Annotated in this window: 51 protein-coding genes (2 of these 51 only partly in view); 19 read left to right on the top strand and 32 right to left on the bottom strand. The window is 64.4% G+C overall.

All coding sequences use genetic code 11. The features are described 5' to 3' along the window. Positions 1–130, bottom strand: partial view of an AMIN-like domain-containing (lipo)protein gene (locus QQ658_RS01900; protein ID WP_286025998.1) — the beginning only. The gene continues 506 nt to the left of window position 1, outside the view; 130 of the gene's 636 nt are visible here — the first part of the coding sequence; its start codon is at positions 128–130; its stop codon lies beyond the left edge, outside the window. A gap of 257 nt (positions 131–387) precedes the next feature. Here QQ658_RS01900 and QQ658_RS01895 point away from each other — a divergent pair, with 257 nt between their 5' ends. The 4 genes from QQ658_RS01895 (at position 388) to QQ658_RS01880 (ending at position 3724) form a co-directional block, all read left to right on the top strand. Next, positions 388–777 carry a DUF805 domain-containing protein gene (locus tag QQ658_RS01895; RefSeq protein ID WP_286025997.1) on the top strand — a complete coding sequence of 130 codons (390 nt, stop codon included), beginning with the start codon at positions 388–390 and terminating at the stop codon, positions 775–777. Positions 778–938: 161 nt separating this feature from the next. After that, entirely contained in the window at positions 939–1958 is a 1020-nt protein-coding gene (locus QQ658_RS01890) for a FecCD family ABC transporter permease (RefSeq protein WP_286025996.1), read from the top strand. Further along, entirely contained in the window at positions 1955–2749 is a 795-nt protein-coding gene (locus tag QQ658_RS01885) for an ABC transporter ATP-binding protein (RefSeq protein WP_286025995.1), read from the top strand. The genes QQ658_RS01890 and QQ658_RS01885 overlap by 4 nt, the downstream gene beginning before the upstream one ends. Positions 2750–2920: 171 nt before the next feature. Then, a complete protein-coding gene (locus QQ658_RS01880) occupies positions 2921–3724 on the top strand; it encodes an ABC transporter substrate-binding protein (protein WP_286025994.1) in 804 nt (267 codons plus the stop codon). A gap of 21 nt (positions 3725–3745) precedes the next feature. Here the strand turns inward: QQ658_RS01880 and QQ658_RS01875 are convergent, their stop codons facing one another. From QQ658_RS01875 to QQ658_RS01800, 16 genes are all read right to left on the bottom strand, one after another. Further along, positions 3746–4711 (bottom strand): polyprenyl synthetase family protein, encoded by a 966-nt coding sequence (locus QQ658_RS01875; protein ID WP_286025993.1) that lies wholly within the window; start codon positions 4709–4711, stop codon positions 3746–3748. 2 nt (positions 4712–4713) lie between these two features. Continuing rightward, positions 4714–6264: an NADH-quinone oxidoreductase subunit NuoN gene (gene nuoN / locus QQ658_RS01870; RefSeq protein WP_286025992.1), complete on the bottom strand. Its 1551-nt coding sequence runs from the start codon at positions 6262–6264 to the stop codon at positions 4714–4716. Continuing rightward, positions 6264–7793 carry an NADH-quinone oxidoreductase subunit M gene (locus QQ658_RS01865; protein WP_286025991.1) on the bottom strand — a complete coding sequence of 510 codons (1530 nt, stop codon included), beginning with the start codon at positions 7791–7793 and terminating at the stop codon, positions 6264–6266. The genes nuoN and QQ658_RS01865 overlap by 1 nt, the downstream gene beginning before the upstream one ends. Before the next feature lie 14 nt (positions 7794–7807). Further along, positions 7808–9694, bottom strand: a complete 1887-nt coding sequence (nuoL, locus tag QQ658_RS01860; RefSeq protein WP_286027011.1) for an NADH-quinone oxidoreductase subunit L — start codon at positions 9692–9694, stop codon at positions 7808–7810. A 31-nt stretch (positions 9695–9725) separates the two neighbouring features. Further along, positions 9726–10025: an NADH-quinone oxidoreductase subunit NuoK gene (nuoK, locus tag QQ658_RS01855; RefSeq protein ID WP_286025990.1), complete on the bottom strand. Its 300-nt coding sequence runs from the start codon at positions 10023–10025 to the stop codon at positions 9726–9728. Next, the gene (locus QQ658_RS01850; RefSeq protein ID WP_286025989.1) at positions 10022–10939 is read right to left on the bottom strand and encodes an NADH-quinone oxidoreductase subunit J; all 918 of its coding nucleotides are present in this window, start codon (positions 10937–10939) and stop codon (positions 10022–10024) included. The genes nuoK and QQ658_RS01850 overlap by 4 nt, the downstream gene beginning before the upstream one ends. Beyond that, positions 10936–11487 carry an NADH-quinone oxidoreductase subunit NuoI gene (gene nuoI / locus QQ658_RS01845; protein ID WP_286025988.1) on the bottom strand — a complete coding sequence of 184 codons (552 nt, stop codon included), beginning with the start codon at positions 11485–11487 and terminating at the stop codon, positions 10936–10938. Before nuoI ends, QQ658_RS01850 begins: the two co-directional genes overlap by 4 nt. Continuing rightward, entirely contained in the window at positions 11487–12839 is a 1353-nt protein-coding gene (gene nuoH / locus QQ658_RS01840; RefSeq protein ID WP_286025987.1) for an NADH-quinone oxidoreductase subunit NuoH, read from the bottom strand. Before nuoH ends, nuoI begins: the two co-directional genes overlap by 1 nt. Then, positions 12836–15265, bottom strand: coding sequence for an NADH-quinone oxidoreductase subunit G (locus QQ658_RS01835; RefSeq protein WP_286025986.1), 2430 nt, complete (start codon positions 15263–15265; stop codon positions 12836–12838). Before QQ658_RS01835 ends, nuoH begins: the two co-directional genes overlap by 4 nt. Further along, a complete protein-coding gene (gene nuoF / locus QQ658_RS01830) occupies positions 15262–16602 on the bottom strand; it encodes an NADH-quinone oxidoreductase subunit NuoF (RefSeq protein ID WP_286025985.1) in 1341 nt (446 codons plus the stop codon). Before nuoF ends, QQ658_RS01835 begins: the two co-directional genes overlap by 4 nt. Then, positions 16599–17351 (bottom strand): NADH-quinone oxidoreductase subunit NuoE, encoded by a 753-nt coding sequence (gene nuoE, locus QQ658_RS01825; protein ID WP_286025984.1) that lies wholly within the window; start codon positions 17349–17351, stop codon positions 16599–16601. Before nuoE ends, nuoF begins: the two co-directional genes overlap by 4 nt. Positions 17352–17445: 94 nt before the next feature. Then, positions 17446–18816: an NADH-quinone oxidoreductase subunit D gene (locus tag QQ658_RS01820; RefSeq protein WP_286025983.1), complete on the bottom strand. Its 1371-nt coding sequence runs from the start codon at positions 18814–18816 to the stop codon at positions 17446–17448. Next, positions 18813–19643: an NADH-quinone oxidoreductase subunit C gene (locus QQ658_RS01815; protein WP_286025982.1), complete on the bottom strand. Its 831-nt coding sequence runs from the start codon at positions 19641–19643 to the stop codon at positions 18813–18815. The genes QQ658_RS01820 and QQ658_RS01815 overlap by 4 nt, the downstream gene beginning before the upstream one ends. After that, positions 19640–20197: a NuoB/complex I 20 kDa subunit family protein gene (locus QQ658_RS01810; RefSeq protein ID WP_286025981.1), complete on the bottom strand. Its 558-nt coding sequence runs from the start codon at positions 20195–20197 to the stop codon at positions 19640–19642. Before QQ658_RS01810 ends, QQ658_RS01815 begins: the two co-directional genes overlap by 4 nt. Before the next feature lie 20 nt (positions 20198–20217). Then, positions 20218–20577: an NADH-quinone oxidoreductase subunit A gene (locus QQ658_RS01805; protein WP_286025980.1), complete on the bottom strand. Its 360-nt coding sequence runs from the start codon at positions 20575–20577 to the stop codon at positions 20218–20220. An 84-nt stretch (positions 20578–20661) separates the two neighbouring features. Next, a complete protein-coding gene (locus QQ658_RS01800) occupies positions 20662–21942 on the bottom strand; it encodes a geranylgeranyl reductase family protein (protein ID WP_286027010.1) in 1281 nt (426 codons plus the stop codon). A gap of 125 nt (positions 21943–22067) precedes the next feature. On the opposite strand from QQ658_RS01800, the gene QQ658_RS01795 reads away from it, so the two are divergent. From QQ658_RS01795 to QQ658_RS01780, 4 genes are all read left to right on the top strand, one after another. Further along, a complete protein-coding gene (locus QQ658_RS01795; RefSeq protein WP_286025979.1) occupies positions 22068–23318 on the top strand; it encodes an isochorismate synthase in 1251 nt (416 codons plus the stop codon). A gap of 349 nt (positions 23319–23667) precedes the next feature. After that, positions 23668–24855, top strand: a complete 1188-nt coding sequence (locus QQ658_RS01790; RefSeq protein ID WP_286025978.1) for an LLM class flavin-dependent oxidoreductase — start codon at positions 23668–23670, stop codon at positions 24853–24855. 14 nt (positions 24856–24869) lie between these two features. Next, the gene (locus QQ658_RS01785) at positions 24870–25328 is read left to right on the top strand and encodes a MarR family winged helix-turn-helix transcriptional regulator (RefSeq protein WP_286025977.1); all 459 of its coding nucleotides are present in this window, start codon (positions 24870–24872) and stop codon (positions 25326–25328) included. Positions 25329–25416: 88 nt separating this feature from the next. Further along, positions 25417–26100: a CE1759 family FMN reductase gene (locus QQ658_RS01780; RefSeq protein ID WP_286025976.1), complete on the top strand. Its 684-nt coding sequence runs from the start codon at positions 25417–25419 to the stop codon at positions 26098–26100. A gap of 259 nt (positions 26101–26359) precedes the next feature. Here the strand turns inward: QQ658_RS01780 and QQ658_RS01775 are convergent, their stop codons facing one another. Both QQ658_RS01775 and QQ658_RS01770 read right to left on the bottom strand, forming a co-directional pair. Further along, entirely contained in the window at positions 26360–28114 is a 1755-nt protein-coding gene (locus QQ658_RS01775) for a DUF6297 family protein (protein WP_286025975.1), read from the bottom strand. Then, positions 28111–28800, bottom strand: coding sequence for an ABC transporter ATP-binding protein (locus QQ658_RS01770; RefSeq protein ID WP_286025974.1), 690 nt, complete (start codon positions 28798–28800; stop codon positions 28111–28113). Before QQ658_RS01770 ends, QQ658_RS01775 begins: the two co-directional genes overlap by 4 nt. 764 nt (positions 28801–29564) lie before the next feature. On the opposite strand from QQ658_RS01770, the gene QQ658_RS01765 reads away from it, so the two are divergent. Then, a complete protein-coding gene (locus QQ658_RS01765) occupies positions 29565–30251 on the top strand; it encodes a demethylmenaquinone methyltransferase (RefSeq protein ID WP_286027146.1) in 687 nt (228 codons plus the stop codon). Further along, on the top strand, positions 30248–32080 hold the full coding sequence (locus QQ658_RS01760) for a TM0106 family RecB-like putative nuclease (protein ID WP_286025973.1): 1833 nt from the start codon (positions 30248–30250) through the stop codon (positions 32078–32080). Before QQ658_RS01765 ends, QQ658_RS01760 begins: the two co-directional genes overlap by 4 nt. 108 nt (positions 32081–32188) lie before the next feature. Here the strand turns inward: QQ658_RS01760 and QQ658_RS01755 are convergent, their stop codons facing one another. The 4 genes from QQ658_RS01755 to QQ658_RS01740 all read right to left on the bottom strand — a co-directional run bounded on the left by QQ658_RS01755 (position 32189) and on the right by QQ658_RS01740 (position 37490). Next, on the bottom strand, positions 32189–34186 hold the full coding sequence (locus QQ658_RS01755) for a thiamine pyrophosphate-binding protein (protein ID WP_286025972.1): 1998 nt from the start codon (positions 34184–34186) through the stop codon (positions 32189–32191). Next, positions 34183–35205 (bottom strand): o-succinylbenzoate synthase, encoded by a 1023-nt coding sequence (locus tag QQ658_RS01750; protein ID WP_286025971.1) that lies wholly within the window; start codon positions 35203–35205, stop codon positions 34183–34185. Before QQ658_RS01750 ends, QQ658_RS01755 begins: the two co-directional genes overlap by 4 nt. Position 35206: 1 nt before the next feature. Continuing rightward, positions 35207–36085 carry a 1,4-dihydroxy-2-naphthoate polyprenyltransferase gene (locus tag QQ658_RS01745; RefSeq protein WP_286025970.1) on the bottom strand — a complete coding sequence of 293 codons (879 nt, stop codon included), beginning with the start codon at positions 36083–36085 and terminating at the stop codon, positions 35207–35209. Positions 36086–36425: 340 nt separating this feature from the next. Further along, positions 36426–37490 carry an AMP-binding enzyme gene (locus tag QQ658_RS01740; protein ID WP_286025969.1) on the bottom strand — a complete coding sequence of 355 codons (1065 nt, stop codon included), beginning with the start codon at positions 37488–37490 and terminating at the stop codon, positions 36426–36428. A 60-nt stretch (positions 37491–37550) separates the two neighbouring features. Here QQ658_RS01740 and QQ658_RS01735 point away from each other — a divergent pair, with 60 nt between their 5' ends. From QQ658_RS01735 to QQ658_RS15485, 3 genes are all read left to right on the top strand, one after another. Continuing rightward, positions 37551–37802, top strand: coding sequence for a PLD nuclease N-terminal domain-containing protein (locus tag QQ658_RS01735; RefSeq protein WP_286025968.1), 252 nt, complete (start codon positions 37551–37553; stop codon positions 37800–37802). Between the two features lie 56 nt (positions 37803–37858). Continuing rightward, entirely contained in the window at positions 37859–39148 is a 1290-nt protein-coding gene (locus QQ658_RS01730; RefSeq protein ID WP_286025967.1) for an MFS transporter, read from the top strand. A gap of 194 nt (positions 39149–39342) precedes the next feature. After that, positions 39343–39969 (top strand): PRC-barrel domain-containing protein, encoded by a 627-nt coding sequence (locus tag QQ658_RS15485; protein WP_502928926.1) that lies wholly within the window; start codon positions 39343–39345, stop codon positions 39967–39969. A 140-nt stretch (positions 39970–40109) separates the two neighbouring features. On the opposite strand, the gene QQ658_RS01720 is transcribed toward QQ658_RS15485, so the two are convergent. The 3 genes from QQ658_RS01720 to QQ658_RS01710 are packed head-to-tail and all read right to left on the bottom strand — an operon-like array spanning position 40110 to position 42937. After that, a complete protein-coding gene (locus QQ658_RS01720) occupies positions 40110–41060 on the bottom strand; it encodes a cation diffusion facilitator family transporter (RefSeq protein WP_286025966.1) in 951 nt (316 codons plus the stop codon). A gap of 7 nt (positions 41061–41067) precedes the next feature. Beyond that, the gene (locus QQ658_RS01715) at positions 41068–42279 is read right to left on the bottom strand and encodes a MerR family transcriptional regulator (protein ID WP_286025965.1); all 1212 of its coding nucleotides are present in this window, start codon (positions 42277–42279) and stop codon (positions 41068–41070) included. Position 42280: 1 nt separating this feature from the next. Continuing rightward, positions 42281–42937 (bottom strand): HEAT repeat domain-containing protein, encoded by a 657-nt coding sequence (locus tag QQ658_RS01710; RefSeq protein ID WP_286025964.1) that lies wholly within the window; start codon positions 42935–42937, stop codon positions 42281–42283. 282 nt (positions 42938–43219) lie between these two features. Here QQ658_RS01710 and QQ658_RS01705 point away from each other — a divergent pair, with 282 nt between their 5' ends. From QQ658_RS01705 to QQ658_RS01695, 3 genes are all read left to right on the top strand, one after another. Continuing rightward, positions 43220–44716, top strand: a complete 1497-nt coding sequence (locus QQ658_RS01705) for a threonine/serine exporter family protein (RefSeq protein ID WP_286025963.1) — start codon at positions 43220–43222, stop codon at positions 44714–44716. An 88-nt stretch (positions 44717–44804) separates the two neighbouring features. Next, positions 44805–45944, top strand: coding sequence for an alpha/beta hydrolase (locus QQ658_RS01700; RefSeq protein WP_286025962.1), 1140 nt, complete (start codon positions 44805–44807; stop codon positions 45942–45944). Between the two features lie 103 nt (positions 45945–46047). Then, positions 46048–47085: a LacI family DNA-binding transcriptional regulator gene (locus tag QQ658_RS01695; RefSeq protein WP_286025961.1), complete on the top strand. Its 1038-nt coding sequence runs from the start codon at positions 46048–46050 to the stop codon at positions 47083–47085. 6 nt (positions 47086–47091) lie between these two features. Here QQ658_RS01695 and QQ658_RS01690 read toward each other — a convergent pair whose 3' ends face one another. From QQ658_RS01690 to QQ658_RS01665, 6 genes are all read right to left on the bottom strand, one after another. After that, the gene (locus tag QQ658_RS01690) at positions 47092–47730 is read right to left on the bottom strand and encodes a class II aldolase/adducin family protein (protein ID WP_286025960.1); all 639 of its coding nucleotides are present in this window, start codon (positions 47728–47730) and stop codon (positions 47092–47094) included. A gap of 26 nt (positions 47731–47756) precedes the next feature. Beyond that, positions 47757–48734 carry an ABC transporter substrate-binding protein gene (locus tag QQ658_RS01685; RefSeq protein ID WP_286025959.1) on the bottom strand — a complete coding sequence of 326 codons (978 nt, stop codon included), beginning with the start codon at positions 48732–48734 and terminating at the stop codon, positions 47757–47759. 104 nt (positions 48735–48838) lie between these two features. Next, a complete protein-coding gene (locus QQ658_RS01680) occupies positions 48839–49834 on the bottom strand; it encodes an ABC transporter permease (RefSeq protein WP_286025958.1) in 996 nt (331 codons plus the stop codon). Beyond that, positions 49831–51402 (bottom strand): sugar ABC transporter ATP-binding protein, encoded by a 1572-nt coding sequence (locus QQ658_RS01675; RefSeq protein WP_286025957.1) that lies wholly within the window; start codon positions 51400–51402, stop codon positions 49831–49833. The genes QQ658_RS01680 and QQ658_RS01675 overlap by 4 nt, the downstream gene beginning before the upstream one ends. Next, entirely contained in the window at positions 51399–51839 is a 441-nt protein-coding gene (locus QQ658_RS01670) for an RbsD/FucU family protein (RefSeq protein WP_286025956.1), read from the bottom strand. The genes QQ658_RS01675 and QQ658_RS01670 overlap by 4 nt, the downstream gene beginning before the upstream one ends. Continuing rightward, on the bottom strand, positions 51820–53373 hold the full coding sequence (locus tag QQ658_RS01665) for a rhamnulokinase (RefSeq protein WP_286025955.1): 1554 nt from the start codon (positions 53371–53373) through the stop codon (positions 51820–51822). Before QQ658_RS01665 ends, QQ658_RS01670 begins: the two co-directional genes overlap by 20 nt. A gap of 449 nt (positions 53374–53822) precedes the next feature. Between QQ658_RS01665 and QQ658_RS01660 the strand changes: the two genes are divergently transcribed. The 3 genes from QQ658_RS01660 to QQ658_RS01650 form a co-directional block, all read left to right on the top strand. Continuing rightward, the gene (locus tag QQ658_RS01660; protein ID WP_286025954.1) at positions 53823–55592 is read left to right on the top strand and encodes an L-fucose isomerase; all 1770 of its coding nucleotides are present in this window, start codon (positions 53823–53825) and stop codon (positions 55590–55592) included. A 343-nt stretch (positions 55593–55935) separates the two neighbouring features. Further along, positions 55936–56736, top strand: a complete 801-nt coding sequence (locus tag QQ658_RS01655) for a MarR family winged helix-turn-helix transcriptional regulator (RefSeq protein WP_286025953.1) — start codon at positions 55936–55938, stop codon at positions 56734–56736. Between the two features lie 334 nt (positions 56737–57070). Continuing rightward, positions 57071–57671 carry the beginning of a GNAT family N-acetyltransferase gene (locus tag QQ658_RS01650; protein ID WP_286025952.1) on the top strand. 623 nt of this gene lie beyond the right edge of the window, so the window shows 601 of its 1224 coding nt (coding positions 1–601); its start codon is at positions 57071–57073; its stop codon lies off the right edge, out of view.

Here is a 57671-nt window from a genome sequence, read left to right as displayed (position 1 = left end):
ACGGAGTCTGTGGCGTCGATGACGCCGAGGTCTGATCGCTGGTAGCCGGGATGTCGTTGGGTTCGCCGGTGCAGGCGGCGAGTCCGACCAGGACTGCAATGGCGCTTGCGCACAGATAATGACCCTTCATGCGCCAAGCCTAGTGGCTCGGCGTCCGGCACCAGTGGTCCACATGCCGCAATGCCGCGAGCAAGTTGCAGGTCGGCAAGTCGACAAGCCCGAGATTCGACTACCGCCGGTGATCGCGACAAGCTGAATGGCTACCGGGATGTCTGGCCCGGCGTCCGGCTAGGCTCATTGATCAAGGCTCCGCTGTACATCGAGCCGCCCGCCCTGCGGGCGCTTAACTCAAGAAGAGAACCGTCGCCCTTCACCAAAGGAGAGCACATGAACAACATCATCGATTCTTTGAAATACACCCTGTCGAAGTACATCGTCTTCGACGGACGCGCCAGCCGGGCCGAATGGGGCACCTGGGTTCTGTCGTGCTTCGTCATCAACTTCGTGCTCGGCATCTTGGTGAATCTCACGATGAACGCGAACGGCAACTCACCCTTCACCATCGTGGTGAGCTTGTTCGGCCTCGCGATCCTGCTGCCGTCGATCACGGTGAGTGTCCGCAGATTGCACGACACCGGCAAGAGCGGGCTCCTGGTGCTGCTGAATCTCATTCCGTTCATCGGTCAGATCATCGTGCTGATCCTCTGCCTGATGGCGCCGACCCCCGGCCCGAACCAGTACGGCGCCCCGGTGACCAACGGAGCCTCCGCCTACTGACCCGAGCCCCCATCACGAAGGCCTGGTGTGCACGTCTGTTCCTGGATGTGCACACCGGGCTTTTGTTTGCCCCTGTCCGAAACCGCCGCGGTTTGATATTGAGAATCATTATCCTCTAGTCTGCTCGCCATGACATTCGCGTTGATTCTGATTGCCGCGTCATGACACTGACACGCACACAGATCCGTCTGCTGGTGGCACTTGCCGTGCTCGTCGCGGCCGCCGCCCTCGTGGGAGTATGCATCGGACCGGTCGGTGTCCCCATGACACAGGCCTTGCGGGCTCTTGGGCACCTGGCCACCACGAATATCGGAGCAGGCGCGCAGGACGCGCTCATCACCCAGATCCGGCTGCCCCGAATCCTCATCTCGATTCTGGTGGGCGGTGGTCTGTCCGTCGCAGGCGCCGCGATGCAAGCGGTGTTCGGCAATCCTCTCGCCGAGCCGGGCATCACCGGGGTGTCGGCCGGTGCTGCCGTGGTCGCGGCAGCATTGATCGTTACCGGCGCTGTGAGCGCCACGTCATGGGCACTTCCGGTCGGAGCCTTCGCCGGCGCCCTCGCGGCCAGCGCCATCGTCCAGATCATCGGGTTCGGACGGCGAGGCGCCTCGACAGCCTCACTTCTATTGGTCGGCATCGCCCTGAACTCGTTCCTGGGTGCGCTCACCGCCGCGCTGATAGCCAATGCCGTCAATTCGGAGGATGCCCGCTCGGCGATGTTCTGGCTCAATGGTGACCTCACCGGAGGCACCATGGCCGACGTCACCATGGTCGCCCCGCCGTTGATGGTCGGCGTAGCAGGGACGCTGTTCTTCGCCCGCGAACTGAACATGCTGGCACTGGGACCCACTACTGCGCAGTCGAGTGGGGTCCATGTCCGCCTGGTCTCGAACCTGGTCCTGGCGTTCGCCGCGCTGGCGACCGCGTCCGGGGTGGCCGCCACCGGCATCATCTCATTCGTCGGCCTTGTGGTGCCTCATCTGGTGCGCTTGCTATTCGGCTCCGATCACACCTTCCTGCTGCCTGCCTCATTCATGCTGGGAGCCATCTTTCTGACCGCGGCCGACACCGCGGCAAGGATGATCTTCACACCCGTGGTGCTCCAGACAGGCACCCTCACCGCCCTGATCGGTGCCCCCTTCCTGCTATTTCTCGTCCTGCGTAGGCAGGCAGCGCGATGACATCGGCAGGGTTGCGGGCCACGGGTCTCACGGTTCGCTATGGGGTGCGGACCATCGTCGACGACCTGACGCTCGATATTCGTCCCGGCCGGATTCACGGGCTGATCGGGCCAAACGGTACCGGGAAGTCGACTCTTGTCAAGGCTCTGCTGGGGCTGGTCGACTATCAGGGCACCGTGCGGGTGGGCGGGATTGACCTGCGCAGCATGAATCCACGCAGCCGTGCGCGCCATCTCGCCTACCTCGCACAGCACACGATTTCGGCTGCCGACTTCACCGGACGACAGCTGGTCGAGTTGGGACGCTACGCGAGAAGGTCCCGGTTCGCTGCGATCGATCCGGACGAGCGCCGCGCCGTCCAACAGGCTCTGCGGATGACCGGCGCCGACAAATGGGCCGAGCGTCCGGTAGCCGCGACCAGCGGCGGAGAACGCCAACTCACCGGCCTGGCTCGAGCCCTCGCCCAGGACGCTCCGGCGCTCATTCTCGACGAACCGGTGTCTGCCCTCGACATGACCCACCAAATGGCTGTGCTGTCGCTATTGCGGCCCTGGCTGGAGTCCGACCCCCACAGCCGACTGGTCCTGGTCGTACTGCACGACCTGTCGCTGGCGGCCCGCTTCTGCGACGACCTCGTGCTGCTGGCTCCCGGGCCAGCAGGTGCCACCTTGGCCGCCCAGGGCCGACCGGACGAGGTATTGACCCCGCGCTTGCTGCGCATGGCCTACGGCATCGACACCGATATTCGCATCTCACCGGTCACCGGTGCCCTCGACGTCACACCGTTGTGACACCCATCAGAAAGGAATCAGATGAAAGCATCTCTTCGCGCTCGGTTGCCGAGAGCAGGCTGGGCGCTGGCCCTCGGGACAGCCCTGCTCGCCGGGTGTTCCTCCGGCACCTCAGCCACGAATTCACCTTCACCACACGACACCTCGCCGACCGCAGCGTCCACTGTCGTCATGCCCCAGCGAATCATCGCGGTCACCAGCGAAACCGCCGACATGGCGCTGCTGTTGGCCGGACCGGATTCGATGGCCGGGATAGCCGCCGGCTCGCAATCCCCCGCAATGGGTATGGTTCCGCAGCTGGCCCAGCAGGTGGAGAACACCTTGCCTGCCGGGATCAATCCGGACGCCGAACAGATTCTCTCGTACCAACCCGATCTGGTGCTGACGACCTCGCGGCATGGCGGCGAGAAGAGTGCGGCCGAGCAGCTGGCGGCCGCCGGCGTGCCGATGATCGCGTTCGAATCGGCCGACTTCGGCACCCCGGAGGCCTACGCCGAGGCATTGCTCAAGGTCGGCGAAGCGGTTGGACAGCAGTCGGCGGCCGAGGACTATGCCGACCGGTTACGTGAATCGATCGCCGAGATCGACGCCCAAAAGTCCGATCAACAGCCAAGCGTGCTCGTCTTGATGGCGCGGGGCGGAAATGTGATGGCCATGGCGTCGGACAATATGCTGCCCGGCCTGGCCCTGCGTGCCGGTGCCACCGACGCGGCAGCCGCTGCGGGCATCACCAGCACCGGGGCCATCGACGCCGAAACACTTGTCAGAGCCGACCCCGACATCATTCTCCTGGAGAACTTCCAGGGAGCAGGCGAAGAACCTTTCGATGAGCTTCTTTCCGGCACCGCGGTGGCAGAAGTACCGGCGATCGCGACTCACGACGTGCATCTGATCGAGATGACCGAGGCATCCTCGGTGGCAGGGATCAATCTCCCGACCGGCTACCAGAAGATCATGGACATCATCTCGAAGTAGGCGATTACCCGCTTCGCTGGGCTAGGACGAGCGGGTGACGACCTCGTCGCACAGCCTGGCGAGCGCGTCCTTGGCGTCGCAATCGGGCAGCGGGGCCAGATAGCCGCGCGCGTTATCGGCTCGCCGGGTGATCTCGTCCCTGGTCCGGTCGATCACCGAGCTGGCCCGCAGCGCCGCCAGGGCTTTCGCGAGTTCGGCGTCGTCGTCCAGGCCGCCGGCGATGAAGCGGGCGAGCTGCCGATCTGCGGCGTCGTCGGAGGACGCCAGCAGCAGCGTCGGCAGTGTCGGCACGCCCTCCCGCAGATCGGTGCCGGGGGTCTTACCGGTCTTCTCCGAGACGATGTCGATCAGGTCGTCCGACAGCTGGAAGACCATGCCGATCTCGAAACCGAATCGGGCCAATGCCGCCAGGCTCTCGTCGGAAACCCCGCCGATCATGCCACCGAACACCGCCGAGGTACGGATCAACGAGGCGGTCTTGCCCGCGAGCACCTTGAAGTGGTGGTCAACGGGATCCTCACCGGGGCCGGGCCCCGCGGTTTCGGCCATCTGCCCTTCGACCAGCTCGGCGAAGGTGCGCGCCTGCAGATCGACGTAATCGACACCGAGGGTCGCGACCTGGCTCGATGCCTTCGCGAACAGGTAGTCCCCGACCAGGATGGCCGTCGAATTGCCGTAGCGCTGGTTGGCGCTCGTCACTCCGCGCCGGAGTTCGGCCTCGTCCATCACGTCATCGTGATACAGACTGGCGACGTGGGTGAGCTCCATCACCAGGGCTGCACTGACCAGCCGATCCACATCGAAGTGATCGCCGAGATGAGCGGCGGTCACCACCATCGCTGGGCGGAACCGCTTGCCTCCCGCCGAAATGACATGATCGGCGGCATTGGTTACGAACGAATATTGCGAAACCGTTGCCTCCAACAACTTGTCTTCGATGACGGCAAGCTGGGATGCAACGGTTTGCGCAAATTGTTCGTCAGCCATTATCAGCGTATGAATCCTGCCGAGTTGATCGCGATGTCCAACAGCGGGCCGGGTAGCACGCCAAGAAGTAGCGTACCGATAACGCCGATCCAAATCACCACCTGGGTCCCGATTCCCGGGCTGACCAGTGCGACCTCGGTGCTCGGCGCCTGGCCGAACATGATCCAGACGACCCGGAAGTAGAAGCCGGCGGTCACCAGGGACGCGATCACGGCGATCAGCACCAGCCAGGAGTAGCCGCCCGCCCAGGCCGCGGAGAACACGGTCAGCTTGCCGATGAACCCGCCGGTCAGCGGAATACCCGCCATGCTCAGCAGGAAGATCGTCATCAGCACGCCGAGCAGCGGATCTCTGCGTCCGAGCCCTGCCCATGCTTCGAAGCTGGTGGCCTCGGCACCCGAGCGGCGCACCAGGGTGACGATCGCGAAAGCACCCACCGTGGCCAGACCGTAGGCGGCCAGGTAGACGAAGATGGACGACACCGAGCCGCTCCAGCCCTCGGCCAATCCGTTGGCCGTGGTCACGGCGCCGATGACGCCGACCAGGATGAATCCGGCGTGCGCGATCGACGAGTAGGCCAACAGCCGCTTGGCGTCCGACTGCAGCAGGCCGGCGAACGAACCGACGACCATGGTCGCCACGGCGACCACCGCGAGAGCAGGCTGCCAATCCCAGCGCAGCGAGCCGAGCGCCACATAGAGCAGCCGTAGCAGACCCAAGGCAGCGGCCAGCTTCGTGCAGATGGCCATGAATGCGGTGACCGGGGTCGGAGCGCCCTGGTAGACATCGGGCACCCAGTTATGGAAGGGCACCGCACCCATCTTGAACAACACGCCGACCGTGACCAGGCCGAGTCCGGCGAGCAGCAACCACGGCGACTGGGCACCGGCCTGAATGGCGATGTCGATGTCGCGGAAGTGGAACGAGCCCGCGTATCCGAAGGTGAGCGCCACGCCGTACAGGAAGACTCCGGAACTCAAGGCGCCGAGCAGGAAGTATTTCAGCGATGCCTCCTGGCTCAGCAGCCGACGCCGACGCGCCATACCGCAGAGCACATACAGCGGGAACGACAAGACCTCAAGCGCGACGAACATCGTGAGCAGATCATTGGCGCAGACGAAGACCATCATGCCGCCGATCGAGAAGAGCAGCAGCGGGAAGACCTCGGTCTGCTCCTGGCGGGCGGCGATGGCTTCACGCTCGGCCTGCGAACTGGGCGCCGCCGAAGCGCTGGGTGCGAACGGCGATTCCCCGCCGCCGACCCGCCGGTCGGCGAAGAGCAGCACCGCAAGCGCACCGAAGAACAACAACAGCATCCAGGCGAGCTGTGCCGGACCATCCACGCTCAAGGCATTCATGGCGGTCAGCTGAGGGGCCGAGGCCAGCCAATCGACCAGCGTCCAACCGAAGGCCGCGACCAGCACCAGCAGAGTCCAGCAGGCCTGAACGGTCGGACGAACCAGCCGGGGAACCGCACCCTCCAGGACGATGGCGATCGTGCCGCCCACCAGCACCAACAAGATCGGTGCGGCAGGCAGAAACTCCTCGATCATCACTTTCCTCCCATCGACCCGGGCTGCGGATCGGTCATGCCAACGACATTCATGGTCGCCGTGGCCGTCTGTTCAACCACGTTGATCATCGGCTGCGGGTAGAACCCGAACAGCAACAGCAGCGCGATCAGCGGGGCGATCACGAGCCTCTCGCGAGCGTCCAAGTCACCGGTGACGGTCTTGGTCACCTCGGCGGTGGGCTTGCCGGTGAACACCCGCTGATAGGCCCACAGCATGTAGACCGCAGCGAGCACCGTACCGAGCACCGCGACGATCACGCCCACGAGCTGACGCGGATAGGCACCGGTCATGATCGAGAACTCACCGACGAAGTTCGCGGTACCGGGCAGCCCCAGCGTCGCAAGTCCGGAGAACAGGAAGACCCCGGCCAGCAGCGGGGCCAGCTGCCGCACACCGCCGAAGTCCGCGATCTCGACCGAGCCGCGCCGATTCAGCAGGAATCCGACCGCCACGAACAGTGCCGCGGAGCTGAATCCGTGAGCCAGCATGTAGAAGATCGATCCGCCCATCGACGTGGTGGTGAAGGCGAAGATGCCGAGCACCATGAAACCGAAGTGGCTGATCGAGGTGTAAGAGACCAGCCGCAGCAAATTCTTGCTGGTGATGGCCAACACGGCACCGTAGATGATCGAGATCACCGCGAGCGCCACGACCAGCGGGGTCGCCCACAAGGACGCGCCGGGCAGCATACCCAAACAGATCCGGATCATTCCGAAGGTGCCGATCTTGTCGAGGATGCCGACCAGCAGTGCGCTTGCCCCGGGCGCCGCCTGCTCGGCGGTGTCGGGCAGCCAGGTGTGCACCGGCACCATCGGGGCCTTGATCGCGAATGCGATGAAGAAACCGACGAACAGCGCTTTCTGGGTTGTCTCGTCCAACGGCAGGCCCGCGAAGTCGTCGATGAGGAAACTGGGCGCGCCGGCCGCCGAGGTGACACCGTAGACACCGATCACCGCGAACAGCATGATCAGGCCGCCGGCCAGCGAGTACAGCAGGAACTTCATCGCTGCCCTGCCCCGCTTGGCTCCGCCCCAGCCGGTGATCAGGAAGAACATCGGGATCAGCGTTGCCTCGAAGAAGATGTAGAACAGCAGCACATCGGCCGACATGAAGACGTACAGCGCGAAGCTTTCCACCAGCAGGGCGAGCGCGCCGAAGACGTTGCCGCCCCAGCGGGGTTCTTCGTGTCCGGTAACGGTCTTGGTGTCCAGCGTCCATTCGGCGCCCAACACGACCGGCACCAGGAGCACGGTCAGCAGCACCATCGCCCGGCCCATGCCGTCCAGCGACAGCGCATACCAGGCGCCGATCTGTGGGATCCAGGAGATCGTCTCCGACAGATCGGACGAGCCTGCGGCGAAGAACGCCCAGACACCGAGGGCCAAGGTGACCAGCGAGCCGACGAAGGCCAGCTGCTTGCCGGTCTTCGCTTTCGCCACGAATGCGATCAGCGCGAAGACCAACGGCACCAGGCCGAGGATCGTCAGCAAGGGGATCGAGTTATCCATCTGAGCTCCTCCCCTCAGGCCAGCCGGCCGAGGAACAAGACAGCGCCGACCACGATGACACCGATCACCATCGTCAGGCCGTAGTTTCGGGTGTATCCGCTTTGCAGCTTGGCGAGCACCCCACCGATACCGGTCGCGACGGTCGCGGCACTGCGCACTCCGCCGTCGATCAACACGTCGTCGACCAGCGCCACACCTTGGGCCGCCTTGCCGCCACCGCGCACGAACACCGCGTCGTTGAACTTGTCGGCGAGCAGATCGTTGCGTCCGATATAGACGATCGGGTTGAGGGTGCGGGGCTGCTCATAGCTGATCTGGCCGCGGTAGGCCAGGTAGCCGATGGCCACACCGAGCAGCACCACTGCCAAGGTGACCCAGCCCTGCCACGGGATGTCCCACAGCGTGGCGTCGTGGGGATGCCCACCGGTCGGCGGAGCCAGCCAGTGCTGGATCGCGGTGTTCAAGACCATGCCGAGCACGGCGGCTCCGATCGACAGCACCACCAGCGGGAACACCATCACCTTCGGCGATTCGTGCGGGTGGACGCCGTCGGCCCAGCGCTTGGTGCCGAAGAAGGTCATCATCATCAGGCGCGTCATGTAGAACGCGGTGATGCCTGCGCCGAGGATCGCCAGCGCGCCGAAGTACCAGCCACGATCCCAGGCGGCGACCACGATGTGGTCCTTGGAGTAGAAGCCGGCGAACGGCGGGATGCCGATGATCGCCAGGTAGCCGACCGCGAACGTCCAGAACGTCCAGGGCATCGCCTTGCGCAGCGCGCCGAAGTGCCGCATGTCGGTGTCGTCGTTCATGCCGTGCATGATCGAACCGGCACCCAAGAACATGTTCGCCTTGAAGAAGCCGTGGGTGAACAGGTGGAAGATCGCGAACGCGCCGCCGGCGGGCCCGATGCCCGCGGCCAGCATCATGTAGCCGATCTGGCTCATGGTCGAACCGGCCAGCACCTTCTTGATGTCGTCCTTGGTCGACCCGATCCAGGCACCTGCCAGCAGCGTGACCACGCCGACGATGCAGACCGCCAGCGAGGCGGCGGCCGTCAGTTCGTAGATCGCATGGCTGCGCACCACCAGGTAGACACCGGCGGTGACCATGGTCGCCGCGTGGATGAGCGCCGAAACCGGGGTGGGACCCTCCATGGCGTCCAACAGCCAGGCCTGCAACGGTACCTGAGCAGACTTGCCGCAGGCTGCCAGCAGCAGGAACAAGCCGATCGCGGTCAGCCAGCCAGGGTTTGACTCGCCGACCGATTGGTTGACCTCGGTGAAGTTCACCGAGCCGAACAGGCCGACCATGGTGAACAGTGCCATCAGCAGGCCGAGGTCGCCGACACGGTTCATCACGAAGGCCTTCTTGGCGGCCAGCGCTGCCGAGTGACGTTCCTGCCAGAACCCGATCAGCAGATAGGACGCCAGGCCCACACCTTCCCAACCGAGAAAGAGCAGCGCGTAGTTGTCGGCGAGCACCAACGTCAGCATGGCGGTGATGAACAGGTTCAGGAAGGCGAAGAACAGCCGCTTGTTCGGATCATGGGCCATGTAGCCGACCGAATAGATGAAGATCAGCGAGCCGACGCCGGTCACCAGCAGCGCGAAGAGGATCGACAGTTGGTCGACCAGCAGATCGGCGCTCACCTGGAGCGTGCCGATGTTGAACCAGTCGAAGACCGGAACCTCGACGGCGCGCTCACCGGCCGGTGAGCCCAGCATCTGAAGCCACAGCACGAAGGCGATGGCGAACGAGCCGAGCCCGCCCAGCACGCCGAGCCAATGCCCCCAGGCGTTCGTGGCTTTACCGCCCAGCAGCAGGATCGCGGACACCAGCGCCGGTATCGCAATCATCAGCCAGGCGTACGAGAACAACCCTGTAGCTTCCACAGGGATAACAATTTCCAACGGACTCACCACTGCCCCCTCAGTGCTTCAGCTGGTTCTGGTCGTCGACCGAGGCCGAGCGGCGGGTCTTGAAGATGATCATGATGATGGCCAATCCGATGACAACCTCGGCGGCGGCCACCACCATCACGAAGAATGCCCCGACCTGTCCCAGCAGGTTGCCGTTGGCATAGCTGAATGCGACCATCGCGAGGTTGGCGGAGTTCAGCATCAGCTCCACCGACATGAAGGCGATCAGTACATTGCGGCGGACCAGGAATCCCAGCACGCCGATCGAGAACAAGATCGCCGATAAGACGAGATAGGCGTTCGGACTCATCGCTTCTCCTCAGAGGTGTCGGAGTCATCGCCGGAATCGTGGCCGGCGTCCCCGAGCGCCGGACGCTCCGGCTGGCCGGGATCGGCGAGCTCGTCGGCGGTGATGTCGGCTTCGTCGGTGCCTTCGTTCTCGTCTTCCACTTCGATGAAGTTGGTGATGGCGGCACGGTGCGCAGCCCGCAACCCGTCGTTCTCGACGATCGCCACACCGCGAATCTTGAGTGTGGGCGACACGGACTTCTCGGCGATCCGGCCGTCGGGCAGCAGGGCCGGGTATTCGACCGAGTTGTTGCGGGCATAGACGCCGGGGCCGGGCAGCGGGCCCGGATCCTTGCCGGTGTCCCCGAACTCCCGGGTCCTGCGCCGGGCCTTGTCGGCCTGGCCTTCGGCCTTGGTGAGCTTCTCGCCGTGGGCGAGCACGATGGCCGCCAAGGTGGCGATCATCAGCAGTGCCGCGGTGACCATGAACGCGAAGACGTACGGGCCGAAGATGATCTGGGCGACGCCTTGCACGTTGCCCGCGGAGTTGGCCTCGTCCAGGCCGCCGTTGCCGGTGACGATGCCGTTGCCGACGGCCAGGATCAGCAGCGCGGCAAAGGCGAAGACGAAGATGCCCGCCGCGACCCGCTGACCTTTCAGCGTCTCGATCAGCGAGTCGGTGGTGTCGACGCCGACGATCATCATGGTGAACAAGAACAGCATCATGACTGCGCCGGTGTAGACGATGATCTGCGCGACGAACAAGAACGGCGCGTCCAACGAGGCGTACAGGCACGCCAGCGCCACCATCATGCCTGCCAGGCTGATCGCGGAATGCACGGGTTTGCGGGCCAGCACCATGCCCAGCGCCCCGGCAACGGCAAGCAGCGCGAAGATCCAGAACGCGACTGCTTGCCCGGTAATGAGCGGAATCACTTCTCAGCCTCCTTGGCTGCGGGGTTGCCGGTCCGGGTGTCGAGCTGGCCGGTGGGCGGGAGCCCCAGGAAGTAGTCCTTCTCGTCATCGCCGAGCCTGCGCGGATGCGGGGGCTGCTCCATGCCGGGAAGCAGCGGCGCCAGCAACTGATCCTTTTCATAGATCATCAGCTCGCGGGTCCGGTTCGAGAACTTGAAGTCGTTGGTCATGGTGAGGGCACGCGTCGGGCAGGCCTCGATGCAGTAGCCGCACAGGATGCAGCGCAGATAGTTGATCTGATACACCTTGCCGTAGCGCTCGCCCGGGGAGTAGCGCTCTTCTTCGGTGTTGTCGGCGCCTTCGACGTAGATCGCGTCGGCGGGGCATGCCCAGGCGCACAACTCGCAGCCCACGCATTTCTCCAGCCCGTCCGGCCAGCGGTTCAGCTGGTGACGGCCGTGGTAGCGCGGCGCGGTGACCTTCTCCTGGCCCTTTTGCGGATAACCCTGTGTGAAGGTCTTGCGGAACATCGTTCTGAAGGTGATGCCGAAACCTGACCAGGCTCCCATTACAGTTCAGCTCCATTCGAGGTGGACGAGCGCCGCGCCGATCCGGACGCTGCGCCGACCGGTTCTTCGGTGCCGGTCGAGGTCACCACCTTGTTGATCAGTTTCTGACCGGGCATCGGTGGTACCGGATAGCCTCCCGCGAACGCGTCGAACTCTGCGTCCTCATCGGCTATCTCCGGCTCGGGTTCGGGTTCGGGCCCGCTCATCCAGATGACCGCGACCACCGCCGCGATGAACACGATCAGCGTGCCGATGAAGATCGGGTTGGCCCACCAGCCGTGTACCGATGCGCCGCGCACCAGGGCCAGCAGCACGATCCAGGCCAGGTTGGCCGGGATCAGCACCTTCCAGCCGAGTTTCATCATCTGGTCGTAGCGCACGCGCGGCACCGCGGCCCGCACCCAGGAGACCGTGAAGAACATGATCTGCACCTTGAGCACGAACCAGAGCAGACCGAACCAGCCCTGATCGACGAATGTGCCGGCCAGCGGCCAGGGCGCGTGGTAGCCGCCGAGGAACAGCGTCACGCACACCGCAGACACGGTGGCGACGTTGATGTACTCGGCGAGGAAGAACAATGCGTACCGGAATCCGGAGAAGTCGGTGATGTGGCCCGACACCAGTTCGGACTCGCATTCGGGCATGTCGAAGGGCTGACGGTTGGTCTCGCCGAACATCGAGATGTAGTAGATGACGAAGCTGGGCAGCAGCAACAGGCCGTACCAGCTGGGCAGCGGAATGGTGAACCCGAACAGATTGATGGGCTCCTGCTGGGCGGCGACGATCTGCGAGGTCGACATCGTGCCGGCGTACATGAACACCGCCACCAGCGACAGGCCCATGGCGATCTCATAGCTGATCACCTGGGCGGTGGCGCGCATCGAGCCGAGCAGCGAGTAGGTGCCGTTGGACGACCAGCCGGCCAGCACGAATCCGTAGAAGCCGACGCCGGCGATCGCCATCACGACCAGTGCCGCGACCGGCAGGTCGGTGAGCTGGAGCCTGGTCTCGACGCCGAACATGCGCACCGGGCCACCCAGCGGAATGACGGCCCAGGAGGCGAACGCTGCGACGCCGGTCAGCATCGGGGCGAGGCTGAATACCACCGCGTCGGTACGGGCCGGACGGAAGTCCTCCTTGAGCAGCAGCTTCACGCCGTCGCCCAGGGCCTGTCCCAGGCCGAGCGGTCCGTTCATGATCGGGCCCTTGCGGTTCTGCATCTTGCCGAGCACTCGCCGCTCGAACCAGACGTTGAAGATCGTCCAGGTCAGCAGCAGCACGAAGATGCCGACCACCTTGATCAGGACGATCCACCAGGGGTCATCGAGGAAGACAGTTTCCATTCCGGTCATGCCGCACCTCCTGCGGTAGTGACAACCGACACCTGAACCCGTTCGCCGGGGCGAACGTGCAGTAAACGGAGCAACTCGGCGCCGGAGTTCGTCGGCGCCCAGACCACGTCATCGACCATGGACGCGGTGATCTCGGCGGGCAGCTCGACGCTTCCGGCCTGCGTGCTGATCGTCACCGTGGTGCCATCGGCCGCTCCCAATTGCTCGGCGGTGGCCTGCGAGATACGAACCCGCGCAGCCGGTGCGGCCATCTTGAGGGTTTCGGCACCGTCCAGGCAGCGGGAATCGTCCACGGCCTGATGCCAGGATGCGAGCTTGAGGCCGTGTTGGCTCTCGCCTGCCCTGAGTTCGGACGCGCGCGCCGGCTGCGAGACGAAGCCGGGCCTGGCGCCCTCCCAGTCGCTGATCTCGGCGAAGGCGGCCTGGGCCTGCGGCGGAGTACGCATGCCCAGATCGGAACCGAAGGCGTCGGCCAGCGCCGCCAGCACCCGGACGTCGGTCATCACCGAGGGGGCCTTGGCATTGATGATGTTCACCGGACGAACGCGATGTTCCCAGTTGATGAAGGTACCCAGCTGATCCTCGAGCAGCGCGACCGGGAAGACCACGTCGGCGACCTCGGTCACCGAGCTTCGCCGCTGTTCCAGGCTGACCACGAAGACGCCGTCACTTGCCAGGGCAGCCTGCGCGGCCTCCGGATCGTTCATATCGGCCAGATCGACGGCCGCGGTGACCAGTGCCTTCAGTTCGCCGGACCCGGCCGCGGCGAGCATGCCCTCGGCGTCCAGGCCTTCGTCCTCGGGAAGATGGTCGACACCCCAGGCAGCCTGCAGGTCAACGCGAGCCGAAGCGTCGGTTGCGGGCCTGCCGCCGGGCAATAGCCCGGGCAGGCAGCCGGCCTCGAGGGCCGCCAATTCGCCTGCGCGACGCGGAATCCATGCCCAGCGCACGCCCTTGGCGGAAAGTCCGCGGATCTTCGCCAGCAGCCCGGGGGTAAGCGATGCCCGCTCCCCCACCAGCACGATGGTTCCTTCGGTGAGCTCCCCGGCGATCGAATCGAGCGCCTTCAGTTCCTCACCGGGAGCGGCCGCGACAAGTGTGGCCCCCATCTTCTTCGAACCGTTGGTCAGGAATGGTGCAACAGCGAGAACCTTCGTCCTGTTCTTGCGGTAGCCCTTGCGCAACCGCAGGAAGACCGCGGACGACTCCTCTTCCGGCTCGAAGCCGACCAGCACCACAGTGCCGGTCTTCTCCAGGTCGGCGAAGGTGACGTCCATCGGTGCTCCGGCGACATCTGCGGCCAGGAATCCTGCCTCGTCGGCCCCGTAGGCGCGGGAGCGGAAGTCGATGGAGTTGGTGCCCAGCACGGTGCGCGCGAACTTGGAGTAGGCGAACGCGTTCTCCAAGGTGAGCCGGCCACCGGTGAGCACTCCGGCAGCGGCACCGGCGTCTTTGAGTCCGTTGACCGCTGCATCGATGGCCTCGGGCCAGCTGGCGGGCTCCAACTTTCCGTTGCGGCGCACCAGCGGGTTGGTCAACCGGTCTGCCTGGCGTCCGTAGTAGAAGCCGAAACGCCCCTTGTCGCAGTTCCACTGCTCGTTGACCTCGGGGTCGTTGCCGGCCAGCCTCCGCTTCACCTGGAAGTGCCGGTGGTCGGTGCGCAACTCGCAGCCGGACGCGCAATGCTCGCAGGTGGTCGTGGTGGAGACCAGGTCGAACGGGCGGGCCTGGAAGCGGTAGTCGGCGCTGGTCAGCGCCCCCACCGGGCAGATCTGCACGATGTTGCCCGAGAAGTAGCTCACGTAGGGCCGTGATGCGTAGATGTTGATCTGGCTCAGCCCGCCGCGCTCGGACAGCGAGATGAAATCGTCGCCCGAGATCTGCTCGCCGAACCTGGTGCAGCGTTGGCAGAGCACGCAGCGTTCCCGGTCGATCAGGATCTGCGGCGAGATGTTCACCGGCTTCGGATAGGTGCGCTTGAGGCCTTCGTACCGGGATTCGCCGGGGCCGTGGCTCATGGTCTGGTTCTGCAGCGGGCATTCGCCGCCCTTGTCGCAGATCGGGCAGTCCAGCGGGTGGTTGATCAGCAGGAACTCGAGCATGCCTTCTTGATGCTTGGCCACCTTCTCGTTGGTTGCCGCGGTCTCGACGACCATGTTCGGCATCACCGCGAGCGCACAGGCCGGCTGCGGCTTCATCGGACGCCCGTTGCCGCCGTCGGGCACCTCGACGATGCACTGCCGGCAGGCCGCGACCGGGTCGAGCAACTCGTGGTCGCAGAACCGGGGAATCTCGATGCCCATCCGCTCCGCGGCCCGGATGACCAGCGTGCCCTTCGGCACGCTCACCTGAATACCATCGATGGTGGCGGTCACCAGATCCGGCTTGGCAACCTCAGCATCCGGCTTCTTGACGTCGGTGCTCACTCGCCTGCCCCCTGTCTCACAGCGATCTTCTCGCGTTCATACGGGAAGTAGACGCTCTTCTCGTAGGGGAACAGTTCCCACGCCGGGGTGTGATATCCGGCCTCGAACTCTTCCCGGAAATACTTGATCGAGCTGGTGATGTTGGCCACGAAGCCGTCGGCCAACGTGCAGAAGCTCTTCATCGTGACGTTGTCGCACAGGTCGAGCATCTTCTCGATGTCGCCCTCGCGTCCCTTGCCTTGCTCGAGGTTGTGCAGGGTCTGCACCAGCCACCAGCTGCCTTCTCGGCAGGGCGTGCATTTGCCGCAGGATTCGTGCTTGTAGAACTCGGTCCAGCGCAATGTGGTGCGCACCACCGAGACCGTCTCGTCGAAGGTCTGCAGGGCCTTGGTGCCCAGAATCGATCCGGCCGCCGAGACGCCCTCATAGTCGAGGTTCACGTCGAGTTGTTCGGGCGTGAAGATCGGCGTGGACGATCCGCCGGGCGTGAAGAACTTCAGCTGGTGACCGTCGCGGATTCCGCCGGCCAGGTCCAGCAGGGTGCGGTAGGTGGTGCCCAGCGGCGCCTCGTATTGACCCGGACGCTTCACATGGCCCGACACCGAGTAGATCGTCGATCCGGACGACTTCTCGGTGCCCATCGACTTGTACCACTCGGCCCCGCGATCGACGATCGCCGGAACCGAGGCGATCGACTCCGCGTTGTTCACCACGGTCGGCGAGGCATACAGGCCCGCGACCGCCGGGAAGGGCGGACGAAGCCTGGGCTGACCGCGGCGTCCCTCGAGGGAGTCGAGCAGCGCGGTCTCCTCGCCGCAGATGTAGGCGCCCGCGCCGGCGTGCACCACGATGTCGAGGTCGTAGCCGGTGCCGAAGATGTTCTTGCCGAGGTAGCCCGCGGCGTAGGCATCCTCGACGGCCTTGCGCAGCCTGCGGATCACGTGCAGCACTTCGCCGCGCACATACATGAAGGCGTGGTGGGCGCGCACCGCATAGCAGCTGATGATGGCGCCCTCCACCAGGGTGTGCGGGGTGGCCATCAGCATCGGCATGTCTTTGCAGGTGCCCGGCTCCGACTCGTCGCAGTTGATGACCAGATACTTGGGGTTCGGGTTGTCCTGCGGAATGAAGCTCCACTTGACGCCGGTCGGGAAGCCTGCGCCGCCGCGGCCGCACAATCCGGAATCCTTGACCAGGTTGATCAGGTCGTCCGGATTCATCGCGAGTGCCTTGCGAGCCGCCCGGTAGCCGCCCTGGTCCTCATAGTTGGCGATCTTCCAGGCCTCGGGCTGATCCCAGTTGTCGGTCAGCGTCGGGGTGAGGACGTCAACGCTCACTTGGACTCACCTCCATCGTCGGCTGCCGGTTCGGCAGGTGCAGGCGGAGTGGGCGATTTCCAGCCCTTCTCGCGAGCGATCTTGAGCCCGGCCAGCGAGGCGCCGGCTGCGGTCGGTCCTTCGTCGGCCAGCCCATCAGAGAAGCCGGCCAGCACCCGCTCGGCCTCCGCCCAGCTGGTGATGTGCGCGCCACGCGTGGAGTGCACCTCTTTGCCTGCCTGCAGGTTGTCGATCAGCTCATTGGCCTTCTCGGGGGTCATCTGATCCATGAATTCCCAGTTGACCATCATCACCGGAGCGAAGTCGCAGGCCGCGTTGCACTCCAGGCGCTCCAGGCTGAACATGCCGTCGGGAGTGGTCTCGCCCTCGTCGATGCCCAGCTTGTCCTTCATCTGATCCAGCAGGACGTCGCCACCCATCACCGCGCACACCGTGGTGGTGCAAACCCCGATGTGGTGGTGTCCGGCCGGACGCCGCTTGTACATCGTGTAGAAGGTCGCGACCCCGTTCACCTGGGCGGTGGAGATGCCCAGCAGGTCGGCGCAGATCTTCACGCCGGCATCGCTGATGCGTCCATCGACCGATTGCACCAGGTGCAGCATCGGCAGCAGCGCCGAGCGCTGATCGGGATAGCGGGCCATGATCTCGCGCATCTCCGCGATCGTGGTCTCACCGATACTGGTCTGTTCGTCGTGCGTGTCGATACCCGAGGCATCATCGAATGCCGCGATGAACTCATGCCCGCTCATCGAGCTTCACCCCTTAGAGATTGCGCCACTGTGTTCGGCCCTTCGGTAGCCGACCGCGCGCGGCCCCGGGGGCCCTGGGTCAGCAAGGTGTCGGTCATCGGTCAACGCCCCCCATGACGGGGTCGATGCTGGCCAGCGCCATCAGCAGGTCTGACAGCATGCCGCCCTCGGTCATGATCGGCAGGGCTTGAATGTGGTGGAAGCCTGGGTCGCGCATATGCGCGCGGTAAGGCCGGGTGCCACCGTCCGAAACGAGGTGGACGCCGAGTTCGCCCGCCGGGCCCTCGATCGGCACGTACACCTGGCCGGCCGGCACCTTGAATCCCTCGGTCACCTTCTTGAAGTGGTGGATGAGGGCTTCCATCGACTCGCCCATGATGTGCTTGATGTGCTCGTTCGAGTTGCCCTGGCCGTCGGCTCCCACGGTCAGGTCGCTCGGCCATTCCAGGTCGGGATCCTGCACCCGGTAGGGCTCGCCCTCGCTCTCGGCGAGCTCGTCGCGGACCTGCTCCAGGATGCGCAGCGATTGCATCATCTCGTCGCAGCGGATCTTAAAACGCCCGTAGGCATCGCAACTGGTCTCGGTGCAGACGTCGAAGTCGTAGTGCTCGTAGCCGAGATAGGGCTGGGTCTTGCGCAGATCCCAGGGGTAACCGGTCGAACGCAGCACCGGGCCGGTCATGCCGAGCATCATGCAGGTCGAGAGATCGAGCACGCCGACATGCTGGGTACGCGCCTTGAAGATCGGATTGTCGAGCATGAACGCCGCGATCTCCGGGATGTTCTTCTTCAGCTGCTTGATCAGCTCGTCCAGCAGGTCGATGCCGTCGCCAGGCATGTCGTTCTGCACGCCACCGGGACGAATGTAGGCGTTGTTCATCCGCAGACCGGTCAGCGCCTCGGTGAATTCCAGCGTGCGTTCCCGCTCGCGCAGCCCGACCTCCTGGGGAGAGGTCGCGCCCAGCTCCAAACAGTTCGCGCCGACCGCGGTCAGATGAGAGGCGATCCGGTTGGTCTCCAGCGCCAGGATGCGCAGCTGGGTGCCACGCCTGGGAATGTCGTCGGTGATGTCCAGCAGTTTGTCGACGGCCATCGAGAAGGCTGCCTCGTTGTGGATGCCGGCCACATAGTTCATTCGGGTGAAGAAGGTGGGGCCTTGCGTCCAGGTGCGGTATTCGGAGTTCTTCTCGATGCCGGTGTGCAAGAACCCGATGCCCGGACGACAGCTCATCACGTTCTCGCCGTCCATCTCCAGCACCAGACGCATCACGCCGTGGGTGGAGGGGTGCTGCGGCCCGAGGTTGACGACGATGATCTCGTCGGCGCGCTCGCGCTGGGAGTCGATGACCTGATCCCAGTCGGCACCCGACGACAGGTAGGCCTGGTCGACGATCGGCTCGCCGGGAACGGCAAAGACATCCTCGTCGCCCGGCACACCCGCGCTATGTGTGGTCTGCTCGCTCATGCCTGATAGCTCCTGCGCTCATCGGGAGGCGGAACGACTGCTCCCTTGTACTCGACCGGAATACCGCCCAAGGGGTAGTCCTTACGTTGTGGAAAGCCGGCCCAATCGTCCGGCATCAGGATGCGGGTCAACGACGGGTGATCATCGAAGATGATGCCGAACATGTCCCAGGTCTCGCGCTCGTGGTAGTTCACCATCGGATATACCGAGCAGATGCTGGGGATGTGCGGATCGTCGTCGGGGCAGGTCACCTCGAGGTTGATCCGGCGGTTGTGGGTGTAGCTGAGCAGGTGGTAGTAGGCGTGCAGCTCTTGGCCCGCCATTTCCGGATAGTGCACTCCGGACACTCCCATGCAGACCTCGAAACGCAGCGCCGGGTCATCGCGCAACACCGTGACCACTTCGAGCAGCTTTTCGCGTGGCACGAAGAAGGTGATGTCGCCGCGCCACACCATCACGCGGGACGCAAAATGCGGCACCAATTCGGCGAGCCGGTCGGCGACGTCATCGAACCAGCCACCGAAAGGCGGGGTGGCGTTGCCGCCGAGCTCGATGGTGCGGGTCATCCCCGAGAAGCCGGAGGTGTCGCCCGAATCGGATCCCGATCCCCACATGCCCTTGCGGACGGTGACGACCGGGCCTTCGGTGGGCTCCTGGTCGATCAGTACCTGGTCGAGATGCGAGTGCGGGCTACCCGCGAGTTCGTCGTTGGCCTCGCTGCCCTCCGCAACAAGCTCACCCTTGGTGACCTCCTCGGGGCCGGCCACCGGATTGTCCGCGGTGCCAACTACCTTCGGATCTCTGGGTTCCGAGCTTTTCTCGCTCATCGCATGAGCCCCTTCTGCTCCACCAGCGCAGGCCTGGCGAGCGCCTCGGCTTCCTTCTCGGCGACCTGATCGTCGCGGTCGCGACCGATCGGGTCCCACTGGACTTCCTTTTCACGAAGCTTGAAGACCGCGTCGATCAGCATGTCAGGACGCGGCGGGCAGCCGGGAACATACATGTCGACGGGAACGATGTGGTCGACGCCCTGAATGATCGCGTAGTTGTTGAACATGCCGCCGGTCGAGGCGCACACGCCCATCGAGATACACCATTTCGGATTCGGCATCTGGTCCCACAGCTGACGCACGACCGGGGCCATCTTCTGGCTGACCCGGCCGGAGACGATCATCAGGTCGGCTTGACGCGGTGACGCACGGAAAACCTCCTGGCCCCACCGGCCGGAGTCGTGCCGCGGACCGCCGAACTGCATCATCTCGATGGCGCAGCAGGCCAGGCCCATCGTCAGTGGCCAGAAGGAAGCCTTACGCGTCCACCCGGCGATTGCCTCGACGGTGGTCAGCAAGACGCCCTGAGGTACATGATCTTCGATACCCATGGAGGGTTTTCCCTTCCGACTCAGTCCCAGTCCAGGCCACCACGACGCAGGTCGTAGTAGTAGGCGACGAAGACGGTGACAATGAACAAAATCATGGCGACAACGGCGAGGGTGTCCAACGAACCGAAAGCCACGGCCCACGGATAAAGAAATACGATCTCAATGTCGAACATAATAAACAACATTGCTGTTACGTAATACTTCACCGAGAAACGTCCGCCATTGGCCGGCTGGGGTGTCGCTTGAAGTCCGCACTCGAAGGAATCGTACTTGGTGCGGTTGTATCGCGCGGGCCCGATCACCACACTCAAAGGGATAGCCACAAGCACAAACACCGTGGCAAGAGCCACCAACCCGGCCAGCGGAATATAGGGGTTCATGTCAGCCCGCCCTTCTCCTGGTTTTCTCCGCGATCAACCCCTGAAGGCGATCAAGATCCATTCTGTACTATCACGACAGAATCGTCATGTCGAAAACGCGACCCTGGACAATAAGTTGATTAGATGATCATTTAAATCGGTGCCCGGCTCATCTGTCAGATGTGCCAATAGCTTGTGCACCAAACGCATCAATGGTTTGACGGGCAGACCGTAGGTCACGCACAGATGCATGATCTGCGGGTTGCCGATCAACTTCACGAAAACGGTGCCCAGCCGGTAGTAGCCACCCCAGGCCTGCTTCACCTGCCCGATGTAGGACGCGAAGGCCAGTTCTGCGCCGGGAGTTCCGAAGCCGCGGGCATGCGCGTCCACGATGGCGCGGGCCGCCATCTCGGCAGATTCCATCGCATAGGAGATGCCCTCACCATTGAACGGGTTCACCATGCCCGCCGAATCGCCGACCAGCATCAGGCCGTCCTTATAGAGCGGAGCCCGGTTGATCGCCATCGGCAGTGCCGCGCCGCGAATGGGCTCGGTACGGGTCTGTTCTTGGAAGCCCCACTCTTCGGGGGTGTTGTCGAGCCAGCTGCGCATCAGTTGCCGGTAGTCGGTCTTACCGAAGGCCTTGGAGGAATCGAGCATGCCCAGCCCGACATTGGCGGTGCCGTCACCCAGCCCGAAGACCCAGCCGTAGCCGGGCAGCAGATTCGATTCGCCGGGCTTGCCGTCCCACAGTTCGAGGTAGCTTTCCATCCATTCGAGGTCCGATTTCGGGCTGGTGTAGTAGCTGCGCACCGCCACGCCCATCGGACGCGAGGCCAGGCGCGAGCGTCCGGTTGCCTCCGCGAGCCTGGACGAGACGCCATCGCAGGCGATCACGATCGGCGCCCGGTACTCGCGACCTTTGACGTCGGTCACGCCCAGCACCCGCTTCGTCCGGTCGTCGACGATGGGTGCGCTGACCCGCACGCCGGTGTGCAACCGGGCGCCGGCCTCGGCGGCCATCCCGGCGAGCAGATCGTCGAAGACCGAGCGCGGGCAGACCAAGCCGAAGTCGGGGAAGGAATTGAGCTCGGGCCACGGCATGTCGAAGGGCTCGACGCGTCCGCCATAGATGCGCAGGCCCTTGTTGCGGATCCAGCCCGAATCCGGGCCGATGTCGATGCCGAGCCGGCCGAGCATGCGCACGGCCCGTGGGGTCAGGCCGTCGCCGCACACCTTCTCGCGCGGGAATTCGGATTTCTCCAGCAGCAGAACGTCGAGCCCGGCGCGCGCCAGCAGGATCGCGGCCGTCGATCCGCCTGGGCCCGCACCGACGATCACCACGTCGGCCTGCTGGGTCTGTTCGGGTTCAGCAATCGTCATCGCGGACGCCCGGGGCCCCCCGATGGTCGACGATGGTCCTTGCGGCATGGCATCCTCCTCGGGCTGTTCCTGCTCGGGCAGTCTAGCCTCGCAATCGCCGTCGCCGGATCGGGTAATCTCGTGGGGTGATCGTTAACCCAGGGTCATCTCGTTTACATGCGTCAACTATCTGGATCGACGACCCCGGCCCGCTGGTTGATTTCATGTGCGTCGAGGACGCCTGTTTCCTTCGCGGCAACGAAGGGTTCGTCGCCTTGGGTGAGGTTGCCCGCTGGGAAGGGTCCTCGATGACCGAGGCCGACCAATGGTGGCAGGCCACCGTCGCCGCGATCGAGAACGAGACGGAGATGCCCGGCAGCTTCGGCACCGGGCCGCTGGCCTACGGCACCTTCTGCTTTGACCCGGACCACACCGACTATTCGTCCGTGCTGATCGTGCCGGAGGTCATCGTCGGACGCCATCAGGGCCAGTGCTGGCTCACCAGGCTCGGTTATGACCGGGTGAGCCCCGAGCTGCCGCCCCGAGTTGCCGAGCGACCGTGCGCGCCCGACAACTTGCAGTTCGTCCCAGGCAGCGTCAGCGAGACCGACTGGATGCAGATCGTCGCGTCCACCACCGGGCGGATCCGGGCCGGTGAAGCCCGCAAGGTCGTCCTGGCCCGCGATATCGAGGCACGCAGCGATGAGCAGATCGACCCGCGGTGGCTGCTCCGCCAGCTGCTGTCCAGCTACGGATCGTGCTGGAACTATCTGATCGACGGCCTGGTCGGATCGACTCCCGAGATGCTGGTACGCCGTGAGCGCGGCCTGATCACCTCGCGGGTGCTGGCCGGTACCGTGCCGCATTTCGACGGCGTGGACGACACCCAGCAGGCGGCCCGGCTGATCTCGTCCGTGAAGGATCTGGAGGAGCATCAACTCGCCGTCAACTCCGTGGTGGAGGCGCTCGGCAGCCGATTGCTCAGCATGCACGTGCCGGAAGCGCCCTATGTATTGTCGCTGCCCAATGTGATGCACCTGGCCACCGACATCTGCGGGGTGTCGGACGCCGAGGTGAGCACTCTCGCGCTGGCTGCAGCCGCTCATCCATCCGCCGCCGTATGCGGGGTGCCGACCGACGTGGCGCGGCGAGTCATCGCCGACAACGAAAAGCTCGATCGCGGACGCTATGCAGGGCCCGTCGGCTGGGTCGACGCTCAGGGCGACGGCGAATGGGCGATCGCGCTGCGCTGCGGCCAACTGGACGGCACCGATCCGCGCAGGATGCGACTCTACGCCGGTGGCGGCATTGTGGCCGCCTCCGAACCCCATGCCGAGTTGACCGAGACCGACGCGAAGTTCGCGCCGATGAAAGCGGCCCTGCGCGGGACGCTGTAAGAGGGTATCGCCCGCCCCGGCATCACCATCTGCATATCTTGCTCAGCTGTCCCCGTTGTGGGTGCTCTTACTCGTCAGGAGGAAAAACCACTCACGATATCTTGTTGTGCGCACCAACATGATTGGCCCATTCCACTTCATCCGACCCGGGCCTCGAACCGGACCGGCAACCGTCCTGCTGGTGTCCTCTATCAGCAGCCAGCTCGACCACGGAGCACCAGAACGCGCATCGCTACCCCGCAGATTTCGCACTCCCCGCATTGTGTCGCATCGGGAATAACAGGGCACCCGGATTGTTGAGATGCATGCAAACGCATTTAGTTTCGTGAAGGGAACACGGGGAACGATCATGCAGTTCGGGATCATGTCGGTCAGCGACATCACGCGCGATCCGGTGTCGGGATACACGCCCAGCGAGGCGGAGCGTATCAAGGGCATCGTCCAGATCGCTCAGAAGACCGAGGAGGTCGGCATGGACGTCTTCGCGATCGGGGAGCACCACAACCCGCCGTTCTTCTCCTCATCGCCGACCACCCTGCTGGCGGCCATCGCCGCAATCACCAAGAAGCTGATCGTGAGCACCTCGACCACCCTGATCACCACGAATGATCCGGTGCGCATCGCCGAGGAGTACGCGATGCTGCAGCATATCTCGGGCGGCCGGATGGATCTGATGCTCGGACGCGGCAACACCGCTCCGGTCTACCCATGGTTCGGCGCCGACATCCGCCAGGGCCTGCCGCTGGCGCTGGAGAACTACAACCTGCTGCACCGGCTATGGTGCGAGGATGTCGTCGATTGGGAGGGCGAGTTCCGCACGCCGCTGCAGGGTTTCACCTCGACCCCGCGGCCCCTGGACGATGTGCCGCCCTTCGTCTGGCACGGCTCGATCCGCACGCCGGAAATCGCCGAACAGGCCGCCTACTACGGCAACGGGTTCTTCGCCAACCACATCTTCTGGCCCACCGAACACTCCAAGCGGCTGATCGACTTCTACCGCAAGCGTTTCGAGCACTACGGCCATGGCAACCAAAAGCAGGCGATCGTCGGGCTCGGTGGTCAGGCCTATCTCGCCAAGAAGTCGCAGGACGCGGTCAAGGAGTTCCGCCCGTACTTCGATGAGGCCCCGGTCTACGGGCATGGCCCATCGCTGGAGGACTTCACGCAGATGACGCCGCTGACCGTCGGCAGCCCGCAGGAAATGATCGAGAAGACGCTCACCTTCCACGACTCGTTCGGTGACTACCAGCGCCAGCTGTTCCTGATGGATCATGCCGGTCTGCCGCTGACCACGGTGCTCAACCAGCTCGATCTGCTCGGCGAAGAGGTCATCCCGGTGCTCCGGAAAGAACTGGAGTCCCGCAGGGATCCGGAATCGGCCGAGGCCCCGACCCACGAGTCGCAGGTGTTGGCGAAGTACGGCGACCAGCCCGCCCGGCAGCCGCGTCCGAACGCCAATCGCGGCGACAATGTGACCGGTGGCTCGCCCTATCAGGACAGCGAATCGGGCCAGGTCTCCTACCCGAGCCTGATCTGAGGGAGTGGGCAGCAATGACCCGGTCCGCCGAACATCTCGCCAACGACGCGTGGGAGTCGCTGCTCACCGCCCACTCGGTGGTGATGCGCGAACTCATCGCCGACGACATCTGGGACGAGCTGACGATACGCGAGTACGACGTGCTCTACACGCTGTCGAAGTGCGATCATCCACAGCGGCTCAGCGACCTGAACCGGCATGTGCTGCTCAGCCAACCGGCGCTGTCCCGGCTGGTCGAGCGGCTGATCGCCCGCGGCCTGATCGATCGCAGGCGCGACCCGGATGACGGACGCTCGGTGCTGCTCACGCTCACCGAAGCCGGACGCGCGGCTCAGCGCCGCACCGGCAGACGGCACGCGTCCACCGTCGCCCGGTTGGTCAAAACCCGGCTGAACCCGGACGAGCAATCCGACCTGGAACGCCTGTGCACGTCCCTCGCCACGGCACCGACGCAGCGGTCAGAATCCACCTGACCCTGGATGATCCAAGACCCAATGGTCCCGATGCATCTACCGTCTTCGCTGCCGCGACGCATTTGCAGAAGAAAGAAGTGTCATCGACATGACTGAACCAACAACCTACCGGCTTGCCGTGATCAGCGGCGGCACCAGCGACCCGTCGTCCACCAGGATGTTGGCCGACCGGATCTCCGGCCGTGTCGCAGAACAGGCCGAGCAACATGGCGGCAAGCTGCAAATCGACGTCATCGATCTGCGCTCGCTCGCCGCTGAGATCACCACCGCTATGATGTCGACCCTGCTCGGGTCGGGCCTCACCCACGCCGTGGAAGTGCTGGGCGCCGCCGATGGAATCGTGGCGAGTTCCCCGGTTTACAAGGCCGGGCCGAGCGGGTTGTTCAGCTCGTTCTTCCAGGTGCTCGACAACGACCTGCTGATCGGCAAACCTGTCGTGTTGGCCGCGACCGCCGGCAGCGCACGCCACGCCCTGGTGATCGACGACCAGATGCGGGCACTGTTCGCGTATCTGCGCACTCTGCCGGTGCCGACCTCGGTCTTCGCCGCAAGCGAGGACTGGAACTCCACCGAGCTGGGCACGCGCATCGATCGCGCCGCGTTCGAGCTCTGGCTGCTGATGCAAAGCGGATTCTCCCGTGCGATCAAGGACGAGTCGTGGCAGAGCTATCAGCACAGCTTCGGCTCGGCCGGTGGCACCGAACTCGACATCGATCTCGACACCGACCTGATGCGGCTCGCGACCGGAGGATCCGTTCGTCACCCGAGTTGAGCCTGATTCCGTCGATGGCCGCCATCGCGCAGCAGCGGTAAATCGGCGGATTCAGGTTTAGCCCTGGTTTAGTCCGCATCGACGATTTGTGCGCCCGTAATGCAATGGTGCGCCAGGTATATCGGGCGCGGCTTCAAATATCTGGCGCAGCATATCGGTGGTGGTCGTGGCAGCGCCCGACCGCCGGTCCGACGATCAAACCAAACCCTGAGTGCCCCGATTGTTTGCGCGCACGACCCGCCTACGTCCGGCGCTGCGGCTAGCGGCGCGGCGTGCGGGTGTAGCTGATCTTCTCCTTCGAACCGGACGCTCCGCCCTTGGCCGCAGCAAGTTCGCGCTGAGCCTCCGCGTTCTGCTCCATCAGGTCTTGAGTATTGATGCCGCCCGAGCGCAGCACCTGGTAGCAGATGACGGCGATGATCACCGAGATCCACGGGCTCCAGTTGAACAGCAACGGCAGCGTGATCAACGCGATTACGTCGAATCCGCGCAGCAGGTTGAACATCAGGCCCGGAGGCAAGGCGCCGAAGCCGGTGGCGACCATCGGCGAGGAGTAGTCGGCCGACTTCGCGCTCACCCAGCGGATCGCGGCGATATACCCGGCGGCCGCGGTGATCAGGCCCTTCATCAAACCGGTGCCCAGACCAGCCAACGTCGCGTCCTGGTCACCGATCAGCACGAAGGCCGGACCGGCCGCGAGCCCCCAGATCAGCGCCAAGACAGCGGGAACCGTCGTCAACGCACCGTTCAGCTGCGAGGTCGACATCGGGAAACAGCGGGCCAGACCCTTCGTCCGGCTGAGCACCCGAAGCGAATCGAAGAAGGGCACCATGACGAACAGCAGAACCACGGCGGTGATGACCGGGGTGAGGTTGCCCAGGCCCATCGACAGCAGCGCGTAGGGCACCACGGCGCTCACCAGCAGCACCAGCACGGCACGCGGATTGTGCAGCACCCGATCGACTTCCCGCCAGACCAGGGTCGCGCGTCCCGAAGCCCGGCCCTTCGACGGCTGCACATGGCCCTTGGTCAGCCAGCGGCGGTTGACCACGATGTCTCGCATCAATCCGAAGTCCAAAGCGAACATCGCGCCCTGCATGCCCGACAGCAGATCGCCTCCCGACACCAGCCGGGTGCGCCGTACGTTGTGCAGCTTGCGGCGGGCGACGACCGAAAAGACCACCACGCAGACCGCGGCGGCGGCAAGCACCACGATGCCGAACTCCTCGGTGTGCCGCGGATCGATCGGCAGAACCAGCAGCTCGGAGGCCACCGAGATCATCGCCACCAGCACGACGGTCGCCACCAACCCGACCACGGTCTGGACGATGGCCAGCACCGTGGTGCGTTCGGCTGCCTGCTCAATGGCCGCCAACGCCACCACCGCGGCGGTGGCGCATCCGATGGCGGCAGCCCAGGTGGCGATCGATGCCCAGCTGAGGCCGGTGACCATCGTGATCGCGCCACCAAGGATCGCGCCGATCACTCCGGCACCGATGACGACTCCCCACAGCCGCCGGTTCAGCAGCCGACTGCGGCGCACCGGGGCGTCCAGCAGCCAGAAACCTTCGGCGGCCGAGGCGATCACCGGGCCGAAGATCCGGGACACGCTCACCCCGACGACGATCAACAGGGCCAGCACCAGCCAGGGCAGCAGTCCGCGCGAGGTCAGACAGCCCGAGGTGGAGCATCCGGCGGCCGACTGCTGAATCGACATGATGCCGCTGATGATCATTGCGAGAATGATGACCAGCGAGAAGATCATCACATAGCCGTCGGTGATCATGTCCCAGATCGTGCGGGTGGCGCGTCCCTTGCGCCAGTCCTTCATCAGCAGCCGAAGTTGGCGTTCGTCGGCCAACCCGGACTCATAATCCTCGACGTCGGCGAACGGCTCGGTGCGCTCATAGGTCACCGGCTCTTCCACCACGAGTTCGGTGGCGGGCGCGGTTTGCTGCGGCTGCTGAGCCTTGGGCTTCGACTGACGGCGATTGCGTTTGCTGTTACGGCTCACAACTCATACTCCGGCTCAGCCTGCGACTCGCTCATCTCGGACGCCTCGCCGAGCCGCACGATTCTGGCTCCCAGCGCGTTCACCAGGGACGGCTCGTGGCTGGCCATCACGATCGCCAACCCTTTGCTCATTTCATGTTTCAGTCGGGCTCCCAGCCAGGCCACACCCTCGACGTCGAGGCGCTGCTCGGGCTCGTCCATCACCAGGAGTTTGCGCGGACGCACCAGCGCGGTCGCCAGGGCCAGCCGGCGGCGCTGGCCGCTGGACAGCGTGCCGGGCAACTGGGAGGACTGCGGCACCAGCTGCACCTCGTCCAAGACCTCGTCGACCAGTGTGTCGGGGTCCGCCAGGCCGTGAGCGCGGGCCAACAGGTCGAGATGTTCGACAACCGACAGGTCGGGGAAGAAGTCCAGGTCGTCCACCACGGTGGCCACGTCGCGGCGGAACTGGGGGTCGGTTTCGCTGACCTTGCGTCCGAACGCCTCGACGCGTCCGTCGCTGGGCCGGTCGGCCCCGATGATGCAGCGCAAGACGGTCGACTTGCCCGAGCCGTTGCGTCCGGTCAGTGCGACGGCCTCACCCGAGCTCACGGACAGATTGAATCGGTCGACGATGATGTGATCGCCATATTTCTTTGTCAGGTCGGTCACTTTCAGGACCGTCTCGCGCTTGGCCATGACCTCCATTGTGGACCGTGCTTCCAACCTGGGATCCCGCAGGTCCGGCATGGATGCAATCGGCGTTCTGAGTTTTCTCAGGTGCCCGGCACGCTCGCCGTAGTTTCCGGACGCAACAGAACCCGGCACCTGCGGGCGTGGTGATGATGGATTGTATTTGGGAGGGAAATCCATCCTGGTGAGGTGCCGGGTCCTGTTAGTTCGCCTCCTCTAGCGCGACCGTGGATTCGCGCCGGAGTCCAGTTCCAGCGGTGAGCGCCGTGGACGCATCCCGATGGACCTGACAGATGCCGCGAGCAACGAGGGGTGCGCAGATGGCGTGCTAGCACGGAGGAAGCTAGTGGGACTACGCATCTGAATGCCTCTCGGTTCCCGAGCCCTGTGCGACGTTGCGACTGTGGGGAGCCCGAGGGCTGACCCAGTCTCGCATTACCGCGACGAGACGGTTCTTTCATTGACCTCCATGCATCGGTCCGGCTTCTGGTTTTCAGGCCAGTCACGGTTGCGGGTCAGCCCGGGATTTGCGCCCGGTTCTCCGCATGGATTGCCATCACCATAGCACCGCTGCCGCGGGACACGCCCGGCATGGACGTTTGACCGTGCGTCACCGAGCCCAACGCGCTTGTGTGTGCGCCAGATGACAAACTCGTCGGCCTGCCCGGGCATCTTGAGACATCTGGCGAGCACTAGAACGTGTTCCGCGTCCGGCATCCCGATGAACAGCAACGCGCTCGATGGTTCCGGCGGACATGTGGCAAGGTAGGGGGGTGCCAATGCGAGCAGATCTCGATAAAGAACCCGGCGACGTGGCCGTTATGTTCGATGACGTCGCACGCCGCTATGACCTGATGAACGATCTCATGACGTTCGGCCAGGTCAGGGCCTGGCGCAAGGCGGTGATCGCGGCGATCGATCCGCAACCCGGCGAGCGCATCCTCGATCTGGCGGCCGGCACCGGCACGTCGTCGGAGCCGCTCGCCCAGGCGGGCGCGATCGCATTCCCCACCGATCTGTCGCTCGGCATGCTCAGCGAGGGCCGCCGGCGTTACCCCGATCTGCGATTCGTCGCGGGCGACGCCTTGGCGCTGCCCTTCGCCGATGACAGCTTCGATGCCGTGACGATCAGCTACGGGCTGCGCAATGTGCAGGACACCTGCGCCGGGCTGGCCGAACTGCTGCGCGTCACCAAGCCCGGCGGACGCCTCGTGGTCTGCGAGTTCAGTACGCCGACCTGGATGCCGTTCCGCACGCTCTACCGCTGGTACATGAATCATGTGATGCCCAGGTTCAGAGCCGTGTCGTCGAACGCACCGGCCTATGACTACCTGGTGGAGTCGATCTTGGCCTGGCCCGATCAGCACACGCTCGCCGACATGATGAACGACGTGGGCTGGCAGCGCGTCCAGTGGAAGAACCTGACGGGGGGCATCGTCGCCATGCACCGCGGCTGGGCGGAATGAGTCTGCCGCCGCACCCGGTGCTGCTCGACTCCTATGCGGCGATCCGCTGCCCGGTCAAGGTGCAGAACCACTTCGATACCTCCCTTTCGTTGCCCGGCGATACCGCAATGGCCGGGGTCAGGATCAGCAGCGAGCTGCAGGCGGATCGATTCAGCCACCGCGAGCAGATCGACCGGGTCTTGGCCAGGCTGGCCACGGTGCCCAGCGCGCTCGATCTGCGCTTGCTGGACGGCGAGGACCTGATGGTGATCCAGGAGGCCACCCGTGATGCGGTGACCGGCGGAGTGCCGCTGATCATCGCCCCGAGACTCCCGATCGACTACGAGGGGCACCGCTGGGGCAGTCCAACCGTTCTTATTCGCGGGGCCGATGGCGCCGGTGGCCATCCCGGGTACCTGCCGCTTCAGGTCAAGGCGAAACGGATGCTGGAACGTCATTCGCGTCCGCATCAACTGGCCGCCAGCCCACTGGGCACCCCTTTCCCCCGAGACGCCCTCGACCTGGCGGACGCCCAACTGCGCACCGGACGCGAGAACGATCAGTTGCAGCTCGCCCATTTCTGGCGGCTTCTGGAGGCCGCCGGTTGGCAGTCGGCCGGCGATCCGCTCGCCGGGATCATCGGCAGCGATATCGTGCGCCGGACCTTCTTCACCGAGGGCAGCCAGGCCGGGGTTCCCGCGCTCGGCCTGGTCACCAATACCGGTTCAGCAGGCACCCTGGCCATTTCCTGGGTGCAATTGACTCGCAAACAGATTCGCACCTTCTCGCGTACGGCTGCGTCCGGATGGAAGTTGCGTTCGCCGATCGAACGCTACGACCACGAGCACGGCTTCAGGGTGAGCGTGGCCAAGGCCGCCCGCCTGCGCTCGCAAGGCGAATCGGACGCTGGCCCGGTGGTGCGTCCGATCTACGTGCGGGAATGCAACTCCTGCCAATGGTGGGCCCGCTGCGCACCGATCATGGGAACCGACGATTTGTCGGTGCGGATCGACAAATCCCCACTGGATGTGCGCGAGATCAGTGTGCTGCGCAGCATGGGTATTCAAAGCATCCACGATCTGGCGACCGCCGATCTGGAGGTTCTGCTGCCCCGCTATCTGCCGGAGGTCCGGCACCGCGATCACGCCAGGGAGAGGCTGCTTCTCGCCGCGCGGCGGGCCGGCATGATCAGCCGTGGGGTTGAGCTCGAGCGCACCACCACCGGCGCGATCCGGCTGCCCGGGGCCGGCATCGAGATCGATTGGGATATCGAGACCTCGGCCGATGACCGGATCTATTTGTGGGGCTTTTGGGTATCCGGGCTCGACGGCTGGCAGCAGGGGCACTATCGGTGGTTCGGCGAATTCAACGATTTGGACGATCAAGACGAGACGCGGATCGCGGTCCGGGCCATGAGCTGGCTGACCGAGGTGTTGCATGAGAACCCGGACGCAAAGGTCTATCACTACTCCGACTACGAGATGGTGCACCTGAACAAGCTGGCCAAACGCTCAGGCGACACCGTTCTCGCCGAGGCTCTGCGGCTGCTCAAGTCGGCTCACGTCGACCTGTTCACCGCGGTCAAGAAGAATTTCGTCGGGGTGCACGGGCTCGGCCTGAAAAAGGTTGCTCATTCGGGGGCCGGGTTCAGCTGGCGCGACGACTCCCCCGGTGGCCTCAACTCGCAATCCTGGTTCGCCGAGGCCGCGCATGCCGCCGACGCACAGATCCGGGCGCACGCGCAGCAGCGCGTCCTGGATTACAACGAGGACGACGTCCGGGCGACCGCCGCCTTGCGATCCTGGCTCCGGTCTGAACACGGCTCTGTCGAGCTGACGGCCGAGCACTGATCTCCGCCCCGGGCGACTGTGTGGGTTGCCGCCGCTCGACGAAAAGGAACAGATAGGCTCGCTTTCCGGCAACCCACACCACTCCCAGACCTCGACCTGCCCGCGAGTTCAGGACCGATCTGTGATCGCTGCCACCACGATCTCGATGCCGTGCGGCGGCGCGCTCAGCTGCACCGTCAACTCGTCGATGCTGTCGATACGGGTGGTCGGCCAGCCGTATCCTGCGGCGACCTTGGCGAGGTCGCGCCCGTGGGGCATCGCGAAGAGCTCGTCGTAATAGGGCGAGTCGGCGACTTCGAGGGTGGAGAAGATGCTGCCGCCGTTGTCGTCGGCGACCACGACGCGCAGGTCGGGCACCGGCTGCCCGGCCGGGATGTGTAGTGATCCCGCGTCGTGCAGGAATCCGAGATCGCCGAGCAGCACCGTGGCAGGTTGTGCGGTAGCGAGCGCGATCCCGGTGGCGGTGGCAATCACGCCGTCGATTCCGGCAAGCCCGCGATTGGCCCAGCAGGCCGTCTCGGTGCTGTCCGTCGTGGCGGCGGGAATCGGAGCGAGGTCGGCGTTCCTGATCAGGTTCGAGGCTCCGAAGACCAGGTTCTCCGGCGTGGACGCCACCACCGCGTTCGCAACCTGCTGCCCGGTGACCGGACGTTCACTTACCGGTACCGTCGGTTTCGAGCAGGACTCTGACCAGCCCCGACTTGGCTGTGCCGTATGTGGGTGTGCCGGCCGACTCTCGGGATCGGCGCGGTGCTCATCCGCCGTAGCGGCAACGGGCGCTCCAGCCTCACCCAGCTGGCCGGAGCCCGTTCGTTCACCGGCAGGCGATGTACCGGTCAGCAGGTTTTTCTGCACCTGCCGATCGGCGGTCTTCCACTCGTCCAGCCACTCGCCGTTGTCGGCCGGTTCGAGTTCCACATCGTCGACCACCTGGTTGGCCGACCAGCCCGGATCGGGCCAATTCGCCCGGTCGCTGACTATCACCAGTTCGACATCGTCTCGGGAGATCAGCCTCGATACCGGACGCGACAGGGTCGGATGTCCGAAAACCAGGACCCTTTCGATCCGCTTTCCCACCTCGCCATCGAGCAACAAGCGGTAACGGGCGATGGCGCAACCGCCCGACCGCGCGTTGCTGGAGGGCTCGGCCAGTAACGGCACGCGAGCGTGCTCGGCCAGCTCCCGGGCCCGGCGTCCAACAGCCAAGGGGGCGTCGCCCGCGAGCACCACGGTTCGCGGCCCTGCCTCAAGCCTCGTCGGGAGAGCGGGACGAGAAGCCGACACCGAGAATGCCGAGCCCGCGAAGAACTCTGTTCCGCCGCCAACCGCGCATTGAGAAGGCACGACGTCACCCGTCGCGGCAGTTCCCGGCCCCACTGCCATCCCCGGCACATCGTCCTCAAGCACGACCGAGCTGCCCGACGCAACCTGGCCTGATCTCTCGCCTGTTCCCGCTGGATCATCGCCAACCAAAGCAGGACGATCATCAGATCTGCTTCGGTTCACCGACGGAGATCGAGCGCTCGTCGGGTCGATGTCGCCAACCGGATCACTTTCATCTAATGATTCAGCATCGAGGAAGGGCTCGGTGAAGGCGGCGTTGATGTGCACCGGGCCGGGCTCGCGGGTACGGACGCCGAGACAGCAGGCCAGCACCCGCGTCAGCTGCGATGCCCAGGCCTTGGGCGCGTCGTCGCTGCTCGCCAGGTTGAGGCCGGCGACCACCTGGCGTCCGAAGATTCCCAGCTGATCGGTGGTCTGGTTCGCACCGGTACCGATCAGGGTGGCTGGCCGGTCCGCGGTGATCACCGCCAGCGATACTCCGGCCGCCCGGGCTTCCATCACCGCCGGCATCAGGTTGCCGACGGCGGTGCCCGAGGTCACCACGATCGCGGCGGCACCGCCGGCCTTGGCGAGCCCGAGCGCCAAGAATCCGGCGCCTCGTTCGTCCGTTCGGGTGTGCAGCCTTAGTTCGCCTCGCGCGGCCAGCTGGGCGAAAGCGACCGCCGCCGCGGTGCTGCGGGATCCGGGGCACACGACCACGTTCCGGATACCCGCGGACGCCAGGCCGCCAGCGATCGCCAGTCCCAGCCGGGCAGAACTCATCGCTGCTCGGCCATCACGAGTTCCAGGCAGCGATCGAGCCTGTCGTGCCACCAGGTTTGCCGGTGGGCGTCCGCCTTCACCTTTTTCAATGCCTTCGCAGACGGCTGTGGCCGTTCTCCGAGGTCGAGGTAGCCGTCGGTGGCGATCAGCGGCTGTTCGACGACGTCGTCCGCCAGCAACTTCACGGTGTTCAGCCCGCACGCCAGATCGAGCGAAGGCAAGGCCGCCGCGGCACGAAGCCCCGCCCAGATGCCGATGCTGGTCTCCAGCGCCGAGCTGATCACTGCCGACATTCCGAGTCGCTCGGCGATTTCCACACAGCGCCGCCGGCCGCCGAGCGGCTGATTCTTCAGCACGATCACGTCGGCTGCCCCCAGTTCCGCCACCCGGTCGGGATCATCGGCCAGGCGAATGGATTCATCGGCCGCGATGGCCACCGGAGTGTCGGCATTGCTCAGCCGCTCGCGCAGTTCGGCGAGTTCTTCGACGCTCGCGCACGGCTGCTCGACGTATTGCAGATCGAAACCGGCCATCGCCTCGAGCACATGTTCGGCGTGATCGACCGTCCAGGCGCCGTTGGCGTCCACCCGGAGGTTGCCTTCCGGGCCGAGAGCGCCGCGCACCGAGGCCAGCCTGGCCAGATCATCGGACAGACAAGAGTTCGGGTCGGCCACCTTCACCTTCGCGGTGCGGCATCCGGACGCCCGGACCAAATCGGCCGCGCGCCTGGGCGACACCACCGGAACCGTCACATTGACCGGCATCCGGTTGCGATGCACCGGTACGTCGTCCACCAGGTCATCGGCTGGTGCGGATGGCGCCTGACCCGCCGCGCAGTCTTCGAGCGCCGCCCGCAACCAGGTCGCGGCCTCTTCGTCCGGGTATTCGAGAAAGGGACTCCACTCGCTCCACAGATCACCGCGACGCACCAGCATCCCCTCGCGATGCTCGATATTGCGGAACCGCGCCCGCATATCGATGCTAAAGACGAATGTCTCGTCGAAGACATCGGCGAACATGTCACACTCCGATCAGCATTCCGAGAAATAGCCCCGTGCCACCGGCCAGTTCGGCGAAGCCGGTGAACTTCAATGTGCGAACCAGCGCCATGCCCCGGCCACCGTTCACGATCTGCCGGGACGCAGGCACCAAGAAAACGACCATAGCCAATCCGGCAAGCGCCCACCAGGTGGTGCCTGCCGCGGTGACCACGACCATCGCGATCGCGACCACACCGAGCAGAACATAAAAGACTCGGCTGCCTCGATCGCCCAGCCGGGTCTCCAGCGTCCGTTTGCCGCTGACCAGGTCGTTCTCCAGGTCGCGGAGGTTGTTGCAGACCAGCACCGCGCAGGCCAGCGCCCCCATGGCGACCGCCGCCGTCCAAGCCGTCCAGGGCGCGCGGCCGATCTGCACATAGGCGGTGCCGGCGGTGGCGACCAGGCCGAAGAAGACGAAGACGAAGACCTCGCCGAGCCCCAGGTAGCCGTATGGGTGTTTACCCCCGGTGTAATACCAGGCGGCCAGCACACAGGCCACGCCCACCGCGAGCAACCACCACTGGCCGCACAAAACGATCAGGATCAGGCCGAAGATCCCGGCCAAACCGAAACAGCCGAAGGCCGCATATTTGACCTGCCCCGGACGCGCCGCGCCCGAACCGACCAGCCGTTGCGGTCCGACTCTGGCGGCATCGGTGCCGCGCACGCCGTCCGAATAGTCGTTGGCGTAATTGACCCCGACCTGCAAGGCGAGCGCCACCAGCAACGCCAACAGGGTACGGACGACGCTGAATCCGGATTCGGCCACGGCGATGGCGGCGCCTGCCAGCACCGGCGAGATCGCTGCGGGCAAGGTACGCAGCCGCGCCCCCTCGATCCACTCGGCGGCACTCGCCACGGTTCCTTCCTCCCATATCTCGCCTGGGCCCACATCCATCGGACGATTGCGCCCGCTTGTGACCCCGATAGCCCCGCCCGAACGTCATCCGGCCCCGGCACCAGGAATCATCCTGCCACGAATGCGCCTGTTACTGCGTGCGAAACCGTCCCCGATCGACGCCCCGCCTCAGCAACTCTCCTAGTGAATCACCGAATGAGGGCTACCACAGCCCGATCGCGGAAGGTTCTGCACGGCCTGAGGCCGAACGACACGACTCTCGGGCGAGATGCGCGCTGAACCTGGATCCGCCGACCCGGCCTCGAACGCCACAACCCTCGTACGAACGCCGGCCGAGTGGTCAGCCCGCGGCTTGATCGTCGGCCCAGTTGACGAGCCGTTGCCTGTCCAGCTTGCCGGAAGCGGTGTAAGGGAACGCGTCCACCACAAGAAGCTGGCGCGGGAGCGCGGCCGACTCCAGATGCTCTCGGAGTTCATCGCGCCAGCCGGCAAGATCACGATCATCGCTGGTAGTCACCAGTACAATTCGGGAGCCCCACTCGGCGTCCGGCACCGCGACCACCTTTGCCGGTCGGTCACTGTGGGCGTCGAGAAGCCGCTGCAACTCGGCCAGGTCGACGTTGACTCCACCCGAGATCACCACATCGTCGACGCGTCCGAGCAGCCTAAGCCGCGGCTCGCCGGCTTCGTCCCGCGTCCACTCGCCACGGTCGTGGGTCACCAGCCTGCCGTTGACGAGGCTCGCCCGGGTGGCGCGCGGGTCCATCCGGTAGCCGGAAAACAGCATCGGTCCGCCGATGCTGATCCGGCCGTCTTCGGCTATGCCGATGTCGGCGCCCGGAAGCGGCACGCCGTCGAACGCGACTCCCCCGCAGGTCTCGCTCATGCCGTAGCTGGTCAGCACCGGTATTCCGGCACGGCGTGCCTGCTCGAGCAGCGCCGGGTCCGCGGCCGCCCCGCCGACCAGCACGGCGTCATAACCGGCAAGTTCGGCGGTGTCCGCCCGGGTGCGCAGCGCCCGCACCAGCTGGGTGGGCACAATCGAGATCGCCCGGCGTCCTGCGACGAACGGACGATCCAGTAGGCCACGAGCAACCACCATCAGCCCCGCGACGTGTGTGGGCGACAACTCGCTCGTCCATTCGAAGGCGCCGAAGCGTTGCCGAAACGCCGCCGCGGACGCCCGGATCGCACCCGACGACAAGACCACCTGCTTGGGACTCCCGGTGGATCCGGAAGTGGTCACGATGACTGCCGCCTCCGGTTCACTCACCGGAACCGACGGATCGATCAGTTCGGCGGTACGCCGGTCGGCCACCGGAGCGAGCACGAACTCACCGTCCAGAGCGGCGGGCAACAGCCGAGCCACTTCGTCCGGATCACACAGGCGTACGCGAGAAGCCACGCCGCCATGCTACGAGCCCGCCAGGATCACCGGTTGAAGACCCCTAGGTAGACTGGAGCCATGGCCCGCATAGTACCGATCATCGTGCTTATCGCTTTGACGATTTACTGCACGATCGAGGTTGCCCAAGCGCGTGCTTGGGAGGTACGGCGTGCGCCGAAATGGTTGTGGGCGGTCGTAGTGATCTGCCTTCCTGGTGTTGGCCCGTTGGCCTGGCTGTTTTTCGGACGCCCGCTTCCTCCCGGACGGCGCCCACCACCCGGCGAGATGCGTCCACCGGACGAGGACGAAGATTTTTTGCGCGGACTGTAAAATTTTCCGGGCCCGGTGGGTGAACGGAGCGCATCTGGCGTAGCCTTACGCCTGACATGATCGCGACCTTCAGCTCCCTTTCCGTACCGAACTACCGCCGCTACTTCACAGGTGCCCTGACCAGCAACATCGGTTCATGGGTCGGACGAACCGCCATCTCGTGGTTGGTGCTCGTCGAATTGACCGATGGCAGCGCATCGGCGCTGGGTCTGGTCACCGCGATCATGTTCACCCCACAATTGCTGCTCACGGCTTGGGCGGGTTCGATTGCGGACCGTTTTCCGAAGCGGCGCATCCTCTTGATCACCCAGTCGGTCCTGGCAATGGATTCGATCATCCTCGCCACCCTGGTTCTGACCGGGCACGCGCAGCTGTGGATGGTTTATCTGCTGGCGGCCAACGACGGTCTGTCAAATGCCTTCGACAATCCCGCGCGCCAGTCATTCGTCAGCGAGGTCGTGCCACAGAAGAACCTGCCGAACGCGATCGGATTGAACTCCGCCAGCTTCAACGCGGCCAGGCTGTTCGGCCCCGGCATCGCCGGCCTGCTCATCGAATTGCTCGGCACCGGCTACGCGCTGGCCGTCGACTCACTCAGTTACGTCGTCATGATCACCTGTCTGATGCTGCTCCGGGAGAAGGAACTGCATCCTGCCCCGGTGGTCAAGGGCCGCGGCGGTACCCGTGAGGGCCTGCGTTATGCCTGGCATCGACCCGACATCATGATCCTGCTCGCCTGTGGGCTCATCGTCGGTGGCCTCGGTTTCAATTACCAGATCTCGAACGCGGTCATGTCCACCGAATACTTCGGACGAGGTGCCGGCCAGTACGGCATCGTCGGTTCGATGATGGGTGCCGGCGCGCTGGCTGCGGCGCTGTGGTCGGCCGGGCGTGCGCGTCCACGCCTGCGTTACGTATTGGGCGGCATGTTCGGATATGTCGCCTTCAACCTGCTCGCCATGTTCGCGCCCGGCTTCGGATGGTTCGTCGCCTGGCAGATACCCGCCGGGTTCGCCACCATTACCGTGATGGTGACGGCAAACACCATGGTTCAGTCGGCAACCTCGGCCCAGATGCGTGGACGCGTGATGGCGCTGTGGGGGCTGGTCGTGATGGGCGTCACCCCGCTTGTCTCGCCGATCGTCGGCTGGTTGGGCGACAATATCGGTCCGCAGGCGACCATCGGATTCGGCGTCGTCATCGTCGCGATCGGGCTGATCATCGTCACCTGGACGATCATGCACCATGATCAGCTGCGGTTCAGCTTCGATCCGCACCGGCGTGGCTGGCTCCGGCTGGAGCGGGGCACGATCAGCGAAGACATCGATCCCGGCACGACACGCTGAGAACGCCGGGCGCGGAAGACTATCTGGCGTCTCGCGGCTCGAACGGCCCAGACGCCTGTGCAACGCGACAAGAGTGGAAGATCCCGGGGCCCCACCGACCGAAGAGGCAGAGATTCTGCGGCATTACGGTCTGCCGTTCGCGCCGTCCGGGCGCAGGGGGCTCTAGGCTAGGACGAGACGAAAGGATTGCCGCTATGGCCGATAACGCTTACGAAGAGCTTTTCAATTGCGACGTCGTCGACGTGAACGGCGACAAGGTCGGCAGTGTCGGCCAGGTTTACCTGGACGACCAGACCGGTCAGCCCAGTTGGGTGACCGTCAAGACCGGACTGTTCGGGTTGAAGGAGACCTTCGTACCGTTGGAACAGGCTGTCGTCGCCGACGGCAAGATCACCACCCCGTATGCAGCCGACAAGGTCAAGGAAGCCCCCCGGGTCGACCCTGACAAGCATCTTGACGCGGACGAAGAAGCCGAGCTCTATGGCTACTACGGCATCGCCACCGTCGTCGCGGTCGAGCCGGAGGCTGTTGCCCAAACAGAGGACGAGGCAGCCGAACCGGCCGTCGACGAAGCCGTTACTTCGGATGTCACCGTCGTCGAGGACGAGGGAGCGGCTGAGCCTCTCGTTTCGTCGGCTTCGGCAGCTGCCGTTGAGGAGGACGCGCCGGTCGAGGAGGCCGCGGACGAGCCTGTGGACCCGGAAACGGCCGAGGCCGCCGATGACGTTGTCGCCGACGCGACCGAGATGGCCGATGCCCTCGACGATGCTGCGGCTGAGGTTGAAGGCGAACCCGACGAGGTCGAGCGCAAAAGCGAATGATGCGATAAAAGGGGAGACGAGCACTCTGGTGCTCGCCTCCTCGCGCCGCTGATCACAAGTGCCCGTTTGCGAGCCGTACTTGGTTTCGCCGGGTGCTGCACAGCTGACATTGCGCAGACGAGGACGATTGCTGAGCCGTCTCAGTAGTCGTCCTCATCTGCATAGGAGCGAGGATCCTCGATCGGCTCGAGATGGGCCGAGACGCGAATATCCGGCACCACTTCGACGATCGCGTCGATCAGGTCCTCGGTAAAGTCGTGGCCCCGGTAGACACTCCAGGTGCCGGGCACCAACACATGCACGTCCATGAATTGACGGTTGCCCGCCCGCCGGGTGCGAAATGCATGGAATTCGATCGCCCCGGGTCTGCGGAATCTGTCGAGCACCGCTTCGAGTTTCTCGTTGGTTTCGTCGGGAAGCGTGATGTCCATCAAGCCGTTGACCGAGTCACGGATCAGCCCGATGCCCGTCCACAAGATGTTGACGCCGGCGAGCAGTGCGACGATCGGGTCCAGCCGTGGCTGATGGGTGAGCGCCACGAGCCCGACGCCGATCAGCACCGCGGCCGAGGTCACGACATCGGTCAGCAGATGTTTGCCATCGGCAACCAGGGTGGCTGAGCCGCTGCCGCGTCCCTTGCGTAGCAGGAGTAGCCCGACGGCGCCGTTGACGACGGCCGCCAGCACCGAGATCGCCAGGCCCAACCCGAGTTGTTCCAGTTCCCGCGGATTGATGAACCGCTCCACCGCACTGACGATGATGAACGCCGCGGCGACGAAGATCATCGTCCCTTCGACCACCGCACTGAAGTATTCGGCCTTGCTGTGGCCATAGGGGTGATTATCGTCCGCAGGTTTGATGCTCACCTTCAAGGCGATGAAGGCGACGACGGCCGCGACCAGATTGACCAGCGACTCCGCCGCGTCCGAAAGCAGGCCGACCGATCCGGTGAGCCAAGCGGCCCCGCTTTTCAGCACGATTGTGACGAGGGCCGCGGCGATCGACACGATCGCGAATTTGCTGAGGTCGACCGGTGGCGCGTATCTGGGCGAATTGTCAGGTTCGGGTTCGGTCGGCCGTCTGGGAGTCACTGACCAATTATGGGCATGTGCCCGTCGTCGAGCCAAGGCCGGTCCGATTCAGCAGATAGCGGGCAGTCATGGCGACCGCGGGGTCATCGTCGCCGGTCAAAGTCTGCAGCAACTCGACCGTCTGCTGCCCAGGTAGTTCGCCGAGGGCCTGAACCAGGCGTCCACGAGCTTGCGGATCGGTCGGAGCTGCGCGCTGAAGCTCGCCGATCCGCTCCTGCAAAACATCGACGATCTGCGTCGCCGCCGCTGCCGAGCGGGCGGCCAGCCTTCCCAATACCTCGGACGCCGCGACATCGTCGATGCCGTCGACGATCATCTGCACCAGCCGGTCTCGAAGATCGGACGAATCGATGCCGCTTCCCATACGGCCGCCGACAGCTGTCGGCACCACTCGATCACGATCGGCGGTGTCGCCTTGCCCGTCTTGCGCGTGCGCCGCGTTTCGTTCTTCATCCTCCGCCCGCAGGATCTGGCCGGCTACCGATGCCTCAGCGGGTTGCGGCGCCGTGAGCTCGAGCTCGGTCGACGCGATCGCCAGCACCGCGCGTGCCGCGGTGCGCGGGTCCGGATCATCGACAAAGGGCCCGAGCGCCGACGCAGCCGCCACGCCGCCGAGCTTGGACAAGGCCGACACAGCGCGGCTGCGAGTCGCCTGATCCGGGTCGGCTGCATGGGCCGCGAGCAGCGGAATCGCGTCCCCCGGCGCTTGAGCGATCGCCCAGCGCAGCGCACCGGACGCGTGAGCTTCGTCCTCGGCCAGATAGGCGTCCACCAATTGCGGCAGCAGGGACGCGGGCTCTCGTCCGGCACGAAGCGCCGACTCCTGGCGTTCACTCGCGCTGGCCGACCGCAATCCGGTGAGCAGGGAGACGACGTCGAGCACATCGCCCCAGTCCTGCGGCGCCGTGGAGTCGATCTCGAGGAGCCGCCCCAGCAATTGCTGCTCGGCAGCGATCTGATCCCGGGTGCGGTCGACGAGCTGCGCCAGCGTCTGATGGACAGCGAAATCCGGGGCATCGAGGGCCTCGGCCACCTGCGCCAGCGTCAGGCCGAGGGTTCGCAACGCCTCGGCCTGAAACAGCCGCCGCAGGTCTTCCGAGGAATATTCACGGTAGCCGGACGCAGTTCGCTCACTCGGACGCACCAGGTTGATCCGGTCGTAGTGCCGCAGCATCCGCACACTCACGCCGGATCGTCTGGATACCTCACCGATCTGCATGCTACGAACCTACGGCAAGGTACCTCTTGGCCTCGGCGACCGCGGCGTCGAAGCCAGAATCCGGGTCCTGGACGAGCCGCTGGGTGGCGAGCGCGTGCAGCCGTACTGCCTCGCGCTTGTCGTCGGTAGCCTGCGCCAGGGCCTGATCGGCGGCCGATCCGAGTTCGACGAACGCTCTGCTCAGCGAGAGTTGCATGGCGCGGTCTCCCCTGCCGAGCTGACCTGCCAGCCGCTGCGCGAGGCTTTCCCGCTGGTCGTCGGGCACCACAACCACGGCGGCCCGCCAGGCAGCGCGAGCGACCTCGTCGTCCGCATCGGCCAGCAGGTCATCGGTGACAGCCGGCCAGGCCCGGGCGTCCCCGATCTTCGAGAGGGTATGCAGCGCCTGCGCGCGACCGTGCAAAAGAAGGTCGCCCGGTACCTGCGGCATGCGGAGCTCGTCCAGCAGCCTCGGCACCGTGGCGTCGGCAGGATGCTGGGTCAGCGCCCAGGTGAGCATGTCGCGGACGTAGAAGTCCGGCTCAACGCGGCAACGCTCCACGAGCACCGGAATGTCGGCCGTCGCGGGGTCGGTGCCCGCGGCAAGTGCGGCCTGCAACCGCGCCGACGACTCGGGCACTTCAAGCAGCCGCCTCAGTTTGGTGGTGCGCTCATCCATAGTTACACCCAACAACCTGACACGGTGTCAGGGTCAAGGCATCACGGGGTTTTTCGGCAACGGCGTCCGAATTCGGCTTTTCCCGCAGAGCAACGGCCTCCTAGTCGCGGCCGCCCAGTCGGATCCCTGACGCGGTCTTCGGACGACGTAGCAGCCCTCTCACCGGGGGCCTTCGGCAGCTCACTCCCCCGAATTTCGTCTTCTGAGCGGTAGCTAGACTGTGAGCCGTCCTCGCCGATTCTTCGGGGACCACCAGCCATCATCGCCGCCAGGGAGGCAGGAGTGCGTACGCGCCAGAACTCGGAGTTGACCAGCGGAATCACCGCGGCCACCACGCATGCCCCTAGCGGCATGGACGAGTCGACGACGCTGTTGCCGTCGGTCACCAAGACCTCCCTGCCTGCTTTTCAGCCGACGGAGAACCTGCGCACTCCCCCGACGCCGAAGCGATCCGGAAAGCGCGTCATAAGAACTCGGCCAAACACCGACCATCTCGTGATGCGACGGTTGCTTCGGATTGCCCGCACCTGGGGCAAGCACGAGGCGCCCACAGCACCCGCGCATGTCGGCATGTCCATCCCCGAGCTGATCGGCAGGCTGGGGCTGGCGATGCTCGCCTCGCAACTGCCGACCAGCGAGATCGAACGCCAGTTGAGCGAGATAGCCCGCGTCTATGAACGCCCCGATCTACGCATGGTGGTGCTGCCGACGTCCATCTTGGTGGACGATCCGCTCAAGGAGCACACCAGTGCGTTCCCGTTTGCTTCGGGTAGCTACCGCCTCGACCAGGCAGGCGCAACCGAGCAGCTCGTGACGCGGGTGGTTCGCGATCATCCCGAGCCCGAGCAGGCCATCCGAGAGCTATCTCGCATTGAGCAACAACCTCCGCGATTCAGCCGCCGCGTCATGGTGCTGGGACACGCGATTCTCACGCTGGGCTTCGGTATGGTCATCAATCCGACGGCCACCGCCTTGCCGGGCTACCTCATCATGGGGGCATTGGTCGGGCTCGCCGTGACCTTCACCAGAGGACGCGCATCGGTTCAGGTGATGCTCCCGGTGCTCACGTCATTCCTGCTGACCTTGCTCACTCTGCTCACGTTCGCCCGCCTGGTTCCGGACGATCCGCTGCGCCTGGTGGCACCGGCGCTATTGGCCTTCCTGCCCGGCCATATGCTCACGGTTGCCGCGGTGGAGTTGGCCAGCAGCCAAGTCGTAGCGGGAGCCAGCCGGTTGGTTTACGGATTCGCCCAACTCGGGCTGCTCGCGTTCGGGGTTTACGCGGCCTGGCAGCTGGTCGACATGCCGGCCACTCCCGGTGCGCCGGCCATGCTCGGGTTGTGGGCGCCCTGGGTCGGTGTGGCGTTGACCAGTATCGGATTCACCTTGTACATGGTCGCGCCCAAGGGAGCGCTGCGCTGGATTCTGTTCGTGCTGCTGGTTGTTTATGCCGCACAGTTCGCCGGATCGTTCATCGTCGGGCCGGCGCTGTCGGGTTTCGCCGGGTCGTTGGTCTTGGAGCCGCTGGGACGCGCGGTGCAGCGTTTCCGTGGAGCCCCCGCAACCGTCGTGTTGCGTACGGCGGGGTACTTTCTGCTGGTTCCCGGAGCGCTCGGTTTCATCGGGATGAGCGGATTCGCCGCCGAGACCGGCTCACTCGCACTACTGGTGCAGGTCTTCGTCTCGCTGCTCGCGATCGGGCTTGGCACTCTCGTCGGAGCCAGCCTGAACCACGACGTGCATGCCGCCGTGCGCACCTGGAACTCGCCCCCGAGCTGACGCTGACCAAACTGGTACTCGCGGCCTCAACCGCGGCGGGGCTACGGTGGAAGGACACCGAAAAGCGATTCCGGAAGGAGATCCGGAGATGCCCTATGGACTGTACTTTTCGATCATCGCACTGGGATTGTTCGCCATGGCCGCTTGGTGGCAGCCGCAGCGTCCCAGGGGGCTCGCCAGCATCACCTACTTCATGGGTATGGCGGTGAACGAGGTTCCGCACTACGCCGCCCTGCTATTGCCGATTTGGCTAGGGATCTCGATCGTCAGCGGAGACTTTCACACGCCGGAAGCTGTCGTCATCGCCGCCGTACTGACGCTGATCGTCGGCGGGATCTTGTTCGCCATCGGATGGCGTGCCCGAGGCTCCCGGACGATCGTCGCTGGGGCCCTTCGTGCCGGCGGCATCAGCCCGGTGAAATCGGCTCCCGGACGCGGCACCCGGCCGGGGTGGCTGATTGCGCTGTGGCCGTTCCCCGTGCGTCCGCGTTCGGTGGTGCGTCATCGCAATCTGGCCTACGGCGATCACCGACTGCAGCGGCTGGATGTCTACCATCGCAAAGACCAGCAGGTGAGTGGGCCGGCGCTGCTCTATCTGCACGGTGGCTACTACACGATGGGTGGCAAGCACTGGGAGGCCCAAGGGTTGCTCCACCGGCTGGCCGAGCAGGGCTGGGTGTGCGTCAGCGCGAACTATCGGCTGCGTCCGAGGGCAGGTTTCCTCGACCATCTTTCGGACGCCAAGCGTGCGCTGGCCTGGACCCACGATCATGCTTCCGACTACGGAGGCGACGGCAGGCAGGTGGTGATGGCAGGCAGTTCGGCGGGCGCGCACCTCAGCGCCATCTCAGCGTTCAGCCAGCACGATCCGCGATTCCAGCCGGGCTTCGAGTCGTCCGACACCTCTGTCGCCGCGGTCATCGGGCTGTACGGCTATTACGGCCCGTACTTCGATTGGGGCCCGGACAACCCGCTGCCCTCGGACCCGCTGGTGATGGACGCTTCGTCGGCGCCGCCGTTCTTCGTCACGCATGGCACCACCGACAACAACGCGACCGTGGAGAACTCCCGTGCGCTGGTTTCGAAATTACGCGAAGAATCACCGTCGGGGGTGGTCTATGCCGAGCTGCCCGGCGCCCAACACGGTTTCGACCTGGTGAACTCCTGGCGATTCGAGGCCATCCTCGACGGCGTCGAAGACTTCATGTCTGCCACCTTGACCAGGTGACGACAACGCCAGATGGTTTGCTTGCGGCCAGTTTCGCGTCCGGAAGGCGCCCGCGGGTATACGATTTCTCGAACAGAGTGTACAGGCGACCTGGAGGACAGCTATGCAGGGCAAGTTGCCCCGTCCGGTCACGATGAAGGATGTCGCAGCAGCCGCCCAGGTGTCCTCGGCGACAGTCTCCCGCGTGCTCAGCGGCAAGTCCACCGTCGATCCCGAGATGGCCAAACGGGTACACGAGGCCGTCGAAGCGACCGGATATGTTCCCAATTTCATGGGAATGGCCCTGCGGCGTCAGGTGACCAATACCTGGGCGATCATCGTGTCCAACATCGAGAATCCGTTCTTCACCCGCTTGGTGGCCTCGATGGAGGAGGCCGCCGAGTATCTCGGATACTCCGTGATGCTGTGCAACACCAACGAGCAGGTCGACCGTGAGAACCGTTACATCAACGCCGTGATCCAACGCCGGATGTCTGGGGTCGCCATAGCTGCTGCTTCCGCCGTACGTACCGATCTCACGCCGCTCACGCGTGCCGGCATCCCTGTCGTCCTCATAGATCGATTGGTTCAGGGCTACGACGGGGATTCCGTGGTCGTCGACAATGCACTCATCGGGCGGCTGGCCGCTGAGCATTTCGCTGCCCAGGGCTATCGCCGGTTCGGCTGCGTGGCCGGGCCACGCCACGTTTCTTCGATGGCGCATCGGCTTGAGGGATTCCGGACGGCGCTGCGTGAACGCGGGATAGATCTGCCGAACGCGATGGTCTCCCAGACCGACCTGCGGGGCGATTCCGGCGAATTCTCGGTTGCCAACATGCTCAACCAGCCGGACGCCCCCGACGCGATCTTCTCCGGCTACGGCGTGACCACCGCGGGCGCCTATCGAGCGATCAAGGGCCGCGGGCTCTCGATGCCCCGCGATATCGGCCTGGTGGGCACCGACGATGAGGCGTGGATGACCTTGGTCCAGCCGTCGGTCACCGTCATCCGCCAACCGGTCGAACAGATCGGGATCGCCGCCGCGCAGCTACTCAATGCCCGGTCGGCGCATCCCGACTCTCCGTCACAGCATTTGGTTCTTCAGCCCACCTTGGTCGAACGGGAATCCAGCCGAGGCTTCGCCAACCATCGCACGGCGTAGCGTGGTCTATTGCCCGTAGGAGTCAAGCGCATCGATCACCGTTTGCACTTGTGCTTGCGACAAGATGCTCGGCCGTCCTGCCGTCAGGGTTTTCAGGTAGACATCGCACAGCCACTCCACCTCCTGTGCCTTGACATACGCACCCGCAAGACCCGGGCCGGTGACCACAGCGCCATGATTTGCCATCAGCGCCCCGGTATGACCGGCCAACACTTGTTCAACCTGGTGCGCAAGTTCCGGCGTCCCGTAGCGAGCGTACGGTGCCACCGGCAGCGTCGTTCCGCCGAACATCGCGACGTAGTAATGCACGGCCGGAACCTCACGGATGCCGTCGAGGCACGCAACCGCTGTCGCGTTCGGCGAGTGGGTGTGGACGACCGACGCATCTTGGGTCGCCCGCAGAGCCCCGAGGTGGAGTTCCCATTCCGAACTCGGCTTGAGATCACCGTCGACGACAGTGCCCTCCAGGTCCATCACCACCACGTCTTGCGGCGTGATCGTGCGGTAATCGACTCCGGTGGGCGTGATCGCCACCAGTTCCCCTTGCCGAATCGACATGTTGCCCGAGGTCGCCACCACCAGTCCATCCGAACCGAATGCGGCACACCGGGACGCGATCTCTTCGCGCGCCTTGGCCAACAGCATCAGTGATTCCTTCTTCCTGTGGATCGTCAGTAATACAGTGACTTGTCGATCTCCGGATCAGAGATATTCGACTGGTCGTACCAATAGAATCCGGTGTCGATGAAGTTCTCGACGGTCGTACCGTTTATCGCGTCGACGGCGGTCTGGACGACCTGTTCTCCCATTCCGTAGGGATTCTGGGTCACGGCGCCGGCCATCGTGCCGTCCTTGACGAAGTTCACCTGAGCCGTGCCGGAGTCGAAGCCGACCAGGGTCAGGCCCTCTTTGCCGGTTTCCTGGGCACCCTTGACCATACCGGTTGCGGCAGCCTCGTTGACGCCGAAGATGCCATCGAGGTCGGGGTTCGCTTGAATGAACGATTTTGCGATATCGGCAGCCTTGGTCTGATCGGATTCCGCGTACTGCGGTTCCAGCACCTCGACGTCCGGAGCGTTCTCCGTCATCCACTCGACGAAACCGTCCCGCCTGTCCACGCCTGACTTCGACGTCTGGTCAATGCCGATGACGGCAACCTTTCCCTTGCCTCCCAGCAGGTCTGACATGTGCTCGGCGGCCTCCGCGGCCGCTGCCTTGTTGTCCGTGGCGACGGTCGCGACAGGAATATCGCTGTCGACGCCCGAGTCGAAGGCGACGACCGGAATGTCGCGTTCTTGGGCTTGGTCCATCAGCGGTGCGGCTGCGCGGCTATCGAGGGCGGCGAATCCGATGGCGTCCGGGTTGGATCCCAATGCGTCTGTCAGCTGTTGGATCTGATCCTCGACCGCAGACTCGTCAGGCGGGCCCACAAAGGTCATGCGGACGCCCAGCTCCGCTGCCTTGTCCTCTGCACCGCTCTTGACGATCTGCCAATACTGCTGGGAGAAGCCCTTCGAGACGATGGCGACATATGGCTGGTCGTCTCCTCCGCCGCCGCTGGTGTCTCCCGAACTGCCGCCGCTGCAGGCGGACAGAGCCAGCGCTCCTACCAGGGCAAGCGCTGCAAGCTTCTTTGTTTGCCGTGACATCTGTGTCTCCTTTGTGGTGTGTTGTGTGAAGTCTGTGAGGAAAGAAAGGTGCTGCGAGCCCGGGCGTCCGAAATTCGTCGGAGCGGCGACGCTCACGCGCAGGGTTAGTTGCCGCGACGGCGCAGGCTGTCGAGCATCACCGCGCCCATGATGACCAGACCTAAGACGACGGTCTGCCATTCCTGTGGGACCCCGACGATCTGCAGGCCGTTGTTGATGACCGAGATGATGAGTGCGCCGATGACGGCACCGGATACCGAACCCTTGCCGCCGGCCAACGATGCGCCGCCGATCACTGTCGCAGCGATGGCGTTCATTTCGTAACCGGTGCCCACGGCTGGTTGCGCCGAGGACAATCGTGCCGAGATCATCACACCGGCCAAACCGGTGAATACGCCGGCCAGCGTATAGATCGCGACGGTCCATTTCTTGACGTTGACGCCGGACAGGCGGGTTGCCTCGGCATTGGATCCGATCGAAACGTCATAGCGTCCGAGGATGGTCTTGTTGAGGGCGACCGACGCAATGATCGCAGCAACCAGAAAAACCAGCAGGGCATTCGGGATGCCCGGAATGATCTCGCCCGTCGAGATCTTGCCGTAGCTGGGATCCTGGTCGAAGTAGATGGGCGCACTGCCCGACACGACCAGTGCGAGCCCCTCGGCGATCATCATCATGGCCAAGGTGGCGATGAACGGCGGCAGCTTCAGGTATGACACCGCCAGCCCGTTGATGCATCCCATCACCATGCCGCCGCCCAATGCTGCGAGAACGCCGACCCAGGCAGGCATTCCGGCATTCACCACGACCAATCCCGATAGGACTCCCATCAGCGTCATGCCCGTCCCGACCGACAGGTCGATGCCGGCGGTGATGATCACGAACAGTTCGCCCAGTGCCAAGATCCCGATCACCACGGCCGAGAAGAGGATGGAGATCAGGTTGCCGCTCGTGCGGAAGCTCGGGCTGATGAGCGCGAAGAAGGCGTAGATGACGAGTAGGCCGCCGAAGGCCAGCAACTGATAGAGCCCCTTGGTCATCCTCGATCGCTTCTCGGACGCTGCCGTGACCGGCTCTGGTTCCTTCACTTCAGTACTCATGCTGACTCCGTTTCAGAGATGGGTGTGATCGCTCGCACGTCGATGTCATCGGCCTGCGTGCGGGTGGCAAGGTGCAAGATCTTTTCCTGGGTGGCTTCTTCTGCCGTGAGGATTCCTTCGAGCTGTCCCTCGCACATCACTGCAATGCGGTGGGACATGCGGAGAATCTCCGGCATCTCGGAGGAGATCATGATGATCGCCCGCCCCTGCGCAGCCAGCTTCTCGAGCAGCGTGTAGATCTCTTCCTTCGCGCCGACGTCGATACCGCGGGTGGGCTCGTCGAAGATCAGCACGTCACAGTCCTTCGCCAGCCAACGTGCAATGGCTACCTTCTGCTGATTGCCTCCGGACAGATTCTGAACCAGCTGATCGACGGTCGGCGTCTTGATGTGAAGGGAACCACGTTGCGCCTGCGCCTCGGCCGTCATCGCCTTGTCATTGACGAATCCCACTCTGGTGAACTTCTCCTGCATGGCCGACAACGCCACGTTGTGCGTGACCGATTGGCTCAGCAGCAGTGCGAGATCTTTGCGATCCTCCGAAAGGTAGCCGACGCGGTGACGAGCCGCGATCGCCGGAGTCGACAGGTGAACCTTCTTACCCCGCAGATGAAGCGTCCCTTCGGAGATGGGATCAGCGCCGACGATGGCCCGGCCGAGTTCGGTGCGGCCGGCACCGACCAGACCCGCCAGACCGAGGATCTCGCCGGCGTGGACGTCGATGCTGACGTTTCTCAACAGCGTCGCCGTGGACAGATTCTCCACTTGGAGCAACACTGGGCTGTCGGACGAGATGGGCTCCGGCTTGCGCGAGGTGTCGATGCTGCGTCCGACCATCTTCGCAACGAGCTGGCCTTGAGTGGTGTCCTTGGTGGTAACGGTGTCGACGGTGCGCCCATCGCGTAAGACGGTGATTCTGTTCGAAACCTCGTTCAGTTCTTCCAACCGGTGCGTGATGTAGATGACGCCGGTCTGCGGCGTGATGAAGTCGTGAACCAACGCCAGGAGGGCCTCCACCTCCGCATCGTTGAGAGGACTGGTCGGCTCATCCAGGACGAGGACGCGCGGATTGAAGGACAGCGCCTTCGCGATCTCGACCATCTGTTGATGGGCCACCGACATTCTCGAGACGGGCGTAGTGGGATCGATGGTGATGTGTAGCCGGTCGAGCAATTCGACAGCGTGACGATGCAGTGTTGTCTTGTCCAGGAATGGGCCCTTGCGTGGCTCTCGACCGATGTAGATGTTTTGTTCAACGGTGAGGTCCGGAGTCAGGCTGAGTTCTTGATGGACGATCGATATCCCCTTCTTCATCGCATCGGCCACGCCGGTGACCTCCAGCGGCTTCCCTTCAAAAAGGAACTCGCCCGACTCCATCGGATAGACACCGGTCAGCAGGTTCATCAGCGTCGATTTGCCGGCTCCGTTCTCGCCGATCAGCCCCAGTACCTCGCCGTAGCCGAGGGTGAAGTTCACGCCTTCCAGCGCCTTGACGCCCGGGAACGTCTTGCCGACCCCACGGGCCTCCAGCAAAGGAGTGCCGCCGCCCGTCGTTGCCGCCCCGTTCATCGAACCTCGCCCCCGGCGGTGGCCAGCGGGAATGTTCCCTTGTGAAGGATGAGATTTCCGTAGGGACGGCTCTCGCCCGTGCGCACCACCACGGCTGCTTGAGCAGCCTCACGGTAGAACGCAAAACGCTCGACCAGCTGAACCACGGACGGGTCGTCGATCCCGACGGCTCGGATGAGCTCATATTGGACGTCCGAGAGGTTGCCGTCGGCGGTCTCCATGAGTTGAGTCGAGCCTTCGCCATCCAGCAAGATCACCGATCGTATGGCCTTTGCCACACGTGGGGCCGCGAGTCCCGGCAGCTCAACGACCGGTCTGCCCAGCCGTTGCGCGGGGAAGTGTGCGTCCGCCACCACGATGGCGTCGGAGTGGCCCATCGCGTCCAGTTGTCCGAGCAATTCCCCTGTCAGCAGGGGGTCAATTCCAAGTAATGCCATCTCGTGCTCCTTCATCGTCTTCGTGCCCGAGCCCGAGGCTTCGGCCCCGCGCCCGGATGCTCTGCCACCGAGCGAACGCCTCGCGATACACGTCCGTGTTCTGCGGTTGGTACTTTCGCTGACCGGTGCTCGTCCGGATTGCCGCGCGGATATCTTCGATGGAGGAGAATTCGCCTGCGGCCATCAGTTGGATCGCCCCGCTTCCTGCGGACGTCGCCTCCGCCGGGCCCACGCGCGTCTGCAGGGCCGAGAAGCTCGCTATCGCCTGAATCAGTAGCTCGTTCCGGGTGCCCCCGCCCACCACGACGACCGCCGCGGAGGAACCGAGCTCGGTGTCCAGATCCTTGATCACCTGAGCACAGCGCGCGGCCAGGGAGTCCACGATCGCCCGAGCGATCTCGCCAACCGTCTTCGGCGGTTCTTGCCCGGTTCGCTTGCAGTAGTAACGGATCGCGGCAGGCATGTCGTAGGGATGGTCGAACATCGGGCAATCGGGATCGAACAGCCAACGGCCCGCCTGCTCCGAAGCAGCAAGACTATTGAGGCGCTCGTACGAGACATCGATGCCCTGCTCGGCCCAATGCGCTCGGCACTGCTCCAAAATCCACAGCCCTGTCACATTCGCCATTGTCAGAGTGCTGTCGCCGACACCGCACTCGTTTGAAAGGCCCGCGTCCAGCGCGTCCCGGCTGGTCACCGGTTCCCGGGTTTCGCGGCCCACCAGGAACCAGGTCCCCGTGCAGACGAACACCTCCGTGTCGTTTTGCAGTGGAGCGGCCACCACGGCATCCGCGGTGTCATGGCACGCAGGTGCAACCACCTGGATCGAACGAGAGCTCTTGTCCGATGGACGCAGAAGTTCACCGACCGGCTGTCCTGCGGCGACCAGCTCGGGGAAGATACCCGGTGGTAGTCCTGCGTCCGCGATGAGCCGGTGATCCCAGGTCCGCGAGCCCAGATTCAACAGCCCACTGGTCGAGGCGATCGTTTGTTCGGAGACCCGGGACCCGCAAAGGGCATGGTGAACGAGGTCCGGAGTCATCAGCAGCATCGCTGCCTGCGCCAGATGGCCGTGCTGATCCAGGGATTCTGCAGTCAGTTGAAAGACGGTATTGATGGACATGGGCATGACGCCGGAGCACTGATACAACCGTCTGTTCTCGTCGGCCGTACGCGAGGCGAAGACATCGGCGGCAGGGTCGCCCCGATAACATGCCGGGGCCGCGAGCAAGGCACCCGCCTCGTCGAGAAGTCCGTAGTCGACTCCCCAAGCGTCGACGCCGACCGACTCAACGGAGCCGAGCTGATTGGCAAGGTCGATGCCGTATCCGATCTGGGTGACCAATTCGTCCAGATTCCAGGAGAGGCGGCCGTTGCTGTGTACGGGAACATTCGCGAACCTGTGCACGACCTGCTGGCGAAGGTGCGAGCCATTCCAAGATGCGCGCACGACGCGGCCGCCGGATGCGCCCAGGTCGACGGCGATAGCCGTGACCGCACCGCTGTTGCGGAGTCGTATAGCTTCATTACCCATATGTTCGCCTCACAGCCTTGTGAAACCGATTGCTCTGATTGTGACTCTCGGCTCGACCGGCTGTCAACAGCCAGGCTCTCGCGAGTTCCCGAATCGTCGCCTGCCGCATCGTCGAGCAGAGCCGATCAGGAGGATGGCCCGACGCGGCGTCGCTTCGGAAGTCTCTTCGAGCCATCTCATGAACATCGGTTTTACTTGCCTATTTGATCTAGCTTGACCAGATCGGTGGGGTCGTCCGAGGCCATTCTCCGCATTCGAGCCGAGGCGAACTGAGCGCGCAATAGCGCTCAGCAAGTCAACACCCTCTTCGTTGACAGCCCCGCGCAACAGACCTAGCATCTGAGCAACCGATTACTATGCGACCGTAAGGAGCCCTTCGCTCAGTACCGGTTCGAGTTCCGGCGATCAGACCAGCGCCGGTCGAAGTCCAGCTCAAGGGAGAGTGAAAGATGCAGAATCCAGTCATCGGAATCCGCCCCATCATCGATGGCCGGCGGCGCGGAATCCGGGAGACGCTAGAAGACAAGACCATGGCGATGGCGCATGCTGCTGCCGATCTCATCAGCGGCGCGCTCAGATATCCGGATGGTACGCCGGTCCGCTGTGTTATCGCGGACGACACCATCGGACGCGCAGGCGAGGCGGCCGCATGCTCGGAGAAGTTCGCCAAGCAGCCGATCTGCGGTGAACTCTCGGTAACTCCGTGCTGGGACTACGTCACCGAAATCCTGGACCTGGATCCTACGATCCAGCACGCGGTGTGGGGCCTCAACGCAACCGAGCGACCGGGTGCGGTCACCTTGGCCGCTGCGATGGCCGCCTACGCTCAGTACGGCGTTCCCGCCTTCGGCATCTATGGCCGAGATGTGCAAGAAGCCGACGACGATGTGATCCCGGACGAGGTTGCCGCGAAGATCCTGCGGTTCGCGCGCAGCGCGCTCGCCGTCGGACTTCTGAAGCGGCGCAACTACCTGCAGATCGGGTCGCAGTGCATGGGCATCGCCGGTTCGATGGTCGATCCGCACTTCTTCCGGAACTACCTAGGCCTCGGCGTCGAGTCGGTCGACGAGGTAGAGATCGAGAGGCGTATCCGACTGGGCATTTATGATCCGGAGGAGTACTCCACCGCCCGGCAATGGGCCGCGAGCCACCTTCACGAGGGCGAGGATCTGGCCAATGACGAGAAGGATTTTCTCACCGACCAGCAGCGAACAGAGCAGTGGGACTACTCGATCAAGATGGTACTGATCGCTCGCGATTTGATGCTCGGCAATCCGAAGCTCGCCGAACTCGGCTTCGAGGAGGAGTCGGCAGGCCACAATGCGATCGTTTCGGGATTCCAAGGCCAACGGCAATGGACAGATTTCATGCCGAACGGCGACGTCATGGAGACCCTTCTCAATACGACTTTCGACTGGAATGGTCCACGTGAGCCTCTGACGATGGCCACCGAAAATGACACGCTCAACGGCGCGTCCATGCTACTCAACCAGCTGTTGACCAATCGCACTCAGCTCTTCTCCGATGTGCGCACTTACTGGAGCCCGAGTGCGGTCAAGCGGGTGACCGGTGAAGAGGTACCCGAGCATGCCGAGGATGGATTCCTCGATCTTCGTAACTCCGGCGCCACATCCATCGACGCGACCGGAGCCATGGTCGATGCCGAGGGCAGGCCATGCATGAAGGAATGGTGGAATGTCACCGAGCAGGACGTCGATGCAGCGCTCGACGCCGCCACCTTTCATCCGTCCAACAAGCCGTACTTCCGCGGCGGTGGATTCTCCGTCCATTTCCGTACCAGGGGCGGTATGCCTTTGACGATGGCGCGTATCAACCTGGTGGAGGGGCTGGGTCCGGTGCTTCAGCTTGCCGAGGGCTGGTCGGTTGAGCTGTCGGACGAGGCTACCGGCATCATCGAGAAACGCACCGACCCCACCTGGCCGACGACATTCTTCGCTCCTCGTCTGACCGGGAAGGGTGCCTTCACCTCTACTTATTCGGTCATGGATAACTGGGGTGCCAATCACGGTGCGATCGGTTATGGTCACTTCGGTGCCGACCTCATCACTCTTGCGTCCATGCTCAGGATTCCCGTGTCGATGCACAACGTGTCGGAAGGCGACATCATGCGTCCGCGCAACTGGGCATTGTTCGGCACCGCAGACGTTCAAGGCGCCGACTATCGCGCCTGCGCAAACTACGGGCCCTTCTTCAAGTGATGATGCGCCGATGGGGACCGGGGACGAAGTCTTCTTGTTCCCAGTTCCCATCGGCCCTGGGATCCGCTCGACGTTGAAAGAAGTACGGACGCAGAACAGGCCTGCCTGGCACCGCTCGAGACCATACGAGCGTCGCGACAAGGATCGTCCAATAAGAAGATCGTCCAATAGGAAGACAGCCAGGATCGAGCACACCGTGGCATCCACGCGCTCGACTCCTAGCGATCCATGCATTCGACACAAGAATTAGTCAGGTACTTGACTAATCAGTAAAGCCGACGCATAGTTGTTGTCAGGTACCTGACAGAAGGTGAGGACCAATCGAAACAAAGGACGATCAACAATGACTGACAACATCAACGAATACGAACAATCTGACACCCGCCGCCTGGCGGCCGAGCGGCTGCGCGAAGTCGCAGTCCTGCAGTTCCGCAGGCAACGCAGACGCAGGCCGGGAGGCGAGCCGTGGCGTGATCCGAGAGGTGGCCAAGGCCGCATCCTCGCCGTACTGAAGCTCAAGCCCGAGATGACCCAGCGCGAACTGACCTACCTGATGGGCATGTCTCGCCAATCCATGGCCGAGTTGCTGCGCAAGCTCGAGGCCCAAGGCCTTGTCACCCGCGAACCCTCGCCAAACGACCGGCGTACCGTAACGGTCACGCTGACCGACACCGGACGCGATGCCGCTCAGGACGACAGCGCGGAGAGCACCTCCCGGCTCGCATTTCTCGAATGCCTGAGCGACGACGAAGTGGCCAATTTCGCCGACTACCTCGGACGCATCATTGAGCAACTCGAGCAAGAGTCGGGTGATGATTTCCAGGCCCGCCACGAAATGATCCGAGAGTTCCGACAGCATCACGGTCGCGGCCCGCGCGGGCCGTTCCCAGGATTCACACCGGGCGATTTCCCCTTCGGCCCGGGCGGATTCCCCTTCGGTCCCGACCCATGGAGCGAGACCGGATTCGACCCCGAGGAGGACGATGATTTCCGGCCTGGACCACGAAGCCATCACGGCCACCATCACCCGCATGGCCCCCGAGGCGGCCATCCGATGACTCCCCCGTCGTCCGACTCCCCCCAAGATCGGCATGCGGCGGACGACCCGGAGGATCTCGGCTCGCAAGATCCCCGCGAGGACTAACCGGTTCGACTTCTGCGGCCCTCTCGGTCCCATGAGGTGGCTGGCTGGGCAGCAAGAAGACGCAAATCTCGGAAGACTCAAGGACGGCCCGCACCAACACGTGCGCGGGCCGTCCGCCGTTGTGTAAACAGCAACAATCAGGTTGGGTCCGGTCGAGTAGGACGGGCTCTCGGCGATGGACCATGTCCCGCCGGATCCCTGCTGAGATTGCCGGCGCTCCGCTCTTTGGCCCCACGATTCCTGGCGGAGTTGCGCACGAGTTGACGGCTGGCGGATCGAGATCAGCGCCCGCTCGCTGCTGCTCTGCCGCCCTCACAGAAGTAGCGTAGGGCCCATGTCTGAAATTGACTTCGTGCGGCTCGACGAAGGCTGGCGTGAGCGCTTCGAGGCCCTCGACGCCTGGACCTGGCCGAGCTCGTTCTCTATCGAGCAGCGTACGCGGCTTCCGTTTTCGGTCGACTGGCAGCACACCATCGGCCTGGCCGACGGTGACCGTCTCGCAGCCAAGGCCGCCTTCTATCCCTTCCCCGAACTGGCGATCCCGGGTGGACGCATCCGCGCCAACGGGCTGACCTCAGTCTCGGTGCATCCCAACTATCGCCGACAGGGTCTGCTACGTCGCATGATCGGGCGATATCTGGAGGCCGGCGTCACTCGTGGGGATGGGTTGAGCATGCTCTTCGCCCAAGACTACGAGATTTATGGACGCTTCGGTTTCGGGCACGCCAGCGACTCCTATAACCTGCGGATTCCCCATGGCACCCGGCTAATCGCCCCTGACGGATACTCCGCCGACGACTTCAGCATCGACTTCGACTACGCCGATCCCGGGCGCGATGCCCCGTTCATCCATCAGATCCAGCAGGCCCAGACTCGTCCAGGAACCCCGGTGCGAGAGCTGCCCGGTTTCCAACAGCACGCCTTGACCAGCGAAT

The sequence above is a fragment of the Propionimicrobium sp. PCR01-08-3 genome (assembly GCF_030286045.1).
Classification (GTDB): domain Bacteria; phylum Actinomycetota; class Actinomycetes; order Propionibacteriales; family Propionibacteriaceae; genus Brooklawnia.
The sequence above is the reverse complement of the archived record's forward strand: the minus strand, read 5'-3'. Positions and strand labels throughout refer to the sequence as shown.

Excerpts from the sequence above, each read along its gene's own strand:
- QQ658_RS01895 (WP_286025997.1), top strand. The coding sequence starts at position 388 with ATGAACAACATCATCGATTCTTTGAAATACACCCTGTCGAAGTACATC.
- QQ658_RS01890 (WP_286025996.1), top strand. The coding sequence starts at position 939 with ATGACACTGACACGCACACAGATCCGTCTGCTGGTGGCACTTGCCGTG.
- QQ658_RS01885 (WP_286025995.1), top strand. The coding sequence starts at position 1,955 with ATGACATCGGCAGGGTTGCGGGCCACGGGTCTCACGGTTCGCTATGGG.
- QQ658_RS01880 (WP_286025994.1), top strand. The coding sequence starts at position 2,921 with ATGCCCCAGCGAATCATCGCGGTCACCAGCGAAACCGCCGACATGGCG.
- QQ658_RS01875 (WP_286025993.1), bottom strand. The coding sequence starts at position 4,711 with ATGGCTGACGAACAATTTGCGCAAACCGTTGCATCCCAGCTTGCCGTC.
- nuoN (WP_286025992.1), bottom strand. The coding sequence starts at position 6,264 with ATGATCGAGGAGTTTCTGCCTGCCGCACCGATCTTGTTGGTGCTGGTG.
- QQ658_RS01865 (WP_286025991.1), bottom strand. The coding sequence starts at position 7,793 with ATGGATAACTCGATCCCCTTGCTGACGATCCTCGGCCTGGTGCCGTTG.
- nuoK (WP_286025990.1), bottom strand. The coding sequence starts at position 10,025 with ATGAGTCCGAACGCCTATCTCGTCTTATCGGCGATCTTGTTCTCGATC.
- nuoI (WP_286025988.1), bottom strand. The coding sequence starts at position 11,487 with ATGGGAGCCTGGTCAGGTTTCGGCATCACCTTCAGAACGATGTTCCGC.
- nuoH (WP_286025987.1), bottom strand. The coding sequence starts at position 12,839 with ATGACCGGAATGGAAACTGTCTTCCTCGATGACCCCTGGTGGATCGTC.
- nuoE (WP_286025984.1), bottom strand. The coding sequence starts at position 17,351 with ATGAGCGGGCATGAGTTCATCGCGGCATTCGATGATGCCTCGGGTATC.
- QQ658_RS01820 (WP_286025983.1), bottom strand. The coding sequence starts at position 18,816 with ATGAGCGAGCAGACCACACATAGCGCGGGTGTGCCGGGCGACGAGGAT.
- QQ658_RS01815 (WP_286025982.1), bottom strand. The coding sequence starts at position 19,643 with ATGAGCGAGAAAAGCTCGGAACCCAGAGATCCGAAGGTAGTTGGCACC.
- QQ658_RS01810 (WP_286025981.1), bottom strand. The coding sequence starts at position 20,197 with ATGGGTATCGAAGATCATGTACCTCAGGGCGTCTTGCTGACCACCGTC.
- QQ658_RS01805 (WP_286025980.1), bottom strand. The coding sequence starts at position 20,577 with ATGAACCCCTATATTCCGCTGGCCGGGTTGGTGGCTCTTGCCACGGTG.
- QQ658_RS01800 (WP_286027010.1), bottom strand. The coding sequence starts at position 21,942 with ATGACGATTGCTGAACCCGAACAGACCCAGCAGGCCGACGTGGTGATC.
- QQ658_RS01790 (WP_286025978.1), top strand. The coding sequence starts at position 23,668 with ATGCAGTTCGGGATCATGTCGGTCAGCGACATCACGCGCGATCCGGTG.
- QQ658_RS01785 (WP_286025977.1), top strand. The coding sequence starts at position 24,870 with ATGACCCGGTCCGCCGAACATCTCGCCAACGACGCGTGGGAGTCGCTG.
- QQ658_RS01780 (WP_286025976.1), top strand. The coding sequence starts at position 25,417 with ATGACTGAACCAACAACCTACCGGCTTGCCGTGATCAGCGGCGGCACC.
- QQ658_RS01770 (WP_286025974.1), bottom strand. The coding sequence starts at position 28,800 with ATGGAGGTCATGGCCAAGCGCGAGACGGTCCTGAAAGTGACCGACCTG.
- QQ658_RS01765 (WP_286027146.1), top strand. The coding sequence starts at position 29,565 with ATGCGAGCAGATCTCGATAAAGAACCCGGCGACGTGGCCGTTATGTTC.
- QQ658_RS01760 (WP_286025973.1), top strand. The coding sequence starts at position 30,248 with ATGAGTCTGCCGCCGCACCCGGTGCTGCTCGACTCCTATGCGGCGATC.
- QQ658_RS01755 (WP_286025972.1), bottom strand. The coding sequence starts at position 34,186 with ATGAGTTCTGCCCGGCTGGGACTGGCGATCGCTGGCGGCCTGGCGTCC.
- QQ658_RS01750 (WP_286025971.1), bottom strand. The coding sequence starts at position 35,205 with ATGTTCGCCGATGTCTTCGACGAGACATTCGTCTTTAGCATCGATATG.
- QQ658_RS01735 (WP_286025968.1), top strand. The coding sequence starts at position 37,551 with ATGGCCCGCATAGTACCGATCATCGTGCTTATCGCTTTGACGATTTAC.
- QQ658_RS01730 (WP_286025967.1), top strand. The coding sequence starts at position 37,859 with ATGATCGCGACCTTCAGCTCCCTTTCCGTACCGAACTACCGCCGCTAC.
- QQ658_RS15485 (WP_502928926.1), top strand. The coding sequence starts at position 39,343 with ATGGCCGATAACGCTTACGAAGAGCTTTTCAATTGCGACGTCGTCGAC.
- QQ658_RS01715 (WP_286025965.1), bottom strand. The coding sequence starts at position 42,279 with ATGCAGATCGGTGAGGTATCCAGACGATCCGGCGTGAGTGTGCGGATG.
- QQ658_RS01710 (WP_286025964.1), bottom strand. The coding sequence starts at position 42,937 with ATGGATGAGCGCACCACCAAACTGAGGCGGCTGCTTGAAGTGCCCGAG.
- QQ658_RS01700 (WP_286025962.1), top strand. The coding sequence starts at position 44,805 with ATGCCCTATGGACTGTACTTTTCGATCATCGCACTGGGATTGTTCGCC.
- QQ658_RS01695 (WP_286025961.1), top strand. The coding sequence starts at position 46,048 with ATGCAGGGCAAGTTGCCCCGTCCGGTCACGATGAAGGATGTCGCAGCA.
- QQ658_RS01690 (WP_286025960.1), bottom strand. The coding sequence starts at position 47,730 with ATGCTGTTGGCCAAGGCGCGCGAAGAGATCGCGTCCCGGTGTGCCGCA.
- QQ658_RS01685 (WP_286025959.1), bottom strand. The coding sequence starts at position 48,734 with ATGTCACGGCAAACAAAGAAGCTTGCAGCGCTTGCCCTGGTAGGAGCG.
- QQ658_RS01680 (WP_286025958.1), bottom strand. The coding sequence starts at position 49,834 with ATGAGTACTGAAGTGAAGGAACCAGAGCCGGTCACGGCAGCGTCCGAG.
- QQ658_RS01675 (WP_286025957.1), bottom strand. The coding sequence starts at position 51,402 with ATGAACGGGGCGGCAACGACGGGCGGCGGCACTCCTTTGCTGGAGGCC.
- QQ658_RS01670 (WP_286025956.1), bottom strand. The coding sequence starts at position 51,839 with ATGGCATTACTTGGAATTGACCCCCTGCTGACAGGGGAATTGCTCGGA.
- QQ658_RS01665 (WP_286025955.1), bottom strand. The coding sequence starts at position 53,373 with ATGGGTAATGAAGCTATACGACTCCGCAACAGCGGTGCGGTCACGGCT.
- QQ658_RS01660 (WP_286025954.1), top strand. The coding sequence starts at position 53,823 with ATGCAGAATCCAGTCATCGGAATCCGCCCCATCATCGATGGCCGGCGG.
- QQ658_RS01655 (WP_286025953.1), top strand. The coding sequence starts at position 55,936 with ATGACTGACAACATCAACGAATACGAACAATCTGACACCCGCCGCCTG.